The organism is Enterobacter cloacae complex sp. P13B, from assembly GCF_014895915.1.
In the GTDB taxonomy this organism is placed as follows: Bacteria; Pseudomonadota; Gammaproteobacteria; order Enterobacterales; family Enterobacteriaceae; genus Enterobacter; species Enterobacter bugandensis.
Window position 1 is genome coordinate 1 of record NZ_JADBQN010000023.1, and the last position, 41,389, is coordinate 41,389.

Here is a 41,389-nt window from a genome sequence, read left to right on the forward strand (position 1 = left end):
AACCAGTTTCGTGCTTTATGACTCTAGCTGTGCTGCCATGTTTTTTTAAATGAAAACTCAGGGCTTCTGAAGAAATGAAACTGAGAGAATGTGGGAATGAGTCAACATAATAGTCTCTTATAATAGAATAAACTTGATTCAAATTATATGTATTGTTTTTCATGTTACAGCCTCGCGTTTAAGTTAATGAATTAAATTAAATGTTCGTGCTCAAGTATTTCTCGTAACTCTTGTAAAATTGCAGATATATTTTTTATGGGAAATCTCATTTGGCTTAACACATTGATATTACTGAGTTCTTCGCAGCCTTCCTCAAATAACACAATTGCCCTCTCAAAGCCTAGTCTACCTTGAAACAGACCCACCTCATGTATGACATTCCTCCTAGCTTTAACCGCGAAGCGGTTTGGGATTCTGTGACACCCGAACATTACCCCGGTTTCCCAGCGTCTCCTTTATATATAATATCATAGAAGTTATTTGCATTTCTCAGAAATCTTATTAGGATATGGTTGTAATAGCTGCAACACGGCACACATATCGCGACTGGTCAGTCAGTACGGTATTTCCTTCAGTTCACCTTTTACCAAAGATGGTCTCAGATCTCCCCTGAAGCTTTATCATTGCTTCGAGCAGGTCATATTCGTTCAGCGAGCGCTGGGATTTGTTGATACTAGGGCGTGCCGTCTGCGGGAAGGCTCATCACCAGAAAAAGGTAACGATTTTGAGCGATTATTGTCCCGTTTTCTCTGGAACTGACGTGCAACATCTAACACATGGTCAATTGCGACGGGATCGACCTCAGAAAGTCGGCCATAGGTGGAGTAGGGCAGGAGCACGCCATTTAGTCTCAGCTCCTTATTTCCGTCAGGGTAATGCCAGACATCTATATACTTGCCGATGGCTCTTCGACTGTATTCGCTGTCCTCAATCTGATAGAGGATTTTATCGTATTGTACGGTCAGTCTATTTGAGACCCGACGAGGCTCACGCCAGGTAAACTCCGCATCAAGATCATCGTCTAGTGTCAGTGGTCGGTGAGCATTAAAATCATGTCGAGGTGCTTTGGCAAATAGCCTGTTGTAGTCAGCTATATATTCTTCGGCGAAAGCATTCTACTGATCCCTTTTAGTCTGAGCTCCTTAACTAGCCTGTCCTGAAGTGTCAGATGAGCCCGTTCCACTCGGCCTTTTGCCTGGCTGGTTTCAGCACATAAAGGGATAATATTGAGGCAGCGCATGGCCCTGGCAAACTGGGTCTCACCGGGACCGGTGGTGGCGTGCTTATTACTGACTCTAGATACGCTGGCTTTATCGCTGTAGAGAATCATGGGATTAGCATTGAGCCTCTACATTATTGGTACGCATAACAAAGATTTTCGATCTACTAACAACAGAAAATGGAACCAGTTAATCCTTGATAGTTTTTCGGTAACGCCAGGATTTATATGAAATTACCGGCGGCTGTGCGAAGGACATAATGGCAACCCCAAAGATCATCGCCAGCCCCCATGCAAATGCTCTATCAGGTGAGCTGAAGACGATAAGTAGCAGTAGGATTAAGGCACACACAGCCACCACTCCCGCCAAGGTAAAAAATCGCCTGGCAAGGTCATTTATGGCCTCTCCAAGCGTTCCTCCATATTTTTCAATATTGCTTTTTATCTTCTGCAATTCGGGCTGCGTAAACCCTGAACGTAACAAAGCTTCATCAGTCACTTTCATATCGTCTCGTCCCTTATCTTCCAGAAGTGCTTTCCCAATTGCTGATTGTGCTAGCAATCATACTGATGAACTTTACAGCAATCCACATGATGTTTGTGCAATGTATCAGATTTCAGACAATAGCAGCCAAAAGGCCGCACATCGGGCTTAAATGCGTATGATCAATCTGTTCGGGAGTTATGCCAGGTATGCGGCTTTTTGTTCGTTGTTGTGCTGTCGCGGTAAGAACCAGGAACCACCGCCAGCGTGATGATATGCTCTCTTGTACCACAGACCAATCACGCGACAGGTGCGGGCGTAGAGCAATGGGTAGTTTAAGTTGTACCTGCTAAAGCAGGGCTACGTAACTAACTGATAAGCTATAACTTATTGATTTATCAGGAGGCTGGAGCGGGCGAAGGGAATCGAACCCTCGTATAGAGCTTGGGAAGCTCTCGTTCTACCATTGAACTACGCCCGCTTTGAGGTGCGTAAGGCATTATAGACCTTACGCACCTTCATACAAGCCTCTTCACAACTAACCGGCGATTAAATAATCACTTAGCACTTCGGTTTGCTGCCGGGCGCAGGAAGGTAACGCTGCGGATCGATGGCCGTCGCCTTATAGCGGATCTGGAAGTGCAGCTTCACCGAATCGGTACCGGTGCTGCCCATGGTGGCTATCTTCTGCCCCGCCTTCACGTTCTGCCCGTTGTTGACCAGCATCGTGTCGTTATGCGCGTAGGCGGTGATGTAATCTTCGCCATGCTTAATCATGATGAGGTTACCGTAGCCGCGAAGCTGGTTACCCACATAAACCACCTTCCCTGCCCCGGAGGCATAAACCGGCGTACCGCGCGCAGCGGCGATATCAATACCCTTGTTGCCACCTTCAGAGAGTGAGTAAGGGGCGACCACTTTACCGCTGGCAGGCCAAATCCAGCAGCGCTGTCCAACCGGCGGCCATGACGATTGCGGTACCTGATAGGACGGCGTCACTTTGGCGGTTTTGCCTTTCGATGAGGATTTTTTGCCCGAGGACGAACTGCCGTTCACCTTGAGCTTTTGTCCCACTTCGATGGTGTACGGCGGAGAGATGTTATTCAGGCGCGCCAGATCCTTCACGCTGGTCCCCGTTGCGCGCGAAATCCGGTATAGCGTATCCCCGCGTTTGACGGTGTAGACCGAACCGGAATAGCTTCCCGTATCCGAAGATTTGCTCCCTGAACAGCCCGCCAGGAATAGCGTCAGCGTCAGGCAAAAAATAGCGGTAAGAGGTTTTCTCGTCAGGCTTCCTGCAAACAAAACAGATCCTCGGTCAGCGTGAATGGCGCACTATGATAACAGCCAAAACGAACAGGGGTCATGCCCTTTTCCGCTCTACGAGCCAAACCGTTCGTATAAGAATGCAGTATAATGCTTCGGCTGATGGTGCTGAACCACTCGGCATTTTGGCACTGGAGCATCAATGAGTATTCAAGAATACGTTATTTTGGTAAACGACCAGGGAATGGTGATTGGCACTCAGGAAAAATACGCCGCGCACACCACCCAAACCCCTCTGCATCTGGCTTTCTCATCCTGGCTGTTTAACGCCGAAGGCGAGTGTCTGGTAACCCGACGTGCACTAAGTAAAAAAGCCTGGCCAGGCGTCTGGACGAACTCCGTCTGCGGTCACCCTCAATCTGGTGAACGGACGGAAGAGGCAATTATCCGTCGCTGCCGCGATGAAATTGGCGCAGAAATTACCGCGATTACGCCTGTCGCCTCAGAATTCCGCTACCGCGAAACGGATCCTTCCGGGATCGTGGAAAACGAGATTTGCCCGGTCTTCGCTGCCCGCGTCACCAGCGAACTGCGAATTAACCATGATGAAGTGATGGCATTTGAATGGGTGACGCTGGAGTCGTTATTCCGCGCGCTGGACGCCGCCCCATGGAGCTTTAGCCCGTGGATGGTGCAGGAAGCAACGGTCGCGCGAGACGCGCTGAGAGCGTTCGCGGCGCAATAAAAAAGCCCCTTTCGGGGCTTTTATAGCAACGTAACGCCTTATTTCACCGGGCGCATTGCCGGGAACAGGATCACGTCACGAATGGTGTGGCTGTTGGTGAACAGCATCACCATACGGTCGATACCAATACCCAGGCCTGCGGTTGGTGGCAGGCCGTGCTCCAGCGCGGTCACATAGTCTTCATCGAAGAACATCGCTTCGTCATCGCCTGCTGCTTTCGCGTCAACCTGATCCTGGAAACGCTGCGCCTGGTCTTCCGCATCGTTCAGCTCGCTAAAGCCGTTGCCGATTTCACGGCCGCCGATGAAGAATTCGAAACGGTCGGTGATTTCCGGGTTCTCGTCATTACGACGCGCCAGAGGAGAAACTTCAGCCGGGTATTCGGTAATAAAGGTCGGCTGAATCAGGTGTGCTTCCGCCACTTCTTCAAAGATCTCGGTCACGATACGGCCCAGACCCCAGCTCTTCTCAACCTTGATGCCGATGCTTTCAGCGATGGCCTTCGCAGAGTCGAAGTTATCCAGATCCGCCATGTTGGTTTCCGGACGGTATTTCTTGATCGCTTCGCGCATGGTCAGTTTTTCGAACGGCTTGCCGAAGTCGAACACTTCTTCACCGTAAGGAACCTGCGTGGTGCCCAGAATGTCCTGCGCCAGGGTACGGAACAGGGATTCGGTCAGCTCGATCAGATCTTTGTAGTCCGCGTACGCCATATAGAGTTCCATCATGGTGAACTCTGGGTTATGGCGAACGGAGATACCTTCGTTACGGAAGTTACGGTTGATTTCAAACACGCGGTCGAAACCACCGACCACCAGACGCTTCAGGTACAGTTCCGGCGCGATACGCAGGTACATGTCCAGATCCAGGGCGTTGTGATGGGTGATGAACGGACGCGCAGACGCGCCGCCAGGGATCACCTGCATCATCGGGGTTTCCACTTCCATAAAGTCGCGGTTGACCATGAACTGGCGAATACCGGCCATGATCTGGGAGCGAATTTTGAAGGTCTTGCGGGATTCATCGTTAGAGATGAGATCCAGGTAACGCTGACGATAGCGCGCTTCCTGATCCTGCAGGCCGTGGAACTTGTCCGGCAGCGGGCGCAGGGCTTTGGTCAGCAGACGCAGCTCGGTGCAGTGGATAGACAGTTCACCGGTTTTGGTTTTAAACAGTTTACCTTTCGCGCCCAGGATATCGCCCAGGTCCCACTTCTTGAACTGCTCGTTGTAGATGCCTTCCGGCAGGTCGTCACGGGAAACGTACAGCTGAATACGGCCGCCGACGTCCTGCAAGGTCACGAAGGAGGCTTTGCCCATGATACGACGGGTCATCATTCGGCCCGCAACGGCCACTTCGACGTTCAGCGCTTCCAGCTCTTCGTTCTCTTTACCGTCGAAGTCAGCGTGCAGTTGGTCTGAGGTGTGGTCACGACGAAAATCGTTCGGGAACGGCACGCCCTGCTCGCGCAGCGCTGCCAGCTTCTCGCGGCGGGTTTTCAGTTCGTTGTTAAGATCGACTACCGCGTCAGCGCCCTGTGCTTGTTGTTCAGACATGTTGGTTCCTCATAACCCTGCTTTCAAACTTGCTTCGATAAATTGGTCCAGGCTGCCGTCCAGCACCGCCTGCGTGTTGCGGGTTTCAACCCCGGTACGCAGGTCTTTGATGCGGGAGTCATCAAGGACGTAAGAACGGATCTGGCTGCCCCAACCGATGTCGGACTTGTTATCTTCCATCGCCTGTTTCTCAGCATTTTTCTTCTGCATCTCCAGCTCATAAAGCTTCGCTTTCATCTGCTTCATGGCCTGGTCTTTGTTCTTATGCTGGGAACGGTCGTTCTGGCACTGTGTTACCAGCCCGGTTGGAATGTGGGTAATACGCACCGCAGATTCCGTACGGTTAACGTGCTGACCACCCGCGCCGGACGCACGGTAAACGTCAATACGCAGGTCCGCCGGGTTAATTTCGATATCGATATCTTCGTCAACTTCCGGGTAAACAAACGCAGAGCTGAAGGAGGTATGACGACGGCCACCGGAGTCGAACGGGCTCTTACGCACCAGGCGGTGAACGCCGGTTTCGGTACGCAGCCAGCCGTAGGCGTAGTCGCCAATGATCTTGATAGTGACGGATTTTATACCGGCCACTTCACCTTCAGACTCTTCGATAATTTCGGTTTTGAAGCCGCGCGCTTCCGCCCAACGCAGATACATACGCGTCAGCATGCTGGCCCAGTCCTGCGCTTCGGTACCGCCAGAACCTGCCTGAATATCGAGATAGCAGTCAGCGCTGTCGTATTCGCCGGAGAACATGCGACGGAATTCCAGCTGTGCCAGCTTCTCTTCCAGCCCGTCGAGTTCTGCCACGGCTTCGTTAAAGGTTTCTTCGTCGTCGGCTTCGACGGCCAGCTCCAGCAAACCGGAAACGTCTTCCAGCCCCTGGGCCATTTGATCCAGCGTATCTACGATAGCTTCGAGAGAGGAACGCTCTTTACCCAGCGCCTGTGCGCGTTCAGGTTCGTTCCAGACGTCCGGCTGTTCCAGCTCGGCGTTTACTTCTTCAAGACGCTCTTTCTTGGCATCGTAGTCAAAGATACCCCCTAAGAACGTCAGAGCGCTCCGTGAGGTCCTGAATACGGTTTTTTACCGGATTAATTTCAAACATGGTCTGTTTTCTTTTATGGACTTGTCAAAATGCGGTGATAAGAGCGGGATTGTACCGAATCCACGCCCTTTTTTATAGAGATTACTGCCGCTAAATTGGCCAGATATTATCGATGATGATCTGAAGGGTGCGGTTACCGCGAAACTCGTTGATATCCAGTTTGTACGCCAGCTCGACCTCGCGCACGCCGTTGTCCGGCCAGATGGAGGTGTCAACGTTGAAGGCGATGCCGTCCAGCAGCGGTCCGCCGCCCACCGGCTCAACCATCACTTTCAGGTGGCGTTCGCCAACGATACGCTGCTGCAGCAGGCGGAATCGCCCGTCGAACAGCGGTTCCGGGAACATCTGCCCCCATGGACCGGCATCGCGCAGCATCTGCGCGACCTCCATCGTCATTTCGGAGACGGACAGCTCACCGTCAGAGACCACTTCGCCCTGCAGCAGCGCCGGGTCAATCCAGTCGGTGACCAGCTCGCCAAACAGGCGCTGGAACTCGTCGAACTTTGCCTCTTCCAGCGACAAGCCTGCCGCCATCGCGTGACCGCCAAACTTAATCATCAGACCGGGATAAAGCGTATCCAGACGCTCCAGCGCATCGCGCATGTGCAGCCCCTGAATCGAGCGGCCAGAGCCTTTCAGCGTGCCGTCGCCCGCGGGCGCAAACGCGATCACCGGGCGGTGGAAGCGCTCTTTAATGCGCGACGCCAGAATGCCGACCACGCCCTGATGCCACTCGGGGTGGTACATCGCCAGCCCGCCCGGCAGCGTATCGCCGCTGCGCTCAAGTTTTTCGCACAGGGTCAGCGCTTCGGCCTGCATCCCCTGCTCAATCTCTTTACGGGTCTGGTTCAGGGCGTCCAGCTCGTTGGCCAGCACGCGCGCTTCGCCGATGTTGTCGCACAGCAGCAGCGCCACGCCGACGGACATATCGTCCAGCCTTCCGGCAGCGTTCAGACGCGGCCCGAGGGCAAAGCCCAGGTCGCTTGCCGCCAGCTTAAGCGGATCGCGGTTGGCAATCTCCAGCAGCGCCTTAATTCCGGGACGGCACTTGCCCGCGCGAATACGGCTTAAGCCCTGCCAGGTCAAAATGCGGTTATTGGCATCAAGAGGTACCACGTCCGCCACGGTGCCCAGCGCCACCAGGTCGAGGTATTCGGCCAGGTTTGGAACGGCAATGCCACGGGATTCGAACCAGCCCTTATCGCGTAAGAGAGTACGCAACGCCAGCATCAGATAAAACGCCACGCCCACGCCAGCGAGGGATTTCGACGGGAAATCGCAGTCGCGCAGGTTGGGGTTAATAATCGCTTCTGCTGCGGGGAGCGTATCGCCGGGCAGGTGATGATCGGTGACCAGCACCGGGATCCCCAAAGCGTGAGCATGCTCGACGCCCGCATGGGAGGAGATCCCGTTGTCGACGGTCATGATCATCTGCGCACCGCGGGCATGGGCCTGATCGACCACCTCCGGGCTGAGGCCATAGCCGTCTTCAAAGCGGTTCGGCACCAGATAGGTGACATTATCGCAGCCCAGCGCGCGCAGGCTGAGCACGCTCAGGGCGGTGCTGGTTGCGCCGTCGGCGTCGAAATCCCCTACCACCACAATGCGCGTTCCCTCACGCAGCGCGTTGTAGAGCATTTCGGTAGCTTTCTCGATACCGTTCAGCTGCTGCCAGGGCAGCATCCCTTTCACGCTGCGCTCAAGATCCTCTGCGCGACGCACGCCGCGGCTGGCGTAGAGGCGCTTTAGCAGCGGCGGGAGATCGTCCGGTAAATCAACGTGTTCAACCGCCTCGCGGCGGCGCAATTTGATGGGGGCTTTCACGCGAATTATTTACCACCAAACTGTTTCTGGTGCGCGTCGAGAAACTCTTTCATCTCTTTCGGTCCCTGATAGCCCGGAACAACATAGCCGTTACTCAGGACAATCGCTGGCGTACCGCTCACGCCAAACTGCACGCCCAGCGCGTAGTGGTTAGCAATGTCGATGTCGCAGGAGGCAGGCTTAACGTCTTTACCGTTCATCGCGTCATCAAACGCTTTGTTGCGGTCTTTGGCACACCAGATCGCCTTCATGTCCTGCTCTGGCTGGCTCTGTACGCCTGCGCGCGGGAAGGCCAGGTAACGCACGGTAATGCCCAGCGCGTTATAGTCTTTCATCTGTTCATGCAGCTTGTGGCAGTAGCCACAGGTGATGTCGGTGAAGACGGTAATCACATGTTTTTCCTGCGCCGCTTTATAGACGATCATCTCTTTTTCGAGCGCGTTCAGGTTTTTCATCAGCAGCTGGTTGGTGACGTTCACCGGCTGCGCGCCGCTCACGTCGTACAGCGGTCCCTGAATAAAGTGTTTGCCGTCTTCGGTGACGTACAGCACGCCGCTGTTGGTCAGTACGGTTTTCATACCGGCAACCGGCGCAGGCTGGATGTCGCTGCTGGTGACGCCAAGCTTAGCCAGAGACTGTTTGATGGCGGCGTCATCCGCATGGGCGAAGCCGGTAAATGAGGCTGCCAGCAGGGTGAACAGCGCGAAAGACTTTTTCATAATTGATCCTGTTACAATTTGTCGGCACTCACGCACGAGGGTGGTGCTGTTGGTGTAGCTGCCGCAGGCGTTCCGTCGCGACATGGGTGTAAATTTGCGTCGTTGAAAGATCGCTGTGTCCCAGCAGCATCTGCACCACGCGTAAATCTGCGCCGTGGTTTAACAGATGCGTCGCGAAGGCGTGACGCAATACGTGCGGCGAAAGCTTTTCACTGTCGATACCCGCCAGTGTGGCGTAATGCTTGATGCGATGCCAGAACGTTTGTCGCGTCATCTGCTGCGCGCGCTGGCTCGGAAACAGGACGTCGAGAGACGCGCCATTGAGCAGCCAGGGGCGGCCGTGCTCAAGATACTTCTCCAGCCAGTAAACCGCCTCTTCTCCCAGCGGAACCAGCCTTTCCTTGTTTCCTTTACCGATGACGCGCACCACGCCCTGACGCAGGCTGATGTCGCTCATCGTCAGGCCAACCAGTTCCGAAACGCGCAAGCCGGTAGCATACAATAGCTCAATCATGGCTTTATCGCGTAACTCCAGCGGCAGGTCAACAGCCGGTGACTGTAATAATCTCTCAACTTGTGCTTCGCTGAGATCTTTCGGCAGCCGCTGCGGGAGTTTCGGGGACGCCAGCAGCGCGCTGGGATCGTCTTCGCGAATCTTCTCCCGATAAAGATGCTGGAAAAGCCGACGCATTGCGCTGAGCAAGCGTGCAGAGCTGGTGGCTTTGTACCCCCCTTCTACGCGTTCAGCGAGCAGCGCCTGCAGGTCGTCGCTTTGCGCGCTCGCAAGCGATAGCTTCCGACGCGCCAGCCACTCCACCAGCATGGTGAGATCGCGCCGGTAGGCACTGAGGGTATTCTCGGCCAGATTTTTCTCCAGCCACAGCGCGTCGAGAAACTGTTCAACGAGTGCGAGATCCTTTTCCACATCAGCCCCTTTGATTTTGCAGTCAGGCCATTATGCCTGATTGCGACCGGTTTCTGGTACACTACGCGCAAAGTCATAGCAAGAATTGAGATAGTTACGCGATGAATATTGGTCTGTTCTATGGTTCCAGCACCTGCTACACCGAAATGGCGGCGGAGAAAATTCGCGACATCATTGGCCCGGAACTGGTGACGTTGCATAACCTGAAAGATGACTCGGTCGCCTTGATGGAGCAGTATGATGTGCTGATTCTGGGCATCCCAACCTGGGATTTTGGTGAGATACAGGAAGACTGGGAAGCCATCTGGGATCAGCTCGATTCAGTCAATTTCGACGGTAAAATTATTGCGATGTACGGCATGGGTGACCAGTTGGGCTACGGCGAATGGTTCCTGGACGCACTCGGCATGCTGCACGATAAGCTGGCACCAAAAGGGGCGGCATTTATCGGCTACTGGCCAACCGAAGGGTATGAATTCACCAGTAAAAAGCCGATTATTGCCGACGGCGAGCTGTTTGTCGGGCTCGCGCTGGATGAAACCAATCAGTACGATCTCAGCGACGAGCGCCTGCAGGCCTGGTGCGAGCAGATCCTCGGCGAAATGGCAGAAAAATTCAGCTAACGCGCGTTACTCCTGCGTCGGCTGTTGCAGCAACATCCGGCGCAGATCCCGCCATTCTGATGCGTCCATACTGTCCGCCGCCAGCCACAGGTGCTGGCAACGTCCGCCCCCCACTTTGCGTAACCGTAACATCATCCCGGCGTTAAGCATCCAGGGCACACCGAGAATGTCCCACTCTTTTCCCTGCCAGCGCAGGCGGGAATCCATCAGCAGCTTGATCTCGCCCTGACGCGCGTTAATGCGACGCTGGCTGCGTACGCTGTCAAAAACAACAAACGAAAGTAATAGCAGCCACAGCGGCGTATAGCTGAGCGGCCACGGCATGAGTAAAACGATGGCCGCAACCAGGCCGTGGAGCAATAAAGACATCCACTGCGAGCGCCACGAGACGCGAAGATCAGATTGCCACAGGACCACGTTCCCGATTCCGTGTTTGAATTAATTGCACCATCCGTTGCAACTCGGTGTCGGCGGGTTTGCCGTGGTTCATCAGCCAGTTGAATAAATCCGGATCGTCAGACTCAAGCAGGCGAACAAACAGACGCTTATCATCATCGCTTAAGCTGTCGTACTCATATTCGAAGAAAGGCATGATGGAAATATCAAGTTCACGCATTCCGCGACGGCATGCCCAGTGAATACGGGCCTTGTTGTTAATATCCATGTTCAGTTTCCTGCATTACGTTTGGCACAGTCGGTACCCCGTTTTCTGTTCTTAATTTCTCTACGGGGACACCAGCTAGTGTAACGTGTTTTTGACCGTTTCATTACTGGAATATTGCGTTTGACGAGCAGGCTTCCAGAATAATCCCTACATAGACAGCGGATTACACTATTTTGCGTAGCGCTACGCATAACCCGTTTATGGCACAAATGGTCTGCTGAAAGCGCTTGCAATGCCTGCAGGCTCTTTTACCATTAGGCATTATCAAAGCGTTAAGCAATTCAGGATACCTTTATGGCCTTTACACCATTTTCTCCGCGCCAGCCCGCCGCCTCTGCGCGTCTGCCGCTGACGCTTATTTCTCTTGATGACTGGGCGCTGGCAACCCTCTCCGGCGCCGACGCCGAAAAATACTTGCAGGGTCAGGTGACTGCGGATGTTGCGCAGTTGACTGAACACCAGCATCTGCTGGCCGCGCACTGCGATCCTAAGGGCAAAATGTGGAGCAACCTGCGTCTCTTCCGCCGTCAGGACGGTTTTGCCTTTATTGAGCGCCGTAGCCTGCGCGATGCGCAGCTCAAAGAACTGAAAAAATACGCGGTCTTTTCCAAAGTCACCATCGCACCGGACGACGAACATGTTCTGCTGGGCGTGGCGGGCTTCCAGGCGCGTGCGGCGCTGAAAAATCTGTTTGCTGAACTGCCGGATGCAGAAAAACAGGTGGTCAGCGAGGGCGCAACTTCCATCCTGTGGTTTGAACACCCGGCAGAGCGCTTCCTGTTAGTCACGGATGCCGCAACAGCCGAACGCGTGACCGAGGCGCTGCGCGGCGAAGCGCAGCTCAACAACAGCCAGCAGTGGCTGGCGCTGAACATCGAAGCGGGTCTGCCTGTAATTGACGCAGCCAACAGCGCGCAGTTTATTCCTCAGGCAACTAACCTGCAGGCGCTGGGGGGCATCAGCTTTAAAAAAGGCTGCTACACCGGTCAGGAAATGGTCGCGCGTGCAAAATTCCGTGGGGCAAACAAACGCGCGTTGTGGACACTGGCAGGCCATGCCAGCCGCGTACCGGAAGCAGGTGAAGACTTAGAACTGAAGATGGGCGACAACTGGCGCCGCACCGGTACCGTGTTAGCCGCAGTCCAGCTGGACGATGGCCGTCTTTTGGTACAGGCTGTAATGAACAACGACATGGAAGCGGACAGCGTGTTCCGCGTGCGCGACGACGCGAATACGTTGAGTATTGAGCCGCTACCGTATTCACTGGAAGAGTGATGCTCTATCGCCCGGTGGCGCTGCGCTTACCGGGCCTACGGGTGCAAATCCAGGTCGGGTAAGGCGAAGCCGCCACCCGACAACAAACTAAACCTGCCCCACGTACAAATAAATCGCCAAAAAGTGGCACACGCTGCCGCCCAGCACAAAGCCGTGCCAGATGGCATGGTTGTATGGAATGCGCTTGCAGACGTAGAAAATAACCCCCAGCGAGTAGACCACACCGCCCACCGCCAGCAGCGTTACCCCGCCGACCGCCAGCTTAATCGCCAGCTGATACACCACAATCAGCGACAGCCAGCCCATCGTCAGATAGGTGACCAGCGACAACACTTTAAACCGGTGCGCAATGGTCAGCTTAAACAGGATCCCCAGCAGCGCCAGGCTCCAGATAACAATCATCAGGCCGCGCGACAGCGGTGAGTTTAGCCCCACCAGCAGGAAAGGCGTATAGGTACCCGCAATCAGCAGATAGATAGCGCAGTGGTCAAATTTCTTAAGCCATATTTTGGCCCGCTGATGCGGAATCGCGTGATAGAGCGTCGAGGCCAGGAACAGCAGGATCATACTTCCGCCATACAGGCTATAGCTGGTAATGGCCATCGCGCTGGCATTGGTATCCACCGCCTGTACCAGCAATAACACTAAACCGACAATCCCAAACACCAGGCCAATGCCGTGGCTGATGCTGTTGGCTACTTCCTCAGCCAGCGAATATCCCTGTGCGATTAATGGTCTGCTCGCCATACTAAACTCCGGGAAAACTAAGATGATTATTCATCGCATGACTATGCTAACTGAGAATGATTCCAGTGAACACCTGTTAGCTAAAATAATTTTAAAGTAAATTTTTACAATAAAAATCAAATACATAAATAAATAATTCACCTGACATTTGTTCACATAAAAATTTAAGCGTTACTAATCAATGGCATAAAATTGGCTCCTGCCGTCTGGCTGCATGATATGATGGATAAATGAGGTCTGAATGAGAGTTTTGCCACTGTGAGTATGTTCACCCACTCCGCCATTGCCAGTCTCAATAACCTGGAAATGATGGTCTACAACTATGTCATCAAAAACCGGGACAAAGTGATGTACATGACCATCCGCGAGCTGGCGGATGCGGCCGGCGTCTCAACCACCACTATCCTGCGCTTTTGCCGCAAGCTCAACTGCGAAGGGTATTCTGAATTTCGCGTGCGCTTTAAGCTCTATCTTGAGCAGAACGAGCCCCAGCAGGCGAATTTCGGTGCCAGCGAAATTATCAGCTTCTTTAAAAGCGTGAATAATGAAGAGTTCGACGCGCTATTAAATGATGCGGTAAATATCATTTTGTCTTCCGAGCGAATTATATTTGTCGGGGCGGGCACGTCAGGCTCTTTGGCCAAATATGGCGCACGCTTCTTTTCAAATATTGGTAAATTCAGTAATCATATTGATGACCCTTATTTCCCGGTTACCAATGATATGGCGAAAAATGCGCTGGCGATTGTGCTCTCCGTCTCGGGCGAAACCGAGGAGATCCTGCGCTTCGCCAGCCAGTTCAGCCTGCATCACTGCAAGGTGCTCTCTATCACCAGCCACGAGCACTCGCGCCTGGCAAAACTGGCGGACTTTAATCTCTCCTGGCACGTTCCCCAGACGCGAATTGGCGGCGTCTACGATATCACCACGCAAATTCCCGTCATTTATATTCTGGAATCTCTCGGACGCAAGCTGGCGAAAAAACTGACGGAATAAAACACCCTGTTTTTTCGATGTGACAAATCACAATTTTCGCAAATTGTTATATCGTGACATTCAATTTCGCTTTGCTAGACTCAATGCCAATAAGCCATTTATTGAGAATAGCAGCGATGAAAAAAATAACCTTACCGAAAGATTTTTTATGGGGCGGCGCGGTTGCCGCTCATCAGGTTGAAGGCGGCTGGAACAAAGGCGGCAAAGGGCCAAGCATTTGCGACGTGCTGACCGGCGGTGCACACGGCGTGCCGCGCGAAATCACGCAGGAGGTGGTGCCGGGTAAATACTACCCAAACCACGAAGCCATCGACTTCCACGGCCACTATAAAGAAGACATCAAGCTATTTGCCGAGATGGGCTTCAAGTGTTTCCGTACCTCTATCGCCTGGACGCGCATCTTCCCGAAAGGTGACGAAACGCAGCCAAACGAAGAAGGGCTGAAGTTTTACGACGACATGTTCGATGAGCTGCTGAAGTACAACATCGAACCGGTGATCACCCTCTCCCACTTCGAAATGCCGCTGCACCTGGTGCAGGAGTACGGTAGCTGGACCAACCGCAAAGTGGTCGATTTCTTCGTGCGCTTCGCGGAAGTGGTGTTTGAGCGCTACAAGCACAAGGTCAAATACTGGATGACCTTCAACGAAATCAACAACCAGCGAAACTGGCGCGCCCCGCTGTTCGGCTACTGCTGCTCGGGCGTGGTCTACACCGAACATGACAACCCGGAAGAGACCATGTACCAGGTGCTGCACCACCAGTTTGTGGCCAGCGCCCTGGCGGTGAAAGCCGCGCGCCGCATCAACCCGGAGATGAAAGTCGGCTGCATGCTGGCGATGGTGGCGCTCTATCCGTTCTCCTGCAAGCCTGAAGACGTGATGTTCGCCCAGGAATCCATGCGCGAGCGCTATGTCTTTACCGACGTCCAGCTGCGTGGTTACTACCCGTCCTACGTGCTGAACGAGTGGGAGCGCCGCGGCTTTTCCATCAAAATGGAGGCGGGCGACGAGCAGATCCTGCGTGAAGGTACCTGCGACTACTTAGGCTTCAGCTACTACATGACCAACGCGGTGAAGGCGGAAGGCGGCACAGGTGACGCCATTTCCGGCTTTGAAGGCAGCGTGCCGAACCCGCACGTGAAGGCGTCCGACTGGGGCTGGCAGATTGACCCGGTGGGCCTGCGCTATTCCCTGTGCGAACTGTACGAGCGTTATCAGAAGCCGCTGTTTATCGTTGAGAACGGGTTCGGTGCCTACGACAAGGTGGAAGAAGACGGCAGCATCATCGATGACTATCGCATCGACTACCTGCGTGCCCACGTGGAGGAGATGATCAAAGCCGTCACGCACGATGGCGTGGATCTGATGGGCTATACGCCGTGGGGCTGCATCGACTGCGTGTCGTTCACCACCGGTCAGTACAGCAAGCGCTACGGCTTTATCTACGTCAACAAGCACGACGACGGCACGGGCGACATGTCGCGCTCCCGTAAGAAGAGCTTCAAGTGGTATAAAGGCGTGATTGCGAGCAACGGCGAGAAACTTTAACGCCGGGCACCTAACCCTCTCCCTTTGGGGAGAGGGTTAGGGTGAGGGGTTTACTTCCCGCCAGCCAGCTCGATAAAACTGCCCGTAACGTAAGACGCCTTCTCGCTCAGCAGCCAGACAATCGCCTGCGCGACCTCTTCCGGCTGGCCGCCGCGCTGCATCGGCAGTAACGATTTCACGCGATCCACTCGCCCCGGCTCTCCGCCGGAAGCATGGATATCGGTATAAATCAGCCCTGGCCGCACGCAGTTCACGCGGATCCCCTGCGCCGCCACCTCCAGCGATAGCCCGGTTGTCAGCGAATCTACCGCGCCTTTGGAAGCAGCGTAATCGACATATTCACCCGGCGCGCCCAGACGAGACGCGGCGGAAGAGACATTCACAATCGCCCCGCCCTTGCCGCCATGCTTGGTGGACATGCGTTTCACCGCTTCACGACAGCAGAGAAAGTAACCCGTGACGTTGGTCGCCAGCACGCGGTTAATGCGCTCTGCGGACAGATTCTCAATGGTGGATTGCTCAAACAGAATGCCTGCATTATTGACCAGCGCGCGAAGCGGCTCACCTTCACGATCGATGCTGTCAAACATCGCCAGCACCTGAGCTTCATCGCTGATGTCCGCACGCACGGCAAACGCTTTACCGCCGGCCTCAACGATCTGATTGATAACGTCCGTCGCGGCTTTGATGTTGTGGTGATAGTTCACCGCCACGGTGTAGCCTTCACGTGCCAGCTGCAGCGCGGTGGCTTTCCCAATGCCCCGGCTCGCGCCGGTGACCAGTGCAATTGCCATTCACAACCTCCAGATAAAAAAAAGCCGGGTGGCGCTTACGCTTACCCGGCCTACAGTTGGCAAATACTTACTGGTATTCGCTCATCGGCACGCAGGAGCAGAACAGATTACGGTCGCCGTAAACGTCATCAAGACGCTTCACGGTCGGCCAGTATTTGTTTGCCACGCCTGCCGGGAAGACGGCCAGCTCGCGGGAGTAACCGTGGTTCCACTCTGCCACCATCTCGTGCTGGGTATGCGGGGCGTTGACCAGCGGGTTATCTTCCAGCGTCCATTCGCCGTCCTGCACGCGGTCGATCTCCATGCGGATGGCCAACATCGCGTCGATAAAGCGGTCCAGCTCGGCTTTGCTTTCAGACTCGGTCGGCTCCACCATCAGCGTCCCCGCAACCGGGAACGACATGGTTGGCGCGTGGAAGCCGTAGTCGATCAGACGCTTGGCGATATCCAGCTCGCTGATGCCGGTCTGCTCTTTCAGCGGACGAATATCCAGAATGCACTCGTGCGCCACGCGACCGTCGCGGCCGGTATAGAGCACCGGGAAGGCGGACTTCAGGCGAGTCGCAATGTAGTTGGCGTTCAGAATAGCCACCTGGCTCGCCTGCTTCAGCCCTTCCGCGCCCATCATGCGGATGTACATCCAGCTGATTGGCAGGATTGATGCGCTACCGAACGGGGCCGCAGAGACCGCGCCCTGACGGGTCAGCATGCCTTCAATCTGCACCACGCTGTGCCCTGGCACAAACGGCGCCAGGTGCGCTTTGACGCCAATTGGCCCCATGCCCGGGCCGCCACCGCCGTGCGGAATGCAGAAGGTTTTATGCAGGTTCAGGTGCGACACATCCGCGCCAATGAAGCCCGGAGAGGTGATGCCCACTTGGGCGTTCATGTTCGCGCCGTCGAGGTAAACCTGACCGCCAAACTGGTGCACCACTTCGCACACTTCACGGATGGTCTCTTCGTACACGCCGTGGGTAGACGGGTAGGTCACCATGATGCAGGAGAGCTTGTCGCCCGCCTGCTCGGCTTTCGCACGCAGGTCGGCCAAATCGATGTTGCCGTTCTTATCGCACGCGACCACCACCACTTCCATGCCCGCCATCTGGGCTGAGGCCGGGTTGGTGCCGTGGGCGGAACTTGGGATCAGGCAGATATCGCGGTGGCCTTCGTTACGGCTTTCGTGATAGTGACGGATCGCCAGCAGGCCCGCGTATTCACCCTGCGCGCCGGAGTTCGGCTGCATGCAGAGCGCGTCATAACCGGTCAGCTTCACCAGCCAGTCTGAAAGCTGGTTGATCATCATGTGATAGCCTTCCGCCTGTTCTGGCGGGCAGAACGGGTGCAGTTCGGAGAATTCAGGCCAGGTAATCGGGATCATCTCTGCCGCGGCGTTCAGCTTCATGGTGCAGGAGCCCAGCGGGATCATCGCCTGGTTCAGCGCCAGATCCTTGCGCTCCAGAGAGTGCATATAGCGCATCATCTCGGTTTCGCTGTGATAGCGATTGAACACCGGGTGAGTCAGGATCGCGTCATTGCGCAGCATGCTTTCCTGAATGGAGCGGCTGTCGAGCGCGACCTCTTTGTCGAGCGTATCAACGTCAAGACCGTGTGCGTCGCCCAGCAACACGCTGAACAGGCTCAGGATATCGTCGCGAGTGGTGCTTTCATCCAGCGTAATGCCGACCGCGTTGTGGATGTCGCTGCGCAGGTTGATTTCTGCTGCATTCGCGCGCGCCAGCACGGCGGCTTTGTCTGCCACTTCCACGCACAGGGTGTCGAAGTAGTGCGCGTGGCGCAGCTTGAGGCCCTTCTGCTGCAGGCCGCAGGCCAGAATATCGGCCAGGCGGTGAATGCGGCTGGCAATGCGCTTCAGGCCGGCCGGACCGTGGAATACCGCATACAGGCTGGCGATGTTTGCCAGCAGTACCTGAGAAGTACAGATGTTGGAGTTCGCTTTCTCGCGGCGGATATGCTGCTCGCGGGTCTGCATCGCCATGCGCAGCGCGGTATTACCGGCAGCATCTTTTGACACGCCAATGATACGGCCTGGCATGGAGCGTTTGAATTCATCTTTCGCGCCGAAGAACGCCGCGTGCGGGCCGCCGTAGCCCATCGGCACGCCGAAGCGCTGCGCAGAGCCGAATACAATATCCGCGCCCTGTTTGCCCGGCGCCGTCAGCAGCACCAGCGCCATAAAATCGGCGGCAACGCTGACAACCACTTTGCGGGATTTCAGCTCGGCAATCAGCGCGCCGTAGTCGTGAACTTCGCCGGTGGTGCCCACCTGCTGCAGCAGCACGCCGAAGACGTCCTGGTGATCCAGCACTTTGTCGGCGTCGTCGACGATCACCTCAAAGCCGAAGGTTTCTGCACGGGTGCGCACCACGTCCAGCGTCTGGGGATGCACGTCCGCCGCCACGAAGAAGCGGTTAGCATTTTTCAGCTTGCTTACGCGTTTTGCCATCGCCATCGCTTCGGCAGCGGCGGTCGCTTCATCCAGCAGAGAGGCGGAAGCGATATCCATACCGGTCAGATCCAGCGTCACCTGCTGGAAGTTCAGCAGCGCTTCCAGACGCCCCTGAGAAACTTCTGGCTGATAAGGGGTGTAAGCGGTGTACCAGCCCGGGTTTTCCAGCATGTTGCGCAGGATAACCGGCGGTAACTGCACGTTGGTGTAGCCCATGCCAATGTAAGACTTATAGCGCTTGTTGAGGCCTGCAATAGCCTTCAGCTCCGCCAGCGCGGCGAACTCCGTGGTGTCTTCCCCTACCTGAGGCGGCGTGGCAAGCTGGATGTCTTTTGGCACAATCTGGCCGATCAGTGCGTCTAATGAATCCGCGCCAACCGTCTTCAGCATCTCCTGCTGTTGCTGAGCATCCGGCCCAATGTGACGTTCAATGAAGGCGCCACGGTTTTCAAGCTGGCTTAAAGTCTGTGTCATGAGCGATGGTTCCTGATACGTGCAGTGAATCGTAGTTATCTGTAACGCTGTTGCCCGGTGGCGCTACCGCTTAGCGGGCCCTGTAAGGCGGATAAGCGCAGCGCCATCCGGCACAACGTTATTCGTCTTCCAGTAGTGCTTCGTACGCGGTTGCATCCAGCAGCGCGGCAACTTGCGATTCGTCGCTGGCTTTGATCTTGAAGATCCAGCCGCCTTCATAAGGCTCGCTGTTGACCAGCTCTGGCGAGTCGCTCAGCGCATCGTTGACCGCAACAATCTCACCGCTTACCGGTGCGTAGATGTCTGATGCCGCTTTTACGGACTCCGCCACGGCGCAGTCGTCGCCCGCGCTAACGGTCGTGCCCACGTCAGGCAGGTCAACAAACACCATGTCGCCCAGCAGCTCCTGCGCGTGCTCGGTGATCCCTACGGTGTAAGTGCCGTCCGCCTCTTTGCGCAGCCACTCGTGTTCTTTGCTGTATTTCAGTTCTGCTGGCACATTGCTCATTGAAGTTCTCCTGATAAAAATAGTTAGGCGACCGGCTTACCGGCGCGAACAAAAATCGGTTTGGTCACGTGGACCGGCATTTCGCGGTTGCGGATTTGCACTACCGCCGTGTCGCCAATGCCTGCCGGCACGCGTGCCAGTGCAATACTGTAGCCCAGCGTCGGTGAGAAGGTTCCGCTGGTGATCACGCCTTCACGATGATTGCCGTCAGCATCGGTAAAGCGCACCGGCAGCTCGCCGCGCAGCACGCCTTTTTCCTTCATCACCAGTCCCACCAGCTGTTCGGTGCCCTTCTCGCGCTGCATCTCCAGCGCTTCACGGCCAATAAAATCACGGTCAGCCGGTTCCCACGCGATGGTCCAGCCCATGTTGGCCGCCAGCGGAGAGACGCCTTCATCCATTTCCTGACCGTAGAGGTTCATGCCCGCTTCCAGACGCAGCGTATCGCGCGCGCCCAGGCCCGCAGGCTTCACGCCCGCTTCTACCAGCGCACGCCAGAAATCGGCAGCTTTCTCGTTCGGCATCGCAATTTCGTAGCCCGCTTCACCGGTATAGCCGGTGGTGGCGATAAACAGATCCCCCGCCTGCACGCCGAAGAACGGCTTCATGCCTTCGGTGGCGGTGCGCTGCTCGTCGTTAAAGAGAGAGGCGGCTTTTGCCTGCGCGTTTGGTCCCTGCACGGCGATCAGCGACAGATCGTCACGGACGGTGATGTCGACGGCATAAGGTTCGGCGTGTTGGGTGATCCAGGAGAGGTCTTTTTCGCGGGTGGCGGAGTTTACAACGAGGCGGAAGAAATCTTCAGTGAAGTAGTAGACGATAAGGTCGTCAATCACGCCGCCCGAGGCATTCAGCATGCCGGTATAGAGCGCTTTACCCGGCGTCTTCAGTTTGGCGACGTCGTTTGCCAGCAGATAACGCAAAAACTCCCGGGTGCGGCTACCGCGCAGATCGACAATCGTCATGTGGGACACGTCGAACATACCGGCATCGGTGCGCACCGCGTGGTGCTCATCAATCTGCGAGCCGTAGTGCAGCGGCATCATCCAGCCATGGAAGTCCACCATGCGGGCGCCGCATAACATGTGTTGTTCGTACAAAGGAGTCTGTTGAGCCATCTTGTCCTCGTTGAAAAATTCACCGTGAAACCCGGTATCGGCCTCGTTCCCGAATGCCGACGCAAACGTTCTCTTTTACCTGAACTTACCACCGAAACCGGCGGTTAACCATAAGGTAAAACGGGTCATCACATTAGCTTATGACCAAAAAACGCTGAAAAGCCTACAGAGTTATTCACTGGAAAAATGCGATTAACCCCGCACAAAATTAACAATGATCTAACAGGATTTAGCACATGGTGATATTTCGTGCGGAAAAACGGGCCGAATTTCCGTCACGTAAAAATCACGACATGAGAATAACTAATGCGAAAAATGGCGTGGAATTAGAATATTTCAAACGAGGGGATTTTCCCGGCGCAGAGGCCGGGAAAATAAAGTGTGACGGGGATCGAGGTTAGCGTAACCAGTCGGGAAGATCGTTAAGACCCATTGCCTGACGAAGAAGTTGAGGTTTGACGCCGGGAAGGGTGTCGGCCAGCTTGAGGCCGATATCGCGCAGCAGTTTTTTCGCCGGATTTGCCCCGGCAAACAGCTCGCGGAAGCCCTGCATTCCTGCCAGCATCATCGCCGCACTGTGCTTGCGGCTGCGCTCGTAGCGACGCAGATACAGATGCTGGCCGATATCTTTACCCTCACGGTGCAGGCGACGCAGTTCTTCCACTAGTTCCGCCGCGTCCATAAAGCCGAGGTTAACGCCCTGCCCGGCCAGCGGATGAATGGTATGGGCAGCATCCCCCACCAGCGCCAGACGGTGCGCGGCAAACTGACGCGCGTAGCGGCCGGTTAACGGGAATACCTGACGCTCGCTTTCAAGCTTGCACAGGCCAAGGCGGTTATCAAACGCCACGCACAGCGCCTGGTTAAAGGCCTCCGGCGTCGCATCCTGCATCTGCTGCGCTTTCTCCGGCACCAGGGACCAGACAATCGAGCACAGGTGCGGATCGGCAAGCGGCAGAAACGCCAGTATGCCGTCGTTGTGGAAAATCTGCCGCGCAACGCCGCCGTGCGGCTCTTCAGTACGGATCGTTGCCACCATCGCATGATGGCGGTAATCCCAGTACGTCAGCGGGATATCAGCCTTGTTGCGCAGCCAGGAGTTAGCGCCGTCGGCACCGACCACCAGACGCGCGGTCAGCATGTCGCCGCTTTGCAGGGTGATAAACGCCTCGTTTTCGCCCCATGCCACCTGCTGGATCTGCGCAGGCGCAACCAGCGTCACGTCGCTGCACTGCTCTGCTTTCTGCCACAGCGCGTGGTGGATCACCGCATTCTCTATGATATGCCCCAGATGGCTATAGCCCATGCTTTCATCATCAAAGGCAATATGGCCAAAGCTGTCTTTGTCCCACACTTCCATTCCGTGATAGCAGCTGGCGCGCTGGGCGACGATATCTGACCAGACGCCGAGACGCGTTAAAAGCTTTTCGCTGGCCGCGTTAATCGCCGACACGCGGAGTTCCGGCGGGGCATCAGATGCGACAGGCTGGGGCTGCTTTTGCTCCAGCACGGCCACGCGCAGGCCGCTGCCCTGTAATCCACAGGCCAGCGCCAGCCCAACCATTCCGCCGCCAACGATGGCAACATCAACATTTTGCACGGTGATAACTCCTTAACGCGCGACCCAACCCAGGGTCCGCTGCGCCAGCACGTCACGTGCCGGAATGAACAGTTCCATCGCCACCAGCCCGAGGTTGCGACCAACAACCAGCGGCGCCCAGCGATTGGCAAAGAGATGGACTAAACCATCGGTGACGCCAATCGTCGCCTCTTTATCGGCCTGACGTCGCGTCTGGTAATGGCTTAGCACCGGGTAAGCGCCACAGTCTTTTTGTTCGCTCCACGCCTGCGAGAGCGTTTCGGCCAGGCTCATCACATCCCGCAGGCCGAGGTTAAAACCCTGCCCGGCGATGGGGTGGAGGGTTTGCGCCGCGTTGCCGACCAGCGCCACGCGGTGAGAAACAGACTGTGACGCCGTGGTTAACGACAGCGGATAGACCGCACGTTTCCCGGCATGGGTAATACGCCCCAGCCGCCAGCCAAAGGCTTTCTGCAGCTCGGTACAAAAACGTTCGTCGGACCAGGATTTAACCTCTTCGGCCTTTTCCTGTGGGTGGCACCAGACCAGCGAGCAGCGCCCGCCCGTCATCGGCAGCATCGCCAGCGGGCCGTGCTGGGTGAAGCGCTCAAACGCCCGGCCGTTGTGTTCTGCTGCGGTCGAGACGTTCGCGATGACCGCGACCTGCCCGTAAGGCTGCTGCCGCCACGCTACGCCGCACTGGGTGCCGAGCGCCGAGCGCGACCCGTCAGCCGCCACCAGAAGCTGTCCGTCAAGCACGGTGCCATTGTCCAGCGTTACGCTGACCGCGTCTTCACTGCGGGTGAAGCTGGCAACGCGTGCCGGGCAGTGCAACGTGACGCCCGGCGCGTCCTGCAACAGGCGGAACAGGCGCAGGCCAATATCGTGCAGTTCAACGACCTGACCCAGCGCGTCAATACGGTAATCATGGGCATCCAGCGTCACAAACCCGGCATGACCGCGATCGCTCACGTGCACGGTATTAATGGCGGTAGCGCAGTCGGCGATGGCCTGCCAGATGCCAATGCGGGATAGCTGCTGGCAGGTGCCCTGCGCCAGGGCAATGGCGCGGGAATCAAACCCAGGGTGATTCTTCGCCTGCGGCGCGACGGCTTCAACCAGATGCACCGGAAGCTGCCCCTTCGTCAAATGCGAGATGGCTAACGCCAGCGTGGCGCCGGTCATGCCGCCGCCAACGATAATCACGCTCATACGCGCGCCGCTGCCATCAGCGCCTCGATATCGTCCGCTTTTTTCACCACGCTCGCGGTCAGGTTTTCGTTGCCGGTTTCGGTGATGACGATGTCGTCTTCAATACGAATGCCAATTCCGCGGTATTCCTCTGGCACGTCGGCATCCGGCGCGATGTACAGGCCCGGCTCGACGGTCAGCACCATGCCCGGTTCAAGCACGCGCGAACGTTCAGGGCCGTACGCGCCCACGTCGTGCACGTCCAGCCCCAGCCAGTGGCTCAGGCCGTGCATAAAGTACGGGCGGTGAGCATTCTCGGTAATCAGGGTATCGACATCCCCTTTGAGGATCCCAAGCTTAACCAGCCCGGTAATCATGATGCGCACCACCTCACCGGTCACCTCCTGAATGGAGGTGCCCGGGCGATACAGCTTCAGCGCCGTCTCGAGTGATTCGAGAACGATGTCATAAATCGCCCGCTGCGCTGGCGAAAACATGCCGTTCACCGGGAAGGTACGCGTGATGTCGCCCGCGTAGCCCTGATATTCGCAACCGGCGTCAATCAGCACCAGATCGCCGTCGCGCAGCGCGCTTTCGTTTTCGGTGTAGTGCAGAATGCAGCCGTTTTCCCCGCCGCCAACGATGGTGTTGTAGGAGGGATAACGCGCGCCGTGGCGGTTAAATTCGTGGTGAATTTCGCCTTCCAGCTGGTATTCAAACATTCCGGGACGACATTTTTCCATCGCGCGGGTGTGCGCCAGGGCGCTGATTTCGCCCGCACGGCGCAGCACGTTCAGCTCTTCTTCAGATTTGAACAGACGCATCTCGTGCACCACCGGACGCCAGTCCGTGAGGGTGGCGGGCGCGGACAGGTTCTGCCGCGAGCCTTTACGCAGTTTTTCCAGCGCGTTGAAAACAATCTCATCGGCGTAGGCGTATTCGCCCTGCGCGTGGTAGAGCACGTCGAGGCCATTAAGCAGTTGATAGAGCTGCTGGTTGATTTCGCTAAACGCCAGCGCGCGGTCAACGCCCAGCTTTTCCGGGGCGGCCTCTTGCCCTAAGCGGCGGCCAAACCAAATCTCAGCGGTTAAGTCTCGTACGCGGTTGAAAATCACGCTGTGGTTGTGGGTGTCATTGCTCTTAATCAGCACCAGCACCGCTTCCGGCTCGTTGAAGCCGGTGAAGTACCAGAAATCGCTGCTCTGGCGATAGGGGTATTCGCTGTCGGCGCTGCGCGTCACTTCCGGCGCGGCAAAAATCAGCGCCGCGCTTCCCGGCTGCATGTTTGCCAGCAGCGCCTGACGACGGCGCAAATACTCTTGTTGCGAGATAACCATGACACCCTCCTGTGCGTTATTTTTCTTAATGTAAGGTTGGCTTGCGAACTTCCGGCGCGGTCGGCTGCGAGCGCGTAAAGTTGTCGTGGCACAGCAGCGCCGCCACGCGCACGTACTCGATGATCTCTTCGAGAGACATTTCCAGCTCTTCCTGATCTTCCTCTTCATCGTAGCCAAGCTGGGCGATGTTGCGCAGATCGTCAATCGCTTCACCCGCTTCGCCGGTGACTTTATCAAGCTTAGGCTGGGTGACGCCCAGGCCAAGCAGATAGTGGTTTACCCACCCCGCGAGCGCATCGGCGCGATCGAAGACGCTGACATCGTCGCCTTCAGGCAGATAAAGCTGAAAAAGGAAGCCATCGTCTTCCAGCGAATCGCTGGTTGCCGCGTGCATTTTTCGCAGCGCTTCCGCCAGTTCATGGCCAAACGCCAGCCCTTCGTTGGTGAGGTCGTGGATCAGCGGCTGCCATGAGCTGTCGCTGTTTCCGCCGCACAGTATGCCGCTGATCAGACCGTGCATTTCGGCAGGGGTAAGACCGACTCCCTGCTGGTTCAGTAACTGGTTTAAATCCTTGTAACCAGGCATTTCGTTCTGTATAGACATACGCATTCGTCATCAAAGGGAGGATATTCATGATATGCTACCACTTTGGACCCTGGTGATACCAGAAAAGGGCTTGTATCTTCACATCAGGGTAGCTATAGTGTCGCCCCTTCGCAGCCCCCGGGGCAGTAAGCGAAGGCAGCGCAGTCAATCAGCAGGAAGGTGGCATGTCTGCACAACCCGTCGATCTCCAGATTTTTGGCCGTTCACTGCGAGTGAATTGTCCACCTGAACAAAGGGATGCTTTGAATCAGGCTGCGGACGATTTGAATCAGCGGTTGCAAGATCTAAAAGAACGCACTAGAGTCACAAATACTGAGCAGCTGGTTTTCATCGCCGCGTTGAACATCAGCTATGAACTGACTCAGGAAAAAGCGAAGACCCGCGATTACGCGGCTAGCATGGAGCAGCGCATTAAAATGCTCCAGCAGACCATTGAACAGGCGTTGCTTGATCAAGGTCGCAATCCCGAAAGACCGGGACCAAAGTTTGAATAACACTTCGCAGTTGACTATGGTAGAGTAACTGTGAAGACAAAATTTCTCTGAGATGTTTGCAAGCGGGCCAGTCCCCTGAGCCGATATTTCATACCACAAGAATGTGGCGCTCCATGGTTGGTGAGCATGCTCGGTTCGTCCGAGAAGCCTTAAAACTATGACGACACATTCACCTTGAACCAAGGGTTCAAGGGTTACAGCCTGCGGCGGCATCTCGGAGATTCCCTCTCTCTTCTTCTACCGACTACCATGACTCAATTCCCTGAAGTTTCTGCTTCACGCCAGGACATCCGTCAGCTCATTCGCCAGCGTCGTCGCGCCCTTACGTCCGAACAACAAGCACACTTTGCGCAGCAGGCCGCTGCCCGCATGATGGCCTATCCGCCCGTGGTGATGGCAAACACCGTCGCGCTGTTTCTCTCGTTTGACGGCGAACTGGACACCCAGCCGCTTATCGACCAGCTCTGGCGCGCCGGGAAAAAAGTTTACCTGCCGGTACTGCATCCGTTCAGCCGGGGCAATCTGCTGTTTCTGCACTACCATCCGCACAGCGAGCTGGTGGTGAATCGTCTGAAAATCACCGAGCCTAAACTCGACGTGCGCGACGTACTCCCGCTGTCCGAGCTGGACGTGCTGATTACGCCGCTGGTGGCGTTTGATGAGCAGGGACAGCGCTTAGGTATGGGCGGCGGTTTTTACGACCGGACGCTGCAAAACTGGCGGCAGTATGGTTTGCAGCCGGTGGGGTATGCGCATGATTGCCAGGCTGTAGAAGCCTTGCCGGTGGAGAAATGGGATGTGCCGCTGCCGGCGGTGGTAACGCCAGGTAAAACGTGGCTTTGGTAGCATAAAGCCGGGTGGCGCTTACGCTTACCCGGCCTACAAAAGCTCAACGTAGGTCGGGTAAGGCGTAGCCGCCACCCGACACCACAGACCGCACCATCAATACAACAGACGCGCGCGAATCGTCCCCGGTATGGCCTTCATGCTCTGCAGCGCTTTCTCAGCAACATCTTCATCGGCTTCAATATCGATAACCACATAACCCATCTGCGAGTTGGTTTGCAGATACTGGGCGGCAATGTTAACGCTCTGCTCGGCAAAAATCTGGTTGATGGCGGTCAGCACGCCAGGACGGTTTTCGTGGATGTGCAGCAGACGACGACCGCCGTGCAGCGGCAGAGACACTTCCGGGAAGTTCACCGCAGAAAGCGTTGAACCGTTGTCGGAATATTTGCTCAGCTTACCCGCCACTTCCAGACCAATATTCTCCTGCGCTTCCTGAGTAGAACCGCCGATGTGCGGCGTCAGGATCACGTTGTCGAATTCGCACAGCGGAGAGTTAAACGGATCGCTGTTGGTGGCCGGTTCCGTCGGGAACACGTCGATGGCCGCCCCCGCCAGATGCTTACGCTTCAGCGCATCGCACAACGCAGGGATATCGACCACCGTACCACGCGCGGCGTTGATCAGCAGAGATCCCGGCTTCATCAGCGCCAGCTCTTCCGCGCCCATCATGTTTTTGGTGGAGGCGTTTTCCGGCACGTGCAGGCTGACCACGTCGCTCATGTTCAGCAGGTCAGACAGATGCTGTACCTGCGTCGCGTTACCCAGCGGCAGCTTGCTTTCGATATCGTAGAAGTAGACGTGCATCCCCAGCGATTCCGCCAGGATCCCCAGTTGGGTACCGATGTGGCCGTAGCCGATGATCCCCAGCTTTTTACCACGGGCTTCGTATGAGCCCGCGGCCAGTTTGTTCCACACGCCACGGTGCGCTTTGGCGTTAGCTTCCGGGATACCGCGCAGCAGCAGCAGCAGCTCGCCAATCACCAGCTCCGCCACGGAACGGGTGTTAGAGAACGGGGCGTTAAAGACCGGGATACCGCGTTTTGCGGCAGCGTTCAGGTCGACCTGGTTGGTGCCGATGCAGAAACAGCCAATAGCAACCAGCTTTTCTGCCGCGGCAATCACGTCTTCAGTCAGGTGGGTACGGGATCGCAGGCCAATGAAGTGGGCATCACGGATGGCGGCTTTCAGCTCTTCCGTGTCCAGCGCGCCTTTGTGAAATTCGATGTTGGTGTAACCCGCCGCACGAAGGCTATCAAGCGCTTTCTGGTGCACGCCCTCGACCAGCAGGAATTTAATCTTGTCTTTCTCCAGTGATACCTTTGCCATTTCCCCGACCCTGTTTTTATCTGAACTGATGTTGTGCTGGATTGAAATCCGCTGTAGCCAACATATCAAAAAAAACTATTGCAGCAATATGAACGTTTGCGTCGGCACTCTGAAGAAAAGTCATACAGGGCAAAATGACAGAGTAAAATGCTGAGGAAATTTACAAACGTGGCAGGATCGGCAAAAGAGGCGGAAAAGCGTGACACAAGTCACCAAATTTAGCTTTTCAAAAATTTTTTAGCGGGGGGAGCACTCCCCCCGTCAGATCATTTTACGATGGTTTTCACACCGTCAGCCGTACCGATCAGCGCCACATCCGCGCCGCGGTTGGCAAATAACCCTACGGTGACGACGCCTGGAATGCCGTTGATGGCGTTTTCCAGCGCAATCGCGTCGAGAATCTCCAGACCGTGAACATCGAGGATGACGTTACCGTTGTCGGTGACCACGCCCTGACGGTATTCCGGACGGCCGCCCAGCTTCACCAGCTGACGGGCAACCGCACTGCGCGCCATCGGGATCACTTCAACCGGCAGCGGGAAATTACCCAGAATGTCGACCTGCTTGGAGGCATCCGCGATGCAGATGAACTTGTCCGCCACGGAGGCGATGATCTTTTCACGGGTCAGCGCCGCGCCGCCGCCTTTGATCATCTGCATATGGCCGTTGATTTCATCCGCGCCATCAACGTAAATGCCCAGACGATCCACTTCGTTGAGATCGAAAACGGTAATGCCGAGGCTTTTCAGCTTTTCCGTGGACGCATCGGAGCTGGAAACCGCGCCCTCGATCTGCCCCTTCATCGTGCCCAGTGCATCGATAAAGTGCGCCGCCGTTGACCCCGTACCAACACCGACAATGGTCCCTGGCTGTACGTACTGGAGAGCGGCCCATCCTACTGCTTTTTTCAGTTCATCCTGCGTCATGATCGTTTTGCCTGTGGTGTGAAAACTCAGGGCGCATTATAGAACACGTCGAATGGATTTCGTCTGTCAGGAAGGGAAAATTGTGTCATAGTGCAGATTAAGCAAAATTTAGGAGCCAGCCAGAGCAATGAAACGTCCGGACTACAGAACACTACAGGCACTTGATGCAGTTATTCGTGAACGCGGCTTTGAGCGCGCAGCGCAAAAGCTGTGCATCACCCAGTCCGCCGTATCACAACGTATCAAACAGCTTGAAAACATGTTCGGGCAGCCGCTGCTGGTGCGTACCGTACCGCCGCGCCCAACGGAGCAAGGTCAAAAGCTTCTCGCCCTGCTGCGTCAGGTTGAACTGCTGGAAGACGAGTGGCTGGGTGACGAACAAACGGGTTCCACGCCGCTGCTGCTCTCGCTGGCGGTGAACGCCGACAGTCTGGCGACCTGGCTGCTGCCGGCTCTTGCGCCGGTGCTGGCCGACTCCCCTATCCGCCTGAATCTTCAGGTCGAAGATGAAACCCGCACCCAGGAGCGCCTGCGTCGCGGCGAAGTGGTTGGGGCGGTCAGTATCCAGCCTCAGGCCCTGCCAAGCTGTCTTGTCGATCAGCTGGGCGCGCTCGACTACCTGTTTGTCGGTTCAAAAGCCTTTGCGGAGCGCTACTTCCCGAATGGCGTCACCCGCGCCGCGCTGCTGAAAGCCCCTGCCGTGGCGTTCGACCATCTGGACGATATGCACCAGGCGTTTTTGCAGCAAAACTTCGATCTGCCGCCGGGCAGCGTGCCGTGTCATATCGTTAACTCGTCCGAAGCCTTTGTGCAGCTGGCGCGTCAGGGCACCACCTGCTGCATGATCCCGCATTTACAGATTGAGAAAGAGTTGAAAAGCGGTGAGCTGATTGACCTGACGCCGGGGCTGTATCAGCGCCGGATGCTCTACTGGCACCGTTTTGCGCCGGAAAGCCGCATGATGCGCAACGTGACTGATGCGCTGCTGGCATTTGGACATAAGGTGTTGAGACAGGATTAAAATGAAAAGCCGGGTGGCGGCTACGCCTTACCCGGCCTATTGATTATTGTGCAGGTTTCGGCTGTGCTGCAACGGGTTCCAGCTGGAACACCACATCAACCTGATCGTCGAACTGAATCGTTGGCTGCTCGTAGGTTTCCTGAGCAGAAACCGGCGCGGCGTCCGCCTTCATCATCCGAACCATCGGGCTTGGCTGGTAGTTAGAGACGTGGTAACGCACGCTGTATACCGGGCCAAGCTTGCTCTTGAAGCCAGACGCCAGCTGTTCCGCCTGATGAATGGCATCATCAATTGCCGCTTTACGCGCTTCGTCTTTGTATTTCTCCGGTTGCGCAACGCCCAGCGACACGGAACGGATTTCGTTCAGGCCGGCCTTCAGCGCACCGTCCAGCAGAGAGTTCAGCTTGTCCAGCTGACGCACGGTCACTTCCACAGTGCGCACGGCGCGATAGCCTTTCAGGATACTTTTGCCGTTCTGGTAGTCGTAATCGGGCTGGGTACGCAGGTTCGCAGAGCTGATGTCTTTTTTAGCAACACCGTTCTGTTCCAGGAAAGAGAGATATTGCGCAACACGATCGTCTGCCTGTTTTTTGGCGGAAGCGGCATCTTTTGCCGCCACGTTCACTTCAATTGCCAGGGTTGCAACATCCGGTACCGCGTCCACGCTTGCGGTGCCTGACGTGACGATGTGCGGGCCATCCGGCAGTTCACTTGCCTGCGCCGACACCGCACCGAAACTTACTAATGCCGCGAGGGCCATCACTTTAAACTTCACTGTCATTCCTCCATGTTGCGAAGAGTGCCCCAACAACAGGGCTCATGCCAGCAAGCTTAGCGGGTCTTGCTCAGTTGTCCATAAGACAAGGATTAGTTGAACAATTCCTGGACGTGGTGAATGCCCTCTTTTGCCAGCTGAAAAGCAATAAACCACATCACCAGCCCCACCAGGGTATTAATAATGCGCTGGGCTTTGGCAGTCCGCAGACGAGGCGCCAGCCATGCCGCCAGAATGGCGAGACCGAAGAACCAGAGGAAAGAGGCGCTAACCGTGCCGAGCGCAAACCAGCGTTTCGGCTCAACGTCCAGCTGTCCGCCCAGGCTGCCCAGCACTACGAAGGTATCGAGGTAGACGTGCGGATTTAGCCAGGTGACCGCCAGCATGGTGACGATAATCTTCCAGCGGCCCTGCTTCATGACTTCCGCGCTCGCCAGTTCGAGGTTGCTGCTCATCGCCGTTTTCAACGCACCGAATCCGTACCACAGCAGAAACGCCACGCCACCCCAGGTCACCAGCGCCAGCAGCCAGGGGGACTGCATCAGCAGCGCGCTGCCGCCAAAAATGCCGGCGCAAATCAGCAGCAGATCGCTCACCGCGCACAGCAGGGCAATCATCAGATGATACTGGCGGCGAATGCCCTGATTCATTACGAAGGCGTTTTGCGGGCCGAGGGGTAAAATCATGGCCGCACCTAAGGCAAGCCCTTGAAAATAATAAGATAGCATGACGATTTTCTCGCAGTGTTGTTCTGGAGGCTGACTATACTGCGCGAATCACATTAGAGGAAATGGATAATATTAATTGGGTATTAGCGGAGCTTATGAAAGTAAAGCCCGGTGGCGCGAGCGCTTACCGGGCCTACGGGTGACGTTATTCTGCTTCTTTGACTTTTTTGACGTTTACGTCCATCTGCGGGTAAGGGAAGCTGATGCCGTTGGCGTCGAAATCGCGCTTGATGCGCTCCAGCACATCCCAGTAAACGTTTTGCAGATCGCTGCTTTTGCTCCAGATACGCACCACGAAGTTAATAGAGGAAGCACCCAGTTCGTTCAGGCGAACCGTCTGCTCGCGGTCCTTCAGAATGCGGTCGTCAGAGGCGATGATATTCGCGATCAGCGACTTCACCTGATCGATATCGGAATCATACGCCACGCTGATGATTAGCTCGTTACGACGCACCGGCTCGCGGGAGAAGTTAATGATATTGCCCGCAATGATTTTCCCGTTCGGTACCACCACAATACGACCATCGACGGTACGCAGGGTGGTAGAGAAAATCTGTACCTGCAACACGGTACCGGCGATGCCGCCAAGGTCAACATATTCACCGGAACGGAACGGACGGAAAGTCACCAGCAGTACGCCCGCCGCCAGGTTTGAAAGCGAGCCCTGCAGTGCCAGACCAATGGCCAGACCGGCGGCACCAAGAACGGCAATCACGGAGGCGGTTTGCACCCCAACACGGCCCAGTGCGGCAATCAGCGTGAAGGCGATAATGCCGTAGCGCACCAGTGCGGAGAGGAAGTCAGCCACCGTGGCGTCAATGTGTCGCGCGACCATCACACGGTTGACGGCGTTCGACACGATACGCGCCACGATCATCCCGACGATGATGATGGCAATCGCCGCGACAATGTTCACGGCATAGCTCAGCAGCAGGGCCTGGTTGCGCACCAGCCAGTTGCCGGCGTTATTGATGCTGTCTACAACATCGAGTTGTTCCATTTATTCTTCCTTTTGTTAAACCAAAACACAAAATCCATCCCCCATGGAGACAGGCAGGTCAGTAAAGGGTAAACAAAAAGCACCGGCTTTGCCAAACAGATCACAAAAACAGGTCTGACAGGGTATTGAAAAAACATAAAAAAAGGCCCGCATTTGCGGGCCTTCTGATGCTGTCAGCAGCTCAAATTACAGAACGTCGATTGCGTTCAGTTCTTTGAATGCCTGCTCCAGACGGGTCACCATGGACGTCTGAGCAGCGCGCAGCCATACGCGTGGATCGTAGTATTTCTTGTTCGGCTGGTCTTCGCCTTTCGGGTTGCCCAGCTGGCCCTGCAGGTAAGCTTCGTTCGCTTTGTAGTACTGCAGGATACCGTCCCAGGTTGCCCACTGGGTGTCGGTATCGATGTTCATTTTCACTACGCCGTAGCTTACGGAGTCTTTGATTTCCTGAGCAGAAGAACCGGAACCGCCGTGGAAGACGAAGTTCAGGCTGTTGTGCGGCAGGTTGTGTTTCTTGGAAACGTATTCCTGAGAATCGCGCAGGATGGTCGGGGTCAGAACCACGTTACCTGGCTTATAAACGCCGTGCACGTTACCGAAGGACGCTGCAATGGTGAAGCGTGGGCTGATTTTGCTCAGCTCGGTGTAAGCGTAATCAACGTCTTCTGGCTGGGTGTACAGGGCAGAAGCGTCCATGTGGCTGTTGTCCACGCCGTCTTCTTCACCACCGGTGCAACCCAGTTCGATTTCCAGGGTCATGTCCATTTTGGCCATGCGCGCCAGGTACTTAGAGCAGATCTCGATGTTTTCGTGCAGTGACTCTTCAGACAGGTCGATCATGTGAGAAGAGAACAGTGGCTTACCGGTTGCCGCGAAGTGTTTTTCACCCGCGTCCAGCAGACCGTCGATCCACGGCAGCAGTTTCTTCGCGCAGTGGTCAGTGTGCAGGATAACTGGAACACCGTAGTGTTCAGCCATCTGGTGAACGTGGTGCGCACCAGAGATAGCACCCAGGATAGCAGCACCCTGAGGAATGTCAGTTTTCACGCCTTTACCTGCGATGAACGCAGCGCCGCCGTTAGAGAACTGAACGATAACCGGTGCTTTAACTTTTGCAGCGGTTTCCAGTACGGCGTTGATGGAGTCGGTACCTACGCAGTTAACTGCTGGCAGAGCGAAGTTGTTTTCTTTAGCTACCTGGAACACTTTCTGTACGTCATCACCAGTGATAACGCCAGGTTTTACGAAATCAAAAATTTTAGACATGTTGCTTAGTCCTGTATCTTCGGCCGTTAGAAAAGGTGCGAGCTCTTAAAAGCGCGCTGAAAATTGGGCAGGTTTCCCTGCCCTTGAATGGCTTACTTCTTAGCGCGCTCTTCGAGCATTGCTACTGCTGGCAGTACTTTGCCTTCCACGAATTCGAGGAATGCGCCGCCACCAGTGGAGATGTAGGAGATCTTGTCAGCGATACCGAACAGGTCGATTGCTGCCAGGGTGTCACCACCGCCTGCGATAGAGAACGCTTCGCTGTCTGCGATTGCGTTAGCCACGATTTCAGTCCCTTTGCGGAAGTTCGGGAATTCGAACACGCCAACAGGACCGTTCCACAGGATAGTTTTTGCGTTTTTCAGGATTTCAGCCAGTTTCTGTGCAGAAACGTCGCCCAGGTCCAGAATCTGCTCTTCGTCTTTGATGTCGTTTACAGATTTCAAGGTCGCGGTTGCGGTTTCGGAGAACTCGGTCGCCACGCGAACGTCAGTTGGAACCGGGATATCACAGGTACCCAGCAGGCGTTTGGCTTCGTCAACCAGGTCTGCTTCGTACAGAGATTTACCCACGTTGTGGCCCTGAGCGGCAACGAAGGTGTTCGCGATACCACCGCCAACGATCAGCTGGTCAGCGATTTTAGACAGGGAATCCAGAACGGTCAGTTTGGTAGACACTTTAGAACCACCAACGATAGCGACCATTGGGCGAGCAGGTTCTTTCAGTGCTTTACCCAGTGCTTCCAGTTCGTCAGCCAGCAGAGGACCCGCACACGCGACGTCTGCGAATTTACCGATACCGTGGGTAGATGCCTGCGCACGGTGCGCAGTACCGAATGCATCCATCACGAATACGTCGCACAGTGCAGCGTATTTTTTGGACAGGGTTTCGTCGTCTTTCTTTTCGCCTTTGTTGAAGCGAACGTTTTCCAGAACAACCAGCTCACCTTCGGCAACGTCTACGCCGTCCAGGTAATCTTTAACCAGGCGAACCGGGTTGGACAGTTTGTCTTTCAGGTAATTAACAACCGGCAGCAGAGAGAACTCTTCGTTGTACTCGCCTTCAGTTGGACGGCCCAGGTGGGAGGTGACCATCACTTTAGCGCCCTGCTTCAGAGCCAGTTCAATGGTTGGCAGAGATGCACGGATACGCGCGTCGCTGGTCACTTTGCCATCTTTAACCGGTACGTTCAGATCGGCACGGATGAAAACGCGTTTACCTGCCAGATCCAGATCGGTCATCTTAATTACAGACATGGTGAATCCTCTCGTTGATTCTTAAAGTTTTGCAAGCGCAAGGTGCGCTCTACCTGAAACCTTTTGCGGCCATGGCTAACGTGGTGTCGAGCATTCGGTTAGCAAAGCCCCATTCGTTATCACACCAGACCAGCGTCTTGATAAGGTGCGCACCACTGACTCGCGTCTGCGTGCCATCCACGATGGCGCTGTGCGGGTCGTGGTTAAAATCTACTGAGACCAACGGTAATTCCGTATAGTCAACTATACCATGAAATGCTCCCTGTGCCGCTTTTTGCAGCAACAGGTTGACTTCACAGGCTTTTACCGGTTTTTTCACCGTCACGCTGAGGTCGATTGCGGTGACGTTTATCGTCGGAACACGCACGGCAATCGCTTCGAAACGGTCATTAAACTGCGGGAAAATTCGGGTGATCCCTGCAGCCAGTTTCGTGTCCACCGGGATGATTGACTGGCTCGCCGCGCGAGTGCGTCGTAAATCCGGGTGATAGGCGTCGATAACCTGCTGATCGTGCATGGCGGAGTGAATCGTGGTTACGGTGCCGGATTCAATGCCATACGCATCGTCTAACAGTTTGATGACCGGAATAATGCAGTTGGTGGTGCAGGAGGCGTTGGAAACAATGCGGTGCTCGGCTTGCAGCTCATGCTGGTTGACGCCAAACACGACGGTCGCGTCGAGGTCGTGACTGCCGGGATGAGAAAACAGGACTTTCTTCGCGCCTGCTCTCAGATGCGCTTCGCCGTGTTCGCGGTTGCCATACACACCGGTACAGTCAAGCACGACATCCACACCCAGTTCACGCCAGGGTAGCCCGGAAATGCTGTTCTCATGCAGCACACGAATAGCGTCATCACCCACAAAAAGCTGATCTCTTTCCTGGCGCACATCCCAGGCGAAGCGTCCGTGGCTGGTGTCATACTTCAATAAATGCGCCATGCCAGCAGCATCCGCCAGTTCATTGATTGCCACCACGGTGATTTCCGCCCGACGTCCGGATTCATACAAAGCACGAACCACATTACGCCCGATGCGACCGAAGCCATTAATCGCTACGCGTACGGTCATAGATCTCCTGCAAAGCAATCCCTGAGTTTGAGGTGGCTGAAAGAGTAATCCAGCGACGCCCGAAGGGGAATCTTTGCTATCACAAACTGCGATTGATTGGTCAATTGTCGAACATTTAATCGACTGAAACGCTTCAGCAAGAATAAGCGAATCGGGGAATAAAAGGAATGTCTGTCCAGATGAATAAGCGAGCTATATGACTTGCGTCACATTTTCGTTGGAATAATGACGCAAAAAAAGCCGGGTAAGCGCTAGCGCTTACCCGGCCTACTTTTGAGCCATTTGTAGGCCCGGTCAGCGTAAGCGCCACCGGGCAAAACGGCGATTACAGCAGTTCTTTCGCCTTAGCGACAACGTTCTCAACGGTGAAGCCGAACTCTTCGAACAGCTGTTCTGCCGGAGCAGACTCACCGAAGGTGGTCATACCGACGATAGCGCCATTCAGACCCACGTATTTGAACCAGTAGTCAGCAATACCCGCTTCCACCGCCACGCGAGCGGAAACCGCTTTAGGCAGTACGGATTCACGGTAAGCAGCATCCTGCTTGTCGAACGCATCGGTAGACGGCATGGAGACCACGCGCGCCTTCACGCCTTCGGCAGTCAGTTTTTCCCATGCAGCTACAGCCAGTTCAACTTCAGAACCGGTCGCGATGAAGATCAGCTCAGGCTGGCCCGCGCAATCTTTCAGCACGTAGCCACCGCGGGCGATGTTTGCCAGCTGCTCAGGGGTACGCTCCTGCTGCGCCAGGTTCTGACGGGAGAGGATCAGCGCGGTCGGGCCGTCCTGACGCTCAACGCCGTATTTCCACGCCACCGCAGATTCAACCTGGTCACATGGACGCCATGTGCTCATGTTCGGGGTTACGCGCAGGGAAGCTACCTGCTCTACCGGCTGGTGAGTTGGACCATCTTCGCCCAGACCGATGGAGTCATGGGTGTAGACCATCACCTGACGCTGTTTCATCAGCGCAGCCATACGCACGGCATTACGTGCATATTCCACGAACATCAGGAAGGTAGAGGTGTATGGCAGGAAACCACCGTGCAGAGCGATACCGTTCGCGATAGCGGTCATACCGAACTCACGTACACCGTAATGGATGTAGTTACCGGCAGTGTCTTCGTTGATTGGCTTAGAACCAGACCACAGGGTCAGGTTAGAAGGCGCCAGGTCAGCGGAGCCGCCCAGGAATTCTGGAAGCAGCGGACCGAACGCTTCAATCGCATTCTGAGATGCTTTACGGCTGGCGATTTTAGACGGGTTCGCCTGCAGCTTCGCGATGAATTCGTTGGCTTTCGCGTCGAAGTCAGACGGCATATCGCCTTTCATACGACGGGTGAATTCAGCCGCTTCCTGTGGGAACGCCTTCGCATAGGCAGCGAATTTCTCGTTCCAGGCCGCTTCTTTCGCCTGGCCCACTTCTTTAGCATCCCACTGAGCATAGATCTCAGACGGGATTTCGAAGGCAGGGTGTTTCCAGCCCAGTGCTTCACGGGTCAGTGCGATTTCCGCGTCGCCCAGCGGTGCGCCGTGGGAGTCATGGGTGCCCGCTTTGTTCGGAGAACCGAAGCCGATGATGGTTTTGCACATCAGCAGGGACGGTTTATCGGTGACTGCGCGAGCTTCTTCTACTGCACGTTTAATCGAGTCAGCATCGTGGCCATCAACACCACGCACAACGTGCCAGCCGTAGGCTTCGAAACGTGCGGCGGTGTCGTCAGTGAACCAGCCTTCAACGTGACCGTCGATGGAGATACCGTTGTCATCGTAGAACGCCACCAGTTTGCCCAGCTTCAGAGTACCAGCCAGGGAGCACACTTCGTGAGAAATGCCTTCCATCATGCAGCCGTCGCCCAGGAAAGCGTAGGTGAAGTGGTCAACGATGTCATGGCCAGGACGGTTGAACTGCGCCGCCAGGGTCTTCTCGGCAATAGCCATACCCACAGCGTTAGCAATGCCCTGACCCAGCGGGCCGGTGGTGGTTTCTACGCCAGCGGTGTAGCCCACTTCCGGGTGACCTGGAGTTTTGGAGTGCAGCTGACGGAAGTTTTTCAGCTCTTCGATTGGCAGATCGTAGCCGGTGAGGTGCAGCAGGCTGTAGATCAGCATAGAGCCGTGGCCGTTAGACAGCACGAAACGGTCGCGGTCAGCCCATGCCGGGTTCTGCGGGTTGTGGTTAAGGAAATCACGCCACAGGACTTCGGCGATATCAGCCATACCCATAGGGGCACCCGGGTGGCCGGATTTGGCTTTCTGTACTGCGTCCATGCTCAGCGCACGAATAGCATTAGCAAGCTCTTTACGTGAGGACATTTTAACTCCAGATCGGACTGTTAAAGGCCATGCCCTTGACGACAGCGCGTTTTGGGCTACGCCGGAAAAAAGTGCCAACAATGTAACCCAAGCCGCAGGGCATGTACATGGACCATTCTTTTGCAGCTTAAGAAATCTCTGGATCATGCTCGCATGTTGCGCAATCTGCTCGCCCGCGCCTGTAGATATTCCTTATACTTATCCCGCCCCGGCTTCGTTGCGGGTGCACTTTTCGGATTTTATTCAGTTTAACGAGTACGGAAGCAACCTCATGAAAATGCGTGCAATAGTGCTGGCCCTGGGTACAACGCTCGTGCTGAGCGGCTGTCAGAATATGGACTCTAACGGTCTGATGACCTCAGGTGCAGAAGCCTTTCAGGCCTACTCCCTGAGCGACGCGCAGGTTAAAGCGCTGAGCGATCAGGCCTGTAAAGATATGGACGGAAAAGCCACGCTTGCGCCGGCTGACAGTACCTACACGCAGCGTCTGAATAAGATTGCTTCCGCGCTCGGCGATAACATCAACGGCCAGCCGGTGAACTACAAGGTTTACATGGCGAAAGACGTCAACGCCTTCGCGATGGCCAACGGCTGTATCCGCGTTTACAGCGGCCTGATGGACATGATGACCGACAACGAAGTAGAAGCGGTTATCGGCCATGAAATGGGTCACGTTGCGCTCGGCCACGTGAAGAAAGGGATGCAGGTTGCCTTAGGCACCAACGCCATTCGCGCGGCGGCGGCCTCTGCGGGGGGCATCGTTGGCAGCCTGTCCCAGTCGCAGCTTGGTGACGTAGGTGAAAAACTGGTTAACTCCCAGTTCTCGCAGCGTCAGGAGTCCGAAGCGGACGACTACTCCTACGATCTGTTGCGCAAACGCGGTATTAATCCATCCGGTTTAGCCACCAGCTTCGAAAAGCTGGCAAAACTGGAAGCGGGTCGCCAGAGCTCCATGTTTGACGATCACCCGGCCTCAGAAGCGCGCGCACAGCATATTCGCGACCGAATGGCCGCTGACGGAATTAAATAATTTTGGAAGGAGGCAATTTTGCCTCCTTTTTATTTCGCATGAATTGCTAACTAAATCGCACGTATCGGTAACACCTCTGAAAGCCCCGTCAAATCTACCCTTTCCGGCTGAAACGTCTGGTCACATATTTATTGCAATCGTTAATCTTTCCGGTAATTATCAAACACGCAGTAATTCAATTTAATATATTAAGACAGAGACGTTCCCTCCGTGAAAAAAGAATTATCGTTAATTGCTTTAAGTTTATTCGCCGCATTACCCGCCGCTGCAAGCCAGCAATCTGACAGCAAGGGTTTTATCGACGACAGCCATTTAGACCTGTTTTTACGCAATGCGTATATCAGCCGTGACTACCATCAGGGCCAGCAGGATAAAGCCGAATGGGGTCAGGGAATCATCGCCACCTTTGAATCCGGCTATACCGAAGGGCTGGTGGGCTTTGGCGTGGACGGCATCGCGCAGTACGGCGTGCGCCTGGACGGCGGTCGCGGCAAGAGCGGCGCGGGCGGTATCGACTTCTTTAAACAGGAAGACGATGGCCGGGCCAAATCCGATTTAGCGAAATTTGGCGCTACCGCCAAAATGCGGATCTCGAATACCGTGCTGAGCTACGGTAACCAGCGTCCTGAACTGCCTATCGTTAACGCCGACAGCTCCCGCCTGCTGTTTGAAAGCTACACCGGTGCCATGCTGACCTCGAAAGAGATCGACGGGCTGGAAGTGAACGCCGGTTATTTCACCGACGAGCAGCGTAAAAGCGACGACCGCCACGACAGCGGCCTGAAAAGCCTGACTTTCGGTGGCGCAAGCTACCAGTTCAACGACCAGTTCAGCGGCGCGCTATACGCCTCTCATAACGAAGAGGTGATGAACAAACAGTACCTGGGGCTGAATTTCAAACAGCCGTTCAGCACCGGGCAGCAGCTGGTGCTCGACTTTAACGGCTATAACTCGCGTCTGGATCAGGGCTACGCTGACAGCCTCGACACCGGCCGCAGCAACACCATCTGGAGCCTGGCGGCGAGCTACATCTGGGATATTCACACGTTCAAAGTGGCGTACCAGCAGAGCAGCGGCAGCACAGGCTATAACTACGGCGGATATCGCGACAAGGGCGGCGTGGGTGACGGCGGCAACACCATCTGGCTGGCGAACTCCTACTGGTCTGACTTTAACGGCGAAGATGAACGTTCCTGGCAGGCATCCTACGGCCTGGACTTCGGCGGACTCGGCCTGCCGGGCCTGAGCTGGACCACCGCCTACGTGCGCGGCGACAACATTAAGACGTCTGAAACCAGCAACGGCAAAGAGCACGAGTGGTTTAACCAGATCCAGTACCAGGTGCAGGACGGCCCGGCGAAAGATCTGAAGCTGAAACTGCGCTACTCCGTGCTGCGCGTCTCCAGCAACGCCAGCGACTATAACGTGGGCGGGGACGAGATCCGCGCCTACGTGGAATACCCGTTTAACGTGTTCTGATAAAACAAGCCGGGTGGCGGCTTCGCCTTACCCGGACTACTGTTTTCTCCCTCTCCCCGTGGGCTGAGGGTTCCCCA

General features: G+C 55.7%; 38 protein-coding genes, 1 tRNA gene, 1 other RNA gene and 1 pseudogene. 11 read left to right on the top strand and 30 right to left on the bottom strand.

What is annotated here, in order from left to right:
- Positions 1 to 191 precede the first annotated feature (191 nt).
- The 5 genes and pseudogenes from IM273_RS11410 to actS form a co-directional block, all read right to left on the bottom strand.
- Positions 192 to 431, bottom strand: a complete 240-nt coding sequence (locus IM273_RS11410) for a TIR domain-containing protein (protein WP_193051884.1) — start codon at positions 429 to 431, stop codon at positions 192 to 194.
- A gap of 145 nt (positions 432 to 576) precedes the next feature.
- Positions 577 to 1,342 (bottom strand): annotated as a pseudogene (locus IM273_RS22430) (ISNCY family transposase); the annotation flags it as partial.
- A gap of 67 nt (positions 1,343 to 1,409) precedes the next feature.
- On the bottom strand, positions 1,410 to 1,724 hold the full coding sequence (locus tag IM273_RS11415; RefSeq protein WP_193051885.1) for a hypothetical protein: 315 nt from the start codon (positions 1,722 to 1,724) through the stop codon (positions 1,410 to 1,412).
- 386 nt (positions 1,725 to 2,110) lie between these two features.
- Positions 2,111 to 2,184 (bottom strand) — tRNA-Gly (locus tag IM273_RS11420).
- An 80-nt stretch (positions 2,185 to 2,264) separates the two neighbouring features.
- Positions 2,265 to 3,008, bottom strand: coding sequence for an amidase activator ActS (gene actS / locus IM273_RS11425; protein ID WP_028014314.1), 744 nt, complete (start codon positions 3,006 to 3,008; stop codon positions 2,265 to 2,267).
- 163 nt (positions 3,009 to 3,171) lie between these two features.
- On the opposite strand from actS, the gene idi reads away from it, so the two are divergent.
- Positions 3,172 to 3,714 carry an isopentenyl-diphosphate Delta-isomerase gene (gene idi, locus IM273_RS11430; protein ID WP_193051886.1) on the top strand — a complete coding sequence of 181 codons (543 nt, stop codon included), beginning with the start codon at positions 3,172 to 3,174 and terminating at the stop codon, positions 3,712 to 3,714.
- 38 nt (positions 3,715 to 3,752) lie between these two features.
- Here idi and lysS read toward each other — a convergent pair whose 3' ends face one another.
- The 5 genes from lysS to xerD form a co-directional block, all read right to left on the bottom strand.
- A complete protein-coding gene (gene lysS, locus IM273_RS11435; protein WP_061097156.1) occupies positions 3,753 to 5,270 on the bottom strand; it encodes a lysine--tRNA ligase in 1,518 nt (505 codons plus the stop codon).
- A 9-nt stretch (positions 5,271 to 5,279) separates the two neighbouring features.
- Positions 5,280 to 6,378, bottom strand: a protein-coding gene (prfB, locus tag IM273_RS11440) for a peptide chain release factor 2 (RefSeq protein ID WP_100170824.1) whose coding sequence is annotated in 2 segments (ribosomal slippage) — positions 5,280 to 6,302 and positions 6,304 to 6,378 — 1,098 coding nt in all. Because the reading frame shifts where the segments join, the coding sequence is not laid out codon by codon here.
- A gap of 90 nt (positions 6,379 to 6,468) precedes the next feature.
- Positions 6,469 to 8,202 carry a single-stranded-DNA-specific exonuclease RecJ gene (recJ, locus tag IM273_RS11445; protein WP_193051887.1) on the bottom strand — a complete coding sequence of 578 codons (1,734 nt, stop codon included), beginning with the start codon at positions 8,200 to 8,202 and terminating at the stop codon, positions 6,469 to 6,471.
- A gap of 5 nt (positions 8,203 to 8,207) precedes the next feature.
- Entirely contained in the window at positions 8,208 to 8,921 is a 714-nt protein-coding gene (dsbC, locus tag IM273_RS11450) for a bifunctional protein-disulfide isomerase/oxidoreductase DsbC (RefSeq protein ID WP_193051888.1), read from the bottom strand.
- A gap of 28 nt (positions 8,922 to 8,949) precedes the next feature.
- Positions 8,950 to 9,846 (bottom strand): site-specific tyrosine recombinase XerD, encoded by an 897-nt coding sequence (xerD, locus tag IM273_RS11455; protein WP_193051889.1) that lies wholly within the window; start codon positions 9,844 to 9,846, stop codon positions 8,950 to 8,952.
- 101 nt (positions 9,847 to 9,947) lie between these two features.
- Between xerD and fldB the strand changes: the two genes are divergently transcribed.
- A complete protein-coding gene (gene fldB / locus IM273_RS11460) occupies positions 9,948 to 10,469 on the top strand; it encodes a flavodoxin FldB (RefSeq protein WP_041908355.1) in 522 nt (173 codons plus the stop codon).
- Positions 10,470 to 10,475: 6 nt separating this feature from the next.
- Here fldB and IM273_RS11465 read toward each other — a convergent pair whose 3' ends face one another.
- Together IM273_RS11465 and sdhE are read right to left on the bottom strand one after the other, a co-directional pair.
- Positions 10,476 to 10,886: a protein YgfX gene (locus IM273_RS11465; protein WP_028014322.1), complete on the bottom strand. Its 411-nt coding sequence runs from the start codon at positions 10,884 to 10,886 to the stop codon at positions 10,476 to 10,478.
- Entirely contained in the window at positions 10,867 to 11,133 is a 267-nt protein-coding gene (gene sdhE, locus IM273_RS11470; RefSeq protein ID WP_010435322.1) for an FAD assembly factor SdhE, read from the bottom strand. Before sdhE ends, IM273_RS11465 begins: the two co-directional genes overlap by 20 nt.
- A 294-nt stretch (positions 11,134 to 11,427) precedes the next feature.
- Here sdhE and ygfZ point away from each other — a divergent pair, with 294 nt between their 5' ends.
- Complete coding sequence (gene ygfZ, locus IM273_RS11475; protein WP_028014323.1) at positions 11,428 to 12,408, top strand: tRNA-modifying protein YgfZ; 981 nt, start codon at positions 11,428 to 11,430, stop codon at positions 12,406 to 12,408.
- A gap of 87 nt (positions 12,409 to 12,495) precedes the next feature.
- Here the strand turns inward: ygfZ and IM273_RS11480 are convergent, their stop codons facing one another.
- On the bottom strand, positions 12,496 to 13,155 hold the full coding sequence (locus IM273_RS11480) for a hemolysin III family protein (RefSeq protein ID WP_023331242.1): 660 nt from the start codon (positions 13,153 to 13,155) through the stop codon (positions 12,496 to 12,498).
- Positions 13,156 to 13,419: 264 nt separating this feature from the next.
- Between IM273_RS11480 and IM273_RS11485 the strand changes: the two genes are divergently transcribed.
- Both IM273_RS11485 and bglA read left to right on the top strand, forming a co-directional pair.
- The gene (locus IM273_RS11485) at positions 13,420 to 14,151 is read left to right on the top strand and encodes a MurR/RpiR family transcriptional regulator (protein ID WP_028014325.1); all 732 of its coding nucleotides are present in this window, start codon (positions 13,420 to 13,422) and stop codon (positions 14,149 to 14,151) included.
- Positions 14,152 to 14,267: 116 nt separating this feature from the next.
- A complete protein-coding gene (gene bglA / locus IM273_RS11490; protein WP_193051829.1) occupies positions 14,268 to 15,701 on the top strand; it encodes a 6-phospho-beta-glucosidase BglA in 1,434 nt (477 codons plus the stop codon).
- Between the two features lie 50 nt (positions 15,702 to 15,751).
- Here bglA and IM273_RS11495 read toward each other — a convergent pair whose 3' ends face one another.
- From IM273_RS11495 to IM273_RS11530, 8 genes are all read right to left on the bottom strand, one after another.
- Entirely contained in the window at positions 15,752 to 16,495 is a 744-nt protein-coding gene (locus tag IM273_RS11495) for an SDR family oxidoreductase (RefSeq protein ID WP_048960830.1), read from the bottom strand.
- 67 nt (positions 16,496 to 16,562) lie between these two features.
- Positions 16,563 to 19,436: an aminomethyl-transferring glycine dehydrogenase gene (gene gcvP, locus IM273_RS11500; RefSeq protein ID WP_193051828.1), complete on the bottom strand. Its 2,874-nt coding sequence runs from the start codon at positions 19,434 to 19,436 to the stop codon at positions 16,563 to 16,565.
- A gap of 118 nt (positions 19,437 to 19,554) precedes the next feature.
- The gene (gene gcvH / locus IM273_RS11505; protein WP_008499718.1) at positions 19,555 to 19,944 is read right to left on the bottom strand and encodes a glycine cleavage system protein GcvH; all 390 of its coding nucleotides are present in this window, start codon (positions 19,942 to 19,944) and stop codon (positions 19,555 to 19,557) included.
- Positions 19,945 to 19,967: 23 nt separating this feature from the next.
- Positions 19,968 to 21,062 (bottom strand): glycine cleavage system aminomethyltransferase GcvT, encoded by a 1,095-nt coding sequence (gcvT, locus tag IM273_RS11510; RefSeq protein ID WP_193051827.1) that lies wholly within the window; start codon positions 21,060 to 21,062, stop codon positions 19,968 to 19,970.
- Positions 21,063 to 21,459: 397 nt separating this feature from the next.
- Positions 21,460 to 22,662, bottom strand: a complete 1,203-nt coding sequence (ubiI, locus tag IM273_RS11515) for an FAD-dependent 2-octaprenylphenol hydroxylase (RefSeq protein WP_193051826.1) — start codon at positions 22,660 to 22,662, stop codon at positions 21,460 to 21,462.
- 12 nt (positions 22,663 to 22,674) lie between these two features.
- Positions 22,675 to 23,853 carry a 2-octaprenyl-6-methoxyphenyl hydroxylase gene (gene ubiH / locus IM273_RS11520; RefSeq protein ID WP_193051825.1) on the bottom strand — a complete coding sequence of 393 codons (1,179 nt, stop codon included), beginning with the start codon at positions 23,851 to 23,853 and terminating at the stop codon, positions 22,675 to 22,677.
- Entirely contained in the window at positions 23,850 to 25,163 is a 1,314-nt protein-coding gene (gene pepP / locus IM273_RS11525; protein ID WP_193051830.1) for a Xaa-Pro aminopeptidase, read from the bottom strand. The genes ubiH and pepP overlap by 4 nt, the downstream gene beginning before the upstream one ends.
- 31 nt (positions 25,164 to 25,194) lie before the next feature.
- Positions 25,195 to 25,773, bottom strand: coding sequence for a YecA family protein (locus IM273_RS11530; protein ID WP_028014333.1), 579 nt, complete (start codon positions 25,771 to 25,773; stop codon positions 25,195 to 25,197).
- Positions 25,774 to 25,940: 167 nt separating this feature from the next.
- On the opposite strand from IM273_RS11530, the gene zapA reads away from it, so the two are divergent.
- The 3 genes from zapA (at position 25,941) to IM273_RS11545 (ending at position 27,116) form a co-directional block, all read left to right on the top strand.
- Positions 25,941 to 26,270 (top strand): cell division protein ZapA, encoded by a 330-nt coding sequence (zapA, locus tag IM273_RS11535; protein ID WP_006811891.1) that lies wholly within the window; start codon positions 25,941 to 25,943, stop codon positions 26,268 to 26,270.
- Positions 26,271 to 26,311: 41 nt separating this feature from the next.
- A non-coding RNA gene (ssrS, locus tag IM273_RS11540) (6S RNA) lies at positions 26,312 to 26,495 on the top strand.
- Positions 26,496 to 26,519: 24 nt separating this feature from the next.
- A complete protein-coding gene (locus tag IM273_RS11545) occupies positions 26,520 to 27,116 on the top strand; it encodes a 5-formyltetrahydrofolate cyclo-ligase (RefSeq protein WP_193051824.1) in 597 nt (198 codons plus the stop codon).
- Positions 27,117 to 27,212: 96 nt separating this feature from the next.
- Here IM273_RS11545 and serA read toward each other — a convergent pair whose 3' ends face one another.
- Both serA and rpiA read right to left on the bottom strand, forming a co-directional pair.
- On the bottom strand, positions 27,213 to 28,445 hold the full coding sequence (gene serA, locus IM273_RS11550) for a phosphoglycerate dehydrogenase (RefSeq protein WP_041908347.1): 1,233 nt from the start codon (positions 28,443 to 28,445) through the stop codon (positions 27,213 to 27,215).
- 266 nt (positions 28,446 to 28,711) lie between these two features.
- Entirely contained in the window at positions 28,712 to 29,371 is a 660-nt protein-coding gene (rpiA, locus tag IM273_RS11555; protein WP_003860091.1) for a ribose-5-phosphate isomerase RpiA, read from the bottom strand.
- A 127-nt stretch (positions 29,372 to 29,498) separates the two neighbouring features.
- Here rpiA and argP point away from each other — a divergent pair, with 127 nt between their 5' ends.
- Complete coding sequence (gene argP / locus IM273_RS11560) at positions 29,499 to 30,392, top strand: DNA-binding transcriptional regulator ArgP (protein ID WP_003860089.1); 894 nt, start codon at positions 29,499 to 29,501, stop codon at positions 30,390 to 30,392.
- 43 nt (positions 30,393 to 30,435) lie between these two features.
- Here the strand turns inward: argP and IM273_RS11565 are convergent, their stop codons facing one another.
- The 7 genes from IM273_RS11565 to tkt all read right to left on the bottom strand — a co-directional run bounded on the left by IM273_RS11565 (position 30,436) and on the right by tkt (position 38,803).
- Positions 30,436 to 31,167, bottom strand: a complete 732-nt coding sequence (locus tag IM273_RS11565; protein ID WP_028014336.1) for an oxidative stress defense protein — start codon at positions 31,165 to 31,167, stop codon at positions 30,436 to 30,438.
- A gap of 92 nt (positions 31,168 to 31,259) precedes the next feature.
- On the bottom strand, positions 31,260 to 31,895 hold the full coding sequence (argO, locus tag IM273_RS11570) for an arginine exporter ArgO (protein WP_021242063.1): 636 nt from the start codon (positions 31,893 to 31,895) through the stop codon (positions 31,260 to 31,262).
- Between the two features lie 145 nt (positions 31,896 to 32,040).
- Positions 32,041 to 32,895, bottom strand: a complete 855-nt coding sequence (gene mscS / locus IM273_RS11575) for a small-conductance mechanosensitive channel MscS (RefSeq protein WP_003860082.1) — start codon at positions 32,893 to 32,895, stop codon at positions 32,041 to 32,043.
- Positions 32,896 to 33,081: 186 nt separating this feature from the next.
- Complete coding sequence (fbaA, locus tag IM273_RS11580) at positions 33,082 to 34,161, bottom strand: class II fructose-bisphosphate aldolase (RefSeq protein WP_008499731.1); 1,080 nt, start codon at positions 34,159 to 34,161, stop codon at positions 33,082 to 33,084.
- Positions 34,162 to 34,253: 92 nt separating this feature from the next.
- Positions 34,254 to 35,417: a phosphoglycerate kinase gene (gene pgk / locus IM273_RS11585; protein WP_028014337.1), complete on the bottom strand. Its 1,164-nt coding sequence runs from the start codon at positions 35,415 to 35,417 to the stop codon at positions 34,254 to 34,256.
- A gap of 49 nt (positions 35,418 to 35,466) precedes the next feature.
- Entirely contained in the window at positions 35,467 to 36,486 is a 1,020-nt protein-coding gene (epd, locus tag IM273_RS11590; RefSeq protein ID WP_045260751.1) for an erythrose-4-phosphate dehydrogenase, read from the bottom strand.
- A 325-nt stretch (positions 36,487 to 36,811) separates the two neighbouring features.
- Positions 36,812 to 38,803: a transketolase gene (gene tkt, locus IM273_RS11595; RefSeq protein WP_041908344.1), complete on the bottom strand. Its 1,992-nt coding sequence runs from the start codon at positions 38,801 to 38,803 to the stop codon at positions 36,812 to 36,814.
- Positions 38,804 to 39,074: 271 nt separating this feature from the next.
- On the opposite strand from tkt, the gene IM273_RS11600 reads away from it, so the two are divergent.
- The gene (locus IM273_RS11600) at positions 39,075 to 39,833 is read left to right on the top strand and encodes a M48 family metallopeptidase (RefSeq protein WP_028014340.1); all 759 of its coding nucleotides are present in this window, start codon (positions 39,075 to 39,077) and stop codon (positions 39,831 to 39,833) included.
- A gap of 210 nt (positions 39,834 to 40,043) precedes the next feature.
- Complete coding sequence (locus IM273_RS11605; protein WP_028014341.1) at positions 40,044 to 41,312, top strand: OprD family outer membrane porin; 1,269 nt, start codon at positions 40,044 to 40,046, stop codon at positions 41,310 to 41,312.
- The last annotated feature ends 77 nt before the right edge of the window (positions 41,313 to 41,389 follow it).

Bases quoted from the DNA above. Each gene is read 5' to 3' on its own strand.
- dsbC (WP_193051888.1), bottom strand. From the start codon at position 8,921: ATGAAAAAGTCTTTCGCGCTGTTCACCCTGCTGGCAGCCTCATTTACC.
- fldB (WP_041908355.1), top strand. From the start codon at position 9,948: ATGAATATTGGTCTGTTCTATGGTTCCAGCACCTGCTACACCGAAATG.
- lysS (WP_061097156.1), bottom strand. From the start codon at position 5,270: ATGTCTGAACAACAAGCACAGGGCGCTGACGCGGTAGTCGATCTTAAC.
- gcvT (WP_193051827.1), bottom strand. From the start codon at position 21,062: ATGGCTCAACAGACTCCTTTGTACGAACAACACATGTTATGCGGCGCC.
- serA (WP_041908347.1), bottom strand. From the start codon at position 28,445: ATGGCAAAGGTATCACTGGAGAAAGACAAGATTAAATTCCTGCTGGTC.
- argP (WP_003860089.1), top strand. From the start codon at position 29,499: ATGAAACGTCCGGACTACAGAACACTACAGGCACTTGATGCAGTTATT.
- IM273_RS11545 (WP_193051824.1), top strand. From the start codon at position 26,520: ATGACTCAATTCCCTGAAGTTTCTGCTTCACGCCAGGACATCCGTCAG.
- bglA (WP_193051829.1), top strand. From the start codon at position 14,268: ATGAAAAAAATAACCTTACCGAAAGATTTTTTATGGGGCGGCGCGGTT.
- IM273_RS11410 (WP_193051884.1), bottom strand. From the start codon at position 431: ATGTTCGGGTGTCACAGAATCCCAAACCGCTTCGCGGTTAAAGCTAGG.
- IM273_RS11480 (WP_023331242.1), bottom strand. From the start codon at position 13,155: ATGGCGAGCAGACCATTAATCGCACAGGGATATTCGCTGGCTGAGGAA.
- argO (WP_021242063.1), bottom strand. From the start codon at position 31,895: ATGCTATCTTATTATTTTCAAGGGCTTGCCTTAGGTGCGGCCATGATT.
- fbaA (WP_008499731.1), bottom strand. From the start codon at position 34,161: ATGTCTAAAATTTTTGATTTCGTAAAACCTGGCGTTATCACTGGTGAT.
- mscS (WP_003860082.1), bottom strand. From the start codon at position 32,895: ATGGAACAACTCGATGTTGTAGACAGCATCAATAACGCCGGCAACTGG.
- idi (WP_193051886.1), top strand. From the start codon at position 3,172: ATGAGTATTCAAGAATACGTTATTTTGGTAAACGACCAGGGAATGGTG.
- epd (WP_045260751.1), bottom strand. From the start codon at position 36,486: ATGACCGTACGCGTAGCGATTAATGGCTTCGGTCGCATCGGGCGTAAT.
- IM273_RS11485 (WP_028014325.1), top strand. From the start codon at position 13,420: ATGTTCACCCACTCCGCCATTGCCAGTCTCAATAACCTGGAAATGATG.
- ygfZ (WP_028014323.1), top strand. From the start codon at position 11,428: ATGGCCTTTACACCATTTTCTCCGCGCCAGCCCGCCGCCTCTGCGCGT.
- pgk (WP_028014337.1), bottom strand. From the start codon at position 35,417: ATGTCTGTAATTAAGATGACCGATCTGGATCTGGCAGGTAAACGCGTT.
- IM273_RS11600 (WP_028014340.1), top strand. From the start codon at position 39,075: ATGAAAATGCGTGCAATAGTGCTGGCCCTGGGTACAACGCTCGTGCTG.
- rpiA (WP_003860091.1), bottom strand. From the start codon at position 29,371: ATGACGCAGGATGAACTGAAAAAAGCAGTAGGATGGGCCGCTCTCCAG.
- gcvH (WP_008499718.1), bottom strand. From the start codon at position 19,944: ATGAGCAATGTGCCAGCAGAACTGAAATACAGCAAAGAACACGAGTGG.
- gcvP (WP_193051828.1), bottom strand. From the start codon at position 19,436: ATGACACAGACTTTAAGCCAGCTTGAAAACCGTGGCGCCTTCATTGAA.
- IM273_RS11415 (WP_193051885.1), bottom strand. From the start codon at position 1,724: ATGAAAGTGACTGATGAAGCTTTGTTACGTTCAGGGTTTACGCAGCCC.
- zapA (WP_006811891.1), top strand. From the start codon at position 25,941: ATGTCTGCACAACCCGTCGATCTCCAGATTTTTGGCCGTTCACTGCGA.
- IM273_RS11495 (WP_048960830.1), bottom strand. From the start codon at position 16,495: ATGGCAATTGCACTGGTCACCGGCGCGAGCCGGGGCATTGGGAAAGCC.
- ubiH (WP_193051825.1), bottom strand. From the start codon at position 23,853: ATGAGCGTGATTATCGTTGGCGGCGGCATGACCGGCGCCACGCTGGCG.
- sdhE (WP_010435322.1), bottom strand. From the start codon at position 11,133: ATGGATATTAACAACAAGGCCCGTATTCACTGGGCATGCCGTCGCGGA.
- IM273_RS11530 (WP_028014333.1), bottom strand. From the start codon at position 25,773: ATGTCTATACAGAACGAAATGCCTGGTTACAAGGATTTAAACCAGTTA.
- tkt (WP_041908344.1), bottom strand. From the start codon at position 38,803: ATGTCCTCACGTAAAGAGCTTGCTAATGCTATTCGTGCGCTGAGCATG.